The organism is Stutzerimonas stutzeri (assembly GCF_000590475.1).
GTDB lineage: Bacteria > Pseudomonadota > Gammaproteobacteria > Pseudomonadales > Pseudomonadaceae > Stutzerimonas > Stutzerimonas stutzeri_D.
Genome location: NZ_CP007441.1, coordinates 4,653,132 through 4,710,670, shown reverse-complemented (window position 1 = coordinate 4,710,670; position 57,539 = coordinate 4,653,132). Strand labels below are relative to the sequence as shown.

The 57,539-nt window shown below is 58.6% G+C and carries 54 protein-coding genes (2 of these 54 cut by a window edge); 30 read left to right on the top strand and 24 right to left on the bottom strand.

All coding sequences use genetic code 11. The features are described 5' to 3' along the window. The 7 genes from CH92_RS21355 to CH92_RS21995 all read left to right on the top strand — a co-directional run. Positions 1-360, top strand: partial view of a DeoR/GlpR family DNA-binding transcription regulator gene (locus CH92_RS21355; RefSeq protein ID WP_025243800.1) — the end only. 423 nt of this gene lie to the left of the window's left edge; only the last 360 of its 783 coding nucleotides appear in the window; its start codon lies beyond the left edge, outside the window; its stop codon occupies positions 358-360. Between the two features lie 2 nt (positions 361-362). Further along, positions 363-2,213, top strand: a complete 1,851-nt coding sequence (gene glmS, locus CH92_RS21350; protein WP_025243799.1) for a glutamine--fructose-6-phosphate transaminase (isomerizing) — start codon at positions 363-365, stop codon at positions 2,211-2,213. A gap of 145 nt (positions 2,214-2,358) precedes the next feature. Further along, the gene (locus tag CH92_RS21345; protein ID WP_025243798.1) at positions 2,359-3,186 is read left to right on the top strand and encodes a heteromeric transposase endonuclease subunit TnsA; all 828 of its coding nucleotides are present in this window, start codon (positions 2,359-2,361) and stop codon (positions 3,184-3,186) included. Then, complete coding sequence (locus CH92_RS21340) at positions 3,173-5,260, top strand: Mu transposase C-terminal domain-containing protein (protein ID WP_025243797.1); 2,088 nt, start codon at positions 3,173-3,175, stop codon at positions 5,258-5,260. The genes CH92_RS21345 and CH92_RS21340 overlap by 14 nt, the downstream gene beginning before the upstream one ends. Further along, a complete protein-coding gene (locus CH92_RS21335) occupies positions 5,253-6,866 on the top strand; it encodes an ATP-binding protein (protein WP_025243796.1) in 1,614 nt (537 codons plus the stop codon). Before CH92_RS21340 ends, CH92_RS21335 begins: the two co-directional genes overlap by 8 nt. A 1-nt stretch (position 6,867) precedes the next feature. Beyond that, positions 6,868-8,364 (top strand): TnsD family Tn7-like transposition protein, encoded by a 1,497-nt coding sequence (locus CH92_RS21330; protein ID WP_025243795.1) that lies wholly within the window; start codon positions 6,868-6,870, stop codon positions 8,362-8,364. Positions 8,365-8,427: 63 nt separating this feature from the next. After that, on the top strand, positions 8,428-9,378 hold the full coding sequence (locus CH92_RS21995; protein WP_144381068.1) for a hypothetical protein: 951 nt from the start codon (positions 8,428-8,430) through the stop codon (positions 9,376-9,378). A 404-nt stretch (positions 9,379-9,782) separates the two neighbouring features. On the opposite strand, the gene CH92_RS21320 is transcribed toward CH92_RS21995, so the two are convergent. Beyond that, a complete protein-coding gene (locus CH92_RS21320; RefSeq protein ID WP_025243793.1) occupies positions 9,783-10,028 on the bottom strand; it encodes a hypothetical protein in 246 nt (81 codons plus the stop codon). A gap of 236 nt (positions 10,029-10,264) precedes the next feature. Then, positions 10,265-11,446, bottom strand: a complete 1,182-nt coding sequence (locus CH92_RS21315; RefSeq protein ID WP_025243792.1) for an ATP-binding protein — start codon at positions 11,444-11,446, stop codon at positions 10,265-10,267. 508 nt (positions 11,447-11,954) lie between these two features. Between CH92_RS21315 and CH92_RS21310 the strand changes: the two genes are divergently transcribed. The 3 genes from CH92_RS21310 (at position 11,955) to CH92_RS21300 (ending at position 15,223) form a co-directional block, all read left to right on the top strand. After that, positions 11,955-13,808, top strand: a complete 1,854-nt coding sequence (locus CH92_RS21310) for a DEAD/DEAH box helicase (protein ID WP_025243791.1) — start codon at positions 11,955-11,957, stop codon at positions 13,806-13,808. Continuing rightward, complete coding sequence (locus CH92_RS21305; RefSeq protein WP_025243790.1) at positions 13,805-14,233, top strand: hypothetical protein; 429 nt, start codon at positions 13,805-13,807, stop codon at positions 14,231-14,233. Before CH92_RS21310 ends, CH92_RS21305 begins: the two co-directional genes overlap by 4 nt. Positions 14,234-14,755: 522 nt before the next feature. After that, complete coding sequence (locus CH92_RS21300) at positions 14,756-15,223, top strand: GNAT family N-acetyltransferase (RefSeq protein ID WP_025243789.1); 468 nt, start codon at positions 14,756-14,758, stop codon at positions 15,221-15,223. Between the two features lie 99 nt (positions 15,224-15,322). On the opposite strand, the gene CH92_RS22075 is transcribed toward CH92_RS21300, so the two are convergent. The 5 genes from CH92_RS22075 to CH92_RS21285 form a co-directional block, all read right to left on the bottom strand. Further along, the gene (locus tag CH92_RS22075) at positions 15,323-15,469 is read right to left on the bottom strand and encodes a hypothetical protein (RefSeq protein WP_158491129.1); all 147 of its coding nucleotides are present in this window, start codon (positions 15,467-15,469) and stop codon (positions 15,323-15,325) included. Positions 15,470-15,855: 386 nt separating this feature from the next. After that, positions 15,856-16,893, bottom strand: a complete 1,038-nt coding sequence (locus CH92_RS21295; RefSeq protein ID WP_025243788.1) for a serine/threonine-protein kinase — start codon at positions 16,891-16,893, stop codon at positions 15,856-15,858. Further along, positions 16,890-17,366, bottom strand: a complete 477-nt coding sequence (locus tag CH92_RS21290; RefSeq protein WP_025243787.1) for a hypothetical protein — start codon at positions 17,364-17,366, stop codon at positions 16,890-16,892. Before CH92_RS21290 ends, CH92_RS21295 begins: the two co-directional genes overlap by 4 nt. 16 nt (positions 17,367-17,382) lie before the next feature. Beyond that, on the bottom strand, positions 17,383-17,538 hold the full coding sequence (locus CH92_RS22510) for a hypothetical protein (protein WP_158491128.1): 156 nt from the start codon (positions 17,536-17,538) through the stop codon (positions 17,383-17,385). A gap of 249 nt (positions 17,539-17,787) precedes the next feature. Beyond that, positions 17,788-18,945 carry an IS30 family transposase gene (locus tag CH92_RS21285; RefSeq protein WP_025243786.1) on the bottom strand — a complete coding sequence of 386 codons (1,158 nt, stop codon included), beginning with the start codon at positions 18,943-18,945 and terminating at the stop codon, positions 17,788-17,790. Positions 18,946-19,231: 286 nt separating this feature from the next. Here CH92_RS21285 and CH92_RS21990 point away from each other — a divergent pair, with 286 nt between their 5' ends. Further along, entirely contained in the window at positions 19,232-20,371 is a 1,140-nt protein-coding gene (locus CH92_RS21990) for a hypothetical protein (protein WP_144381066.1), read from the top strand. A 517-nt stretch (positions 20,372-20,888) separates the two neighbouring features. Here CH92_RS21990 and CH92_RS21275 read toward each other — a convergent pair. From CH92_RS21275 to CH92_RS21265, 3 genes are all read right to left on the bottom strand, one after another. Beyond that, positions 20,889-21,551: a hypothetical protein gene (locus CH92_RS21275; RefSeq protein WP_200869632.1), complete on the bottom strand. Its 663-nt coding sequence runs from the start codon at positions 21,549-21,551 to the stop codon at positions 20,889-20,891. Between the two features lie 405 nt (positions 21,552-21,956). Continuing rightward, positions 21,957-22,586, bottom strand: a complete 630-nt coding sequence (locus CH92_RS21270; protein WP_025243783.1) for a hypothetical protein — start codon at positions 22,584-22,586, stop codon at positions 21,957-21,959. Positions 22,587-23,000: 414 nt separating this feature from the next. After that, positions 23,001-24,773 (bottom strand): hypothetical protein, encoded by a 1,773-nt coding sequence (locus CH92_RS21265; RefSeq protein WP_144381064.1) that lies wholly within the window; start codon positions 24,771-24,773, stop codon positions 23,001-23,003. 73 nt (positions 24,774-24,846) lie between these two features. Between CH92_RS21265 and CH92_RS21260 the strand changes: the two genes are divergently transcribed. From CH92_RS21260 to CH92_RS21240, 5 genes are all read left to right on the top strand, one after another. After that, entirely contained in the window at positions 24,847-25,026 is a 180-nt protein-coding gene (locus CH92_RS21260; RefSeq protein WP_025243781.1) for a hypothetical protein, read from the top strand. A 533-nt stretch (positions 25,027-25,559) separates the two neighbouring features. After that, complete coding sequence (locus CH92_RS21255; RefSeq protein ID WP_051517576.1) at positions 25,560-26,039, top strand: sigma-70 family RNA polymerase sigma factor; 480 nt, start codon at positions 25,560-25,562, stop codon at positions 26,037-26,039. Then, a complete protein-coding gene (locus tag CH92_RS21250) occupies positions 26,036-26,965 on the top strand; it encodes a DUF4880 domain-containing protein (protein ID WP_025243779.1) in 930 nt (309 codons plus the stop codon). The genes CH92_RS21255 and CH92_RS21250 overlap by 4 nt, the downstream gene beginning before the upstream one ends. Before the next feature lie 95 nt (positions 26,966-27,060). Beyond that, complete coding sequence (locus tag CH92_RS21245) at positions 27,061-29,439, top strand: TonB-dependent siderophore receptor (RefSeq protein WP_235206178.1); 2,379 nt, start codon at positions 27,061-27,063, stop codon at positions 29,437-29,439. 5 nt (positions 29,440-29,444) lie between these two features. Further along, entirely contained in the window at positions 29,445-30,290 is an 846-nt protein-coding gene (locus tag CH92_RS21240) for an alpha/beta hydrolase (RefSeq protein ID WP_038623637.1), read from the top strand. A gap of 135 nt (positions 30,291-30,425) precedes the next feature. On the opposite strand, the gene cysC is transcribed toward CH92_RS21240, so the two are convergent. The 9 genes from cysC to CH92_RS21195 form a co-directional block, all read right to left on the bottom strand. Next, a complete protein-coding gene (cysC, locus tag CH92_RS21235) occupies positions 30,426-31,094 on the bottom strand; it encodes an adenylyl-sulfate kinase (RefSeq protein WP_025243776.1) in 669 nt (222 codons plus the stop codon). 10 nt (positions 31,095-31,104) lie between these two features. Next, a complete protein-coding gene (locus CH92_RS21230; RefSeq protein ID WP_038623210.1) occupies positions 31,105-32,271 on the bottom strand; it encodes a sulfotransferase family protein in 1,167 nt (388 codons plus the stop codon). Beyond that, entirely contained in the window at positions 32,268-32,984 is a 717-nt protein-coding gene (locus CH92_RS21225; RefSeq protein ID WP_025243774.1) for a hypothetical protein, read from the bottom strand. The genes CH92_RS21230 and CH92_RS21225 overlap by 4 nt, the downstream gene beginning before the upstream one ends. Positions 32,985-33,078: 94 nt before the next feature. Then, positions 33,079-33,369, bottom strand: coding sequence for a hypothetical protein (locus CH92_RS21220; protein WP_025243773.1), 291 nt, complete (start codon positions 33,367-33,369; stop codon positions 33,079-33,081). Positions 33,370-33,374: 5 nt separating this feature from the next. Next, complete coding sequence (locus CH92_RS21215; RefSeq protein ID WP_025243772.1) at positions 33,375-34,715, bottom strand: arylsulfotransferase family protein; 1,341 nt, start codon at positions 34,713-34,715, stop codon at positions 33,375-33,377. A 163-nt stretch (positions 34,716-34,878) separates the two neighbouring features. After that, positions 34,879-35,439, bottom strand: coding sequence for a biliverdin-producing heme oxygenase (locus tag CH92_RS21210; protein WP_025243771.1), 561 nt, complete (start codon positions 35,437-35,439; stop codon positions 34,879-34,881). Continuing rightward, positions 35,439-37,838, bottom strand: coding sequence for a hybrid sensor histidine kinase/response regulator (locus tag CH92_RS21205; RefSeq protein WP_025243770.1), 2,400 nt, complete (start codon positions 37,836-37,838; stop codon positions 35,439-35,441). Before CH92_RS21205 ends, CH92_RS21210 begins: the two co-directional genes overlap by 1 nt. Before the next feature lie 70 nt (positions 37,839-37,908). Continuing rightward, on the bottom strand, positions 37,909-38,394 hold the full coding sequence (locus tag CH92_RS21200; RefSeq protein ID WP_025243769.1) for a response regulator: 486 nt from the start codon (positions 38,392-38,394) through the stop codon (positions 37,909-37,911). A 13-nt stretch (positions 38,395-38,407) separates the two neighbouring features. Further along, positions 38,408-40,666, bottom strand: a complete 2,259-nt coding sequence (locus CH92_RS21195; protein WP_025243768.1) for an ATP-binding protein — start codon at positions 40,664-40,666, stop codon at positions 38,408-38,410. Positions 40,667-40,867: 201 nt separating this feature from the next. Between CH92_RS21195 and CH92_RS21190 the strand changes: the two genes are divergently transcribed. Together CH92_RS21190 and CH92_RS21185 are read left to right on the top strand one after the other, a co-directional pair. Further along, a complete protein-coding gene (locus tag CH92_RS21190; protein WP_025243767.1) occupies positions 40,868-41,275 on the top strand; it encodes an SMI1/KNR4 family protein in 408 nt (135 codons plus the stop codon). 88 nt (positions 41,276-41,363) lie between these two features. Beyond that, positions 41,364-41,738: a DUF3301 domain-containing protein gene (locus CH92_RS21185; protein ID WP_025243766.1), complete on the top strand. Its 375-nt coding sequence runs from the start codon at positions 41,364-41,366 to the stop codon at positions 41,736-41,738. Positions 41,739-41,745: 7 nt separating this feature from the next. On the opposite strand, the gene CH92_RS21180 is transcribed toward CH92_RS21185, so the two are convergent. Then, positions 41,746-42,708 (bottom strand): CobW family GTP-binding protein, encoded by a 963-nt coding sequence (locus CH92_RS21180; protein ID WP_038623631.1) that lies wholly within the window; start codon positions 42,706-42,708, stop codon positions 41,746-41,748. Between the two features lie 91 nt (positions 42,709-42,799). Between CH92_RS21180 and CH92_RS21175 the strand changes: the two genes are divergently transcribed. Then, positions 42,800-43,156: a hypothetical protein gene (locus tag CH92_RS21175; RefSeq protein ID WP_025243764.1), complete on the top strand. Its 357-nt coding sequence runs from the start codon at positions 42,800-42,802 to the stop codon at positions 43,154-43,156. Positions 43,157-43,202: 46 nt separating this feature from the next. On the opposite strand, the gene CH92_RS21170 is transcribed toward CH92_RS21175, so the two are convergent. Beyond that, positions 43,203-43,727, bottom strand: coding sequence for a DUF3617 domain-containing protein (locus CH92_RS21170; RefSeq protein WP_025243763.1), 525 nt, complete (start codon positions 43,725-43,727; stop codon positions 43,203-43,205). A gap of 148 nt (positions 43,728-43,875) precedes the next feature. Here CH92_RS21170 and CH92_RS21165 point away from each other — a divergent pair, with 148 nt between their 5' ends. The 4 genes from CH92_RS21165 (at position 43,876) to CH92_RS21150 (ending at position 49,190) form a co-directional block, all read left to right on the top strand. Next, the gene (locus CH92_RS21165) at positions 43,876-44,394 is read left to right on the top strand and encodes a sigma-70 family RNA polymerase sigma factor (protein WP_025243762.1); all 519 of its coding nucleotides are present in this window, start codon (positions 43,876-43,878) and stop codon (positions 44,392-44,394) included. Beyond that, entirely contained in the window at positions 44,391-45,350 is a 960-nt protein-coding gene (locus tag CH92_RS21160; RefSeq protein WP_025243761.1) for a FecR domain-containing protein, read from the top strand. Before CH92_RS21165 ends, CH92_RS21160 begins: the two co-directional genes overlap by 4 nt. A 104-nt stretch (positions 45,351-45,454) precedes the next feature. Next, positions 45,455-47,938: a TonB-dependent siderophore receptor gene (locus CH92_RS21155; RefSeq protein WP_025243760.1), complete on the top strand. Its 2,484-nt coding sequence runs from the start codon at positions 45,455-45,457 to the stop codon at positions 47,936-47,938. Between the two features lie 67 nt (positions 47,939-48,005). Next, a complete protein-coding gene (locus CH92_RS21150) occupies positions 48,006-49,190 on the top strand; it encodes a PepSY-associated TM helix domain-containing protein (RefSeq protein WP_025243759.1) in 1,185 nt (394 codons plus the stop codon). A 113-nt stretch (positions 49,191-49,303) separates the two neighbouring features. Here the strand turns inward: CH92_RS21150 and CH92_RS21145 are convergent, their stop codons facing one another. The 3 genes from CH92_RS21145 to CH92_RS21135 form a co-directional block, all read right to left on the bottom strand. Continuing rightward, entirely contained in the window at positions 49,304-49,705 is a 402-nt protein-coding gene (locus tag CH92_RS21145; protein ID WP_025243758.1) for a DUF1850 domain-containing protein, read from the bottom strand. Continuing rightward, positions 49,702-51,735 (bottom strand): TRAP transporter permease, encoded by a 2,034-nt coding sequence (locus CH92_RS21140; protein ID WP_025243757.1) that lies wholly within the window; start codon positions 51,733-51,735, stop codon positions 49,702-49,704. The genes CH92_RS21145 and CH92_RS21140 overlap by 4 nt, the downstream gene beginning before the upstream one ends. A 171-nt stretch (positions 51,736-51,906) precedes the next feature. Further along, positions 51,907-52,860 carry a TAXI family TRAP transporter solute-binding subunit gene (locus CH92_RS21135; protein ID WP_025243756.1) on the bottom strand — a complete coding sequence of 318 codons (954 nt, stop codon included), beginning with the start codon at positions 52,858-52,860 and terminating at the stop codon, positions 51,907-51,909. Between the two features lie 373 nt (positions 52,861-53,233). On the opposite strand from CH92_RS21135, the gene CH92_RS21130 reads away from it, so the two are divergent. The 7 genes from CH92_RS21130 to CH92_RS21100 form a co-directional block, all read left to right on the top strand. Beyond that, positions 53,234-53,662, top strand: a complete 429-nt coding sequence (locus CH92_RS21130) for a DNA methylase (RefSeq protein WP_025243755.1) — start codon at positions 53,234-53,236, stop codon at positions 53,660-53,662. Between the two features lie 111 nt (positions 53,663-53,773). Beyond that, the gene (locus tag CH92_RS21125; RefSeq protein WP_025243754.1) at positions 53,774-54,016 is read left to right on the top strand and encodes a hypothetical protein; all 243 of its coding nucleotides are present in this window, start codon (positions 53,774-53,776) and stop codon (positions 54,014-54,016) included. Between the two features lie 53 nt (positions 54,017-54,069). After that, a complete protein-coding gene (locus CH92_RS21120) occupies positions 54,070-54,507 on the top strand; it encodes a YqaA family protein (protein ID WP_025243753.1) in 438 nt (145 codons plus the stop codon). Between the two features lie 110 nt (positions 54,508-54,617). Then, positions 54,618-56,285 (top strand): malonate decarboxylase subunit alpha, encoded by a 1,668-nt coding sequence (mdcA, locus tag CH92_RS21115; protein ID WP_025243752.1) that lies wholly within the window; start codon positions 54,618-54,620, stop codon positions 56,283-56,285. Beyond that, positions 56,285-57,163 carry a triphosphoribosyl-dephospho-CoA synthase gene (locus tag CH92_RS21110; RefSeq protein ID WP_025243751.1) on the top strand — a complete coding sequence of 293 codons (879 nt, stop codon included), beginning with the start codon at positions 56,285-56,287 and terminating at the stop codon, positions 57,161-57,163. Before mdcA ends, CH92_RS21110 begins: the two co-directional genes overlap by 1 nt. 2 nt (positions 57,164-57,165) lie before the next feature. Next, positions 57,166-57,465 carry a malonate decarboxylase subunit delta gene (locus CH92_RS21105; protein WP_025243750.1) on the top strand — a complete coding sequence of 100 codons (300 nt, stop codon included), beginning with the start codon at positions 57,166-57,168 and terminating at the stop codon, positions 57,463-57,465. Further along, positions 57,458-57,539: the beginning of a biotin-independent malonate decarboxylase subunit beta gene (locus CH92_RS21100; protein ID WP_025243749.1), read on the top strand. Its footprint extends 785 nt past the window's final position; only the first 82 of its 867 coding nucleotides appear in the window; it begins with the start codon at positions 57,458-57,460; the stop codon falls past the right edge of the window. The genes CH92_RS21105 and CH92_RS21100 overlap by 8 nt, the downstream gene beginning before the upstream one ends.

Sequence of the window (57,539 nt, the reverse complement as noted above, 5' to 3'; positions counted from 1 at the left end):
GGCGGTACCTGGGATCCGCATTCCGAGTCGTTCCAGGGGCAGGTGGCGGAGCAGGTGCTGCGCTCTTACGATTTCGATCAGTTGTTCATCGGCGCGGACGGCATCGATCTGCAGCGCGGCACAACCACCTTCAATGAATTGCTGGGCCTGTCGCGGGTCATGGCGGAGGTGGCTCGCGAAGTCACCGTGCTCGCCGAATCCGACAAGATCGGGCGACGCATACCCAATCTGGAGTTGCCCTGGGGCGACATCCACACCCTCATCACGGACGAACGCCTCACCGCCGAGGCGCGTTCAAGCATTCAGGCCCGCGGCATCAAGCTGATCTGCGCGGCTATCGAACCCTCTCAGGAGATCTGATCATGTGTGGCATCGTTGGCGCCGTGGCTGAACGCAACATCACTGCAATTCTGCTCGAAGGCCTCAAGCGCCTCGAGTATCGAGGTTATGACAGCGCCGGCGTCGCCGTGCTGGATGCCTATGGTCAGCTGCATCGCCTGCGCCGCTCCGGCAAGGTTGCCGAACTCGAGCAGGCGCAACAGCAGGAAGGACTGACCGGTCGGCTGGGTATTGCGCATACCCGCTGGGCCACTCACGGCGCGCCCTGTGAGCGTAACGCGCATCCGCATTTCTCCGGTGAAGACCTGGCGGTGGTGCACAATGGCATCATCGAAAACCACGAAGCATTGCGCCACCAATTAAGGGCGTTGGGCTATGTGTTCGTTTCCGATACCGATACCGAAGTAATCGTGCATTTGCTGCGCCACAAGCTCGACGAGTTCGGCGATCTGACTGTCGCACTCAAGGCGGCGGTCAAGGAGCTGCACGGTGCCTACGGGCTTGCCGTGGTCAGCGCCAAGCAACCCGATCGCCTGCTGGCTGCCCGCAGCGGCAGTCCGCTGGTAATCGGACTGGGCATGGGCGAGAACTTCCTTGCCTCCGACCAGCTCGCCCTGCGTCAGGTGACCGACCGTTTCATGTACCTGGAAGAGGGCGATATCGCTGAGATCCGCCGCGACAATGTGCAGATATGGGACGTCGAGGGTCAGCCCGTTGAGCGCGAAAGCGTGCAATACCACGAAGGCGCCGAAGCGGCAGACAAGGGCGAATACCGTCACTTCATGCTCAAGGAGATCCACGAACAGCCCAAGGTCGTGCAACGCACCCTCGAAGGCCGGCTGGGCGATCATCAGGTGCTGGTCCAGGCGTTTGGCCCGCAGGCCGCCGAGCTGTTCGCCAAGGTGCGCAACGTGCAGATCGTCGCCTGTGGCACTAGCTACCATGCCGGGATGGTCGCGCGTTACTGGCTGGAAGAGCTGGCCGGCATCCCCTGCCAGGTTGAAGTGGCCAGCGAGTTTCGCTACCGCAAAGTGGTGGTGCAGCCTGACACGCTGTTCGTGACCATTTCCCAATCCGGCGAGACGGCCGATTCGCTCGCAGCACTGCGCAATGCCAAGGCGCGTACGGTCGAGGAGGGGCGCTATCTCGCCAGCTTGGCGATCTGCAACGTCGGTATAAGTTCGCTGGTGCGCGAATCCGATCTCACCCTGCTGACTCAGGCCGGCCCGGAAATTGGTGTAGCTTCGACCAAGGCCTTCACCACCCAGCTGGTTGGCCTGTTGCTGCTGACCCTGTCATTGGGGCAGGTGCGCGGTACGCTGGCGCCGGCCTTGGAAGCGGAGCTGGTCGACGAGCTGCGCCGCCTGCCGACCCGCCTGGGTGAGGCGCTGGCGATGGACACCACCGTGGAAAAGATCTCCGAGCACTTCGCCGAAAAACACCACACGCTATTCCTCGGGCGCGGCGCGCAATACCCGGTGGCGATGGAGGGCGCGCTCAAGCTCAAAGAAATTTCCTACATCCATGCCGAGGCCTATCCGGCCGGCGAGCTCAAGCACGGCCCGCTGGCGCTGGTCGATGCGGACATGCCGGTCGTGACCGTGGCGCCGAATAACGAGCTGCTAGAAAAGCTAAAATCCAACCTGCAAGAAGTGCGCGCCCGTGGCGGCGAGCTGATCGTTTTTGCCGACCGGGAAGCGGGCATCGAAAACGGCGAGGGCACTTTCATCGTCAGCATGCCGCACATCCATGACGTGCTGGCGCCGATCCTCTACACCCTGCCGTTGCAGCTGTTGTCGTACTACGTCGCGGTCCTGCGCGGCACCGATGTCGATCAGCCTCGCAACCTGGCCAAGTCGGTCACCGTGGAGTAACCCTTTCGTACGGAGCGGAACCTCCTGTGGGGTGAAAATAAAGTATCATCCATGAAAATAAAGTTTCATCCATTAAAATAAAGTTTCATCCAAATGCCGGGATCCGCTATGTTGAGAGCATCAACAATGCGGATGCCCTTTGCTCATGGCGGGTACATTTAAAGGTCTGACTCAGTCTCAGATTGACAAAAGGTTCAAGGAAGGCCGTGGTCAAGGCCAAGGACCTAGCTACAAGCCATTCATCTATACTCGGGACGTGTCGTCGCTGGGGCGATCCCATCGCCTGCTCGGCAGTAAGACGCGCCGTCTGCACCATCTCCTCTCTGATCTTGAGTTGGCAGTTTTCCTGGCTCTGGACTGGTCTCCCCGAGTCACCGATATCCGAGAGCAATTCCCGATGATGGTCGTGGACACTGTTCGAATCGCCGAGGAATTTGGTCTTGGCCATGGGCGCTACCAAGGCACTCCACAGGTGCTGACCAGTGACTTCCTTGTGGATTTCGATGACCAACAGCGTCCAACAGTCGCGATTCAGGCGAAGTACAGCGTCGACCTGCAAAAGCCTGAAATCATCGGGAGGCTTGAGCTAGAAAGGCGTTACTGGCTCGATAAAGGAATTCCTTGGGTCATCGTCACGGAGCGAGAGGTACCAAGGGAGGCAATTGCCAATATTCAATGGCTGTACTCTGCCCAATTAGAAGACGATATTTCGTTAGATGAACTTGAGCACTTCCGGCAACTGTTCATCTATGAATTCCGGCGTGACCCTGATCGGAGGCTGACGGCCATTGCTCAAGCGCTGGATATGTCTGGCGAACTGGAGCTTGGCCATGCGCTTTATTGGCTTCGCCAATTGCTGGCCAGGCACTGTTTCCTGTTCGACATCGGTAAACCTTACCGGGAACTCGATGCGAAAGACCTTGCAGTCAATCCTCACTACGAGATGCAGGAGCTGAGCAGTGCTGCCTGTTAACCAGGTTTTTAGGATGGGGGAGCTCCGCAAGCGCTTGCTCTGGTCGGATGCCGCTCTGGCCGTTTGGATCGACATCGACTCGGACACGGCTTTTCCAGAACCGATAAAGGTTTTTGAGCTGGAGCGTCTGCTCTTGGATGGGGAGCTAGTGCGTATCACCGACCCATTCGAGGAGGCAGTTCTGCGGGAGGTTGAGGAAGGCTCTCTTGATCAGCGGAAGCGTGATGGCGCTTGGGAAATGCTTGCGGATGTTGCTCAAGACCCTGGCCTGTTCATTCGCAGGTCAAGAGGGCAAATCCTGATAGGAGTTATGGAGCGCCATGGCATTACCAAGCAGACGGTATACAGGCTGTTGAGGCGCTATTGGCAGCGGGGTATGTGCAGAAACGCTCTATTGCCTGATTACGTCAATTCGGGCGCGCGTGGTATGCGACGAAATCCGAGTCAGGTAAAGAGGGGTAGACCGAGGGTAGTGAGAGAGGGGCGGGGGTGCAATGTCACACCGGACATGGAGCGAATTTTCCGCCGGGTTATCGATGAGCGTTTACTCAATCAAAATAATGTCTCTATTCCCGACGCTTACGCATCTGGGTTGAATCTGCTCCAGGCAGTTCTACCGAAACGGCCCGCCACTGAGCTACCAACTCTGGAGCAGTTCCGCTACTTCTACAAGCGCGAATACCACTTCACGGAAACGTTACCAAGCAGGATGTCCGCGGTTGATTTCGCCAAGGATGTACGCCCGGTCACAGGTACGTCGACAGCCGAAGTTTCAGGTCCTGGGCACCGCTATCAATTCGACGCCACCGTAGCGGACATCTACCTGGTATCAGAGCAGGATCGCAGTCTCATCGTCGGTAGGCCTATCGTGTACATAGTGATCGACGTCTTCAGCCGCATGGTTGTCGGCATGTACGTCGGCTTCGAGGGACCTTCCTGGGTCAGTGCAATGGTGGCTTTGGCCAACACGGTTACTGACAAGGTCGAGTATTGCCGCCAGTACGGTGTGGATATCGATGCTAGCGATTGGCCGGTCAAGGGTTTGCCAGAGGTGGTACTGGCCGACAAGGGCGAACTAAACGGCACCAAGGTGGAAGCATTTTCCCAAGCCTTCGGTGTTCGCATCGAGAACGCGTCGGCTAGACGAGGGGACGCCAAGGGTATCGTCGAGCGCTATTTCCGGACGGTGCAGGAGCGCTTCAAGCCTTATGCCAGCGGCGTGGTCCAAGCTACCACCAGCCGGAAGCGGGGGGGATACGACTACAGGCTTGATGCCAAGCTAACCTTGCCAGAGTTCACAAAGCTAATCATCGCCTCCACCCTCTACCACAACAACTTCCACACGTTGAGCAAATACGACAGGGCTGCGGGAATGCCGCAAGGGCTGCCAGCCATCTCGGTCATGCTTTGGAACTGGGGTTTGGCCAACCTTACAGGCCGGTTGCGGACCGCGCCTGAGGATTTGGTGCGAATCAATCTCTTGCCCCACGAGTCGGCCACGGTTTCGGAGTTGGGAATTAGGCTTTTTGGTTGCTTCTACACCTGCCAGGAAGCAGTCAAGGAGGGTTGGTTTCACCGAGGTCAAGGACGCCGACCTGCACGGGTAACGGTCGCATATGATCCACGTAGCGCCGACCATATCTACCTGCGGCCATCTAATAGCCTCAAGGACTACTGGGTTTGCGATATTGCCGATCGCAGTCGACGTTTCACGGGGATGACCTTCTGGGATCTCTGGCTTCTGGCCCGAGAGGAGCGGCGTAGTGATGCCAATGCGGCGGTTGAAGCCTTGGTGGAGAGAGGCAAGCTTCTGGAAAAGATAGAGTCAATCATCGCCGATGCAGAGAACGTCAGTCCGGTCAAAACGGGCGTGAGCAAAAAGGATCTGGGAACCGAGATTCGCAGTAACAAGCAGCAGGAAAAGCGGCAGGAGCGGCAGAAAACGGCATTCAGGCCAGGAAAGGTAAGCCAGGAAGTGCCAGCCAACGTAATTCATCTGCGGGGCGAAAAGCAGGAAGACTATGCCTTTCCAGACCTCAGCGACCTGATATTCAATGAGGAAGAGGATGACTGAAGAACTTCAGCGTGGAGTCATCCCCCTAGCGCGCTATCAGAAACAGCAGTTACCTGAGTATCAGGAGAATCCGCTGATCTGCGCACTGCCGCCAATTCCTGATTTGCAGGAGGTGGTTAGCCTGTTGCAGCAGCTTCCCAATTTTGAGCCGCAAGAGGCGTTTCTGGATGGTCGGCTCAGGGCTCATGCTATCGCCCGTCTATTGCACGGGTTTTTCCAGCCGCTGAGCCATCATCTGGAACTGGAGAGCAAGATTAGCTTGATGGTCCGCCAAGGCTACATTGGTCGCAATCCTGCCAGTGGCGCTTGGTATGCGCACTTGCAGAATGGTTATCGTCGGGTAGAGGAAGAAGACCTAGATGCGGCTGTGTACCAGAGCGTTTCTTCCACGGCCAGCAGTCTGTCGCTGTTTGGCTGCTCCGGTTGCGGCAAGACGCGCACGCTGGAGCGGATTTTGGGTATGTACCCCCAGGCCATTCATCACCCCGACTACAACATCACTCAACTGGTGTACCTGAAGGTCGACTGCCCTATTGATGGTGATCTTGATGAGCTATGCCTGAGCTTCTTCAACGAAGTAGACAAGGTCCTGGGTACTCACTATAGCCGTAGTCACGGACGCAAGAAGCTGGGAACCAAGCGCTTGATGGCTGCAATGTGTCAAGTGGCCAACCTGCACGCGCTCGGAGTGTTGATCATCGACGAAGTACAGAACCTCAATGAGGCACGCTCGGGTGGTGCCGAGAAAATGCACAATTTCTTTGTGTCACTGGTGAACACCATCGGCGTTCCGATCATTCAGGTTGGCACCCACCGGGCAAGCAAGTTCTTCCAGCGCACATTTCGGGCTGCTCGCCGAGTCTCAGGGCTGGGCAGCATCCGTTGGGATAGGTTATCTCGGGACGAGCACTGGAAGCGCCTGTTGAAGCGGCTCTGGAGGTATCAGTGGCTACGAAATCCGACGCCACTGGACGACGAGCTGGAGTCGACCATGTACGATCTTACTCAAGGGGTCATGGACATCGTCATCAAGCTGTTCGCTCTGGCGCAGATCCGAGCGATAGTTACAGGCGCCGAATGCATCAAGCCGATGCTGCTTCGAAAAGTTTTCGAAGATGAGTTCAAGCCGGTCCAACCGATGCTGGTTGCCTTGCGCAGCGGTAGGCCTGAACTGATCGCAAAGTATGATGACCTGCTCATGCCAGAAATCGAGGGACGGCTCCTGACCCTAACTCGTTCGCTGGACACCCTGCCCAAACCAAAACCGCCAGCCCCTCCGGCCAATGACAAGGCGAAGCGACTGACCGCCCTGCTCGAGGGGGTGGAAATCCCGAGAGACATTGCAATTCCCATGGCTGAAAAACTGCTGGTGGAAGAACCGGATGTCCCGCTGGCGGCACTGATTCACAAAGCCACCGCTTACCTAGTGCAGGAGGCTCCTCCTAAAAAGCGAAACATCACAAGGGTTAAGAGGACGGAGTGGAGTTGTTTACCTCAGGAGGATCTACGCCGGCGTTATGCTGACGGACCTGAGAATGAGGTCTATGAGAGATTCAAACAAGCCGGCCTGATACTCGATTTAAGGCCTTTGTTGAAGGGCATTTGAGATGTACTTCCCCAGGCTCTATCCCGACGAGTTGCTGTACAGCGGCATAGCTCGGTGTCGGATACACCTGGGTATAAGTAGTCATAAAACACTGCTGAACATGCTATTCGGTGACACCAATGTTGCCGCTATAACCGACTTACCGACACACTTGGTTTCTCTGGCAAACACTACCGGGTTGGATACGGCGAACGTGATCATGCGTCACACGTTGTTTCCGCTATATGCCCCCTTTATCCCAGAGCAGCGGCGTATCGACCTCTTCAACGCGATGTTGTCATCCGGCCGGCCAACCATCGGTCTGGCAGGTGCCTCAACAGCTTTGGTCAAATGGCCTGAATGGCTTCGTTACTGCCCCGCTTGCTTCTCAGATATGGCAGCCAGGTTTGGTGAGCCCTACTGGAAACGAAGCTGGCAGATCCTGGGGGTCGATGCCTGCCTTGAGCATGGCTGTCACCTTCTGAATTCCCCCATTGCGTTTCGCAGAACGCAGCGGCATGAGTTTCATCCAGCCTCTCCACTGTTTCTGCCTCATGGGGCTTGCACGAAACGCGTAAGCGAGGAGTCGTTGAGGCTGGCCAAGGCCGTCGCCCAACTGCTAGCTCTCGAACAGGTGCAATCGCCCGGCTATGGGCATTGGACCAACCTGTATCGGCGCCTCGCTACAGAGTCTGGGGCTGGGCGGGGGCGTCAGGTGAGAGTGGAAGTCATCTGGGAGAAGGTGTTGGAGCATCACCGAAAGGATTGGCTTGCGGCAAATGGCCTGCTGGCATCCTGCGAACCGCCGCCCTGGTTAGTGGCAATGTTTCGCAAGCACCGCAAGGCCTTCAGCGCACTACAACATGTGGTTGTTTGGATCAGCCTCCGTCCGGACCAGCAAGTCGGTGAGGTGATACTCGAAGCGACTACCTGCCAAACTCAAGGGGCAGATGAAAGGCCCAGGCAAGATTTATCCAGTGACTACAACCAACGTGAAAGGAACAGAGCTCTTTGGCTGCAAGCTATTGAACGCTATGGCGGAGCAAAGTCTGCCAGGCAAAATGACGGAGGTGCTCGTTACGCCTGGCTCTATCGTCATGACAAAAACTGGCTTACAGCTGCGAACCAACGCATCTGTAACCGACTAGGCAATCATAGTCATATGGACTGGCAAGATCGCGATCGGAAATTAGTAAGGCAATTGCTGAAAATTGGTCAGATCAGTGAAGAACATCTAAGTCTGCCACGTAAAAGCCGTACATGGTTTATTCATCAGCTCCCCCATCGAAGTTCTATTGAGCACCATCTCAAGCAGCTCCCCCTATGCAGGCGCTTTCTCGAAAGATATGCCGAGTCTGTAGATGAATATCAGATTCGCCGTATTACAAGAGCAATTTTGGACGATTTACGAATGGGGAATGCTTCGAAGGGATGGGAGTTGAAGAGACGTTGTGGGCTGGAGGGTAGAAAAATCTCACCTCTAGCCAACAAATTTATACAAATGGTTATTTTAAGCTAAAGCTATTATGTGCTCATTGTTATGGATATATTGATTTTTTCTTTTTAAGGATTCGGTGTTGCGGTGCGAAGTGCTTTAGGTTATGCGGATTTGCCGACATGGACTTCTGTTTTTGCTTTCGGACGATTTCGCAGCAGCTCTAGGTTTTTTAATGGTTGGGGATATTCAGCTCTTATACAGGGTCCACAGCACCGAGTTTATGAAGATTTCCTTTGTGTTTCCTCTCTTAGGGATATGGGCGGGATATTTAGGCGTCCAAAAGTTGACGTTGCGTACAATTCTCACGGAGTAGTTGGGGCTTTCCCATTTCCGCCCATAGGAGAAATACTCGAGGGTCAGATTTCCGATTGTCCGGCTGCTCCTGGCCTCATCTTAAGCAGTAGTGATTTCTCGAAGCAGAGGTGTTTCTGCCTGGCTTTTGAGGAGGTGACCGTTTGGCTCCCCAAGCTTGAACTTGCGGGACAAATGTTCTTTTTTGAAAGATCACTAATACGATCTGCTTTTAGTCCTGGAGCGCTTGACTTCAATTTTTGTTTGTTTGAGCGCGAAGATGCGATTGAAATACGCGCACTTCCAGATGTAGGAATCTTAAGTTGGGCTTTTGATCAGGAATATTACAGGAGGCGGCTAGGCTGGTTACTGACAAAAAAGGATGTTCGTGATTCGTTTTTTTCGATCTGGCTGAGTATGAACAAGGAAAAGACTCTTGTGCCAGATGAAGGTTATGTCTGGGATTTTAACTTCACTCCGCCAGCTTCCTTATCTGGCTCTAATATGACAGTGATGGGGAGCCTCTCTGAAGATAAAAAGCACTTATTGGTGTGGGAAGTAGTTAAGATTGAAGTCCCTGTTAAATACGATAAGGAGATAATTTTTATCCATCCTGATTTGGAAGGTCCTGGTCCTTTGTGTAGTAAGGCATCAAATGGCTACGGGCTTCTAAATACTTCAACGGATAGCATCGCTTTCATAGGTGAGGTAAATACCTCAGTATCGTACTCCTCCGAACGCTAAAATTATTGCTTTCATCATTTTAGTCGAAAGGGGCGAGTCCTGGCACAAGGCGGCACGGATCTCAAACAAACCCTGCGGCCATCCTAGATATCATGGAAGAATCGGATGAAGCGTTTAAGAGGTTATTCGAAAAGTACCATTTCTAAGCAGGACGGTGGTTGGGGTTAGAATCTTCGCGCCTATGAGCCTTGTCCGTAATTGCACCCACCCGACAGCGAGTTGTATCTGCGCTGACCGCTGACGTCATTTACAACGACCAGTAGGTTGCACTTAGGTGACGGGGAGACAGCGGACATTGGGCGCCACCCGCTACAGCAGCGATGTATTGACAAGGAAGACGCACACGTCGGACCAAGTGGACCTAAACCCTTGGACACGCATCTTCCTTACCATCGACTTTTGTCCTAGCGGCGAGATGGCGATGTCACGTGGAATACGTTTCCGATCTCCATCTTATGCTTCGCGCGCAGAACGCTAAGCGGCGTCTCTGCGCCGTCCGGATCAATTCGAACGAGAAAGCCGTCCTTCGCCATTACCAGCGTGTGGCCTGCCGCTACCGCGGCCTGGTACGCAGCATGAGTAGCGTCGCCTGCGAGCTTGGCAATCAAGCCCTCCAAAGGATCAATTTCTTCAACGCTGCGCCCTGTCATGGTTTAGCCTCCGACGGCGTCTGATGCTCAAAATTCTGCTAGTGCTGCGGTAGCTCTCAAGAGAAGCGTTGTGCGATCGAGCGCACTGAATCGTTATCGCTAACACGCAAACGTCTCCGGCGTTTCTCTCGGGTATGAGCGCTTTTGGCTGCTTTCTTCCCTCACAAATGGCCGAATCGGCTTTGGACTCGACCCTATGTCCATCTCAGGCGGAGCTAGTGGCGGGGAGCTAGCCTCTAGTCGTCACCGGGCATAATCCTACGCATATATTGATCGAACATAGGCACGGTAAAGGCTGTGTCGCCGTGGTTCGGACTCCATATCATGCCTTTGCCAATCAGCGAACTACGAATCGGTCCGAGAGACTGGCTTGTTCGGTCCAAACGCGTAGCAATGTCGCTTGAGCGATGTGGGCCTTCTCCGAGCGAAGCCATGGCGCGCAGGTAGACTTTTTCCGCAACGTTCATTCGGTCGAATCGCACCCGGAAAAAGCTCTCGTCCAGCGACGCGATAGCGTGCGCCGAAGCACGCTGAATATCATTCAGCGTTATATGGTCATTGCTTGCAACCCCCCAGGCGCTGCTTCCCCACACCTGAACGAAGTAAGGGTAACCGAGCGTAATCTGAAAGACCTCGTCTGCGACTTCCGGATCTACAGTCACACCTTCGTCCTGTGCTGGTTTCACTAAAGCCAGACGCGCCTCGGACGGCTCCAATGGGCCGACCACGGGATAGTCAAAAAAGCGTTTCGCATAGGGCTTTGCACTCCCAGCACGGCCTCGAAGTTGAGGGAGACCCGCGCCGATTAGAGTAACTGGTAATGCCAGTTGAGAGGTGCGATGTAGCGCATTGATCAGCGCTGCAAGCTGTTCTTCCGCAACGTATTGCAGTTCATCCACGAAAATAACCAAGCAGGTTCCAGCTGCTTTCGCCACTTTACCGAGCTGGACTAACAACGCAGCAAGGCCGTCCTCCAAGTCACTATTGTCCGCCAAACCAGTTTCAGGTTCGTAGTCAACACCGACCTTAATGTCTCCAAACTTCACGTTCAAAGCGCTTGCAAATCCGGCCAGGGCCCGCAGGCCGGTTATGGCTGCGTCCTCAGCTGCTTCAATACGGCTCAGCCGTATCAAGGCAACGCGTAGCTGTGGAGCGAGTATCGCTGGAAGAGAGCGATGCTCAAACGCTTCAATATAGACGGTGTGAATACCGGCTGCTTCGGCATCACGCTGCATCTGGTTTAGCAGCACAGTTTTGCCTACTCCCCGCAACCCGACCATGATTAAGCTCCTAGCGGGCCGACCAATGCGGATTCGCTCAATCGAAACGCGCACCCGCTCAAGTAGTTCGTCACGGCCAGCAAGCTCAGGTGGTCGGGTGCCTGCGCCAGGGGAATAGGGGTTGCGAATGACATCCATAAGATTTATCTGATTTATAAGATTAACAACGCTCGGTAGTATGCGGATAGATTGCCTAATTTAAGTATGGTTGAAAACTCATCGACAGACCGCAATCGGCCGGTTCCGGCCTGCGACGATAGGCCACTAACGGCAAGAAGCGGATGTTTACTATGGCTCGATTTGAGGCTTGAACGCGCCTACTTACCGGGAGCGATTCAATATGGCCTTGCCAAATGTGGGACAGAGAGGGAGCTGTCCGTCGGCTACAAATATTCATAGCTCGGCTCCTTAGAGCGAGTTCTCGACCAGGTCAGGCCCCAAAGCGTGATATCACTGGGCTACAATCAGTCGCAGCACACACGCTCAGCCATCACGAATGCCCGGTGATGACTTGCGTAAATATGGATATTTCAATGCCTACCTCTGCTGCAACTCGAACAAATCCAACTCTGTCTTCCCCGCCGCCGTGTATTTCCCAGCGAGTAGGGACTTTCGCGCGCGTCACCGATAGGAAACCCGACTGTCTATGAATTATTTCATCGAAACGGCAGCCAACATCTTTGGCAATAGCAGGCTGCGAATCCCCCAGATTGAGGCCTACAGCAAAGCCTTGGAGCATTTTGCCAGCTCCAACGACGACGCATTGATCGTCCTGCCGACAGGTACGGGTAAAAGCGGGTTGATCTCGATCGTACCGTTCGGTCTGGCAAAGGGGCGCGTGCTGATCATCACGCCAGGCTTGGTAACGAAGCAGAGCATCCGAAAGACTCAGGATATGCTCGAAGATAATTTCTGGATAAATTTCGATGTGATTTTTAGTGCCGAAGATCTTCCGGTCACATGCGAATTCAACTCAGATACTCATCAGTCCAGCCTGGAGCAGGCCCACTTCGTCTATTCAAACATTCAGCAGATTCATAACGATCGAGGCCAATCGCTGACCAAGCGAGTCCCATCTGATTTTTTCGACCTCATCATCATCGATGAAGGGCACCACGCGCCGGCGAACAGCTGGCAAAAGACGTTGGCCCACTTCTCCAGCGCGAAGAAGATCTTCGTGACGGGTACACCGTTCCGCGGTGATAACCAAGAAGTACCAGGGAAGCTGATCCACAAGACGCCTCTGTCAGAGGTGATGCGTGATCGCTATGTGAAGTGGCTGAGGAAAGAGACGGTCAATGCCCATGAGCTCTACTTCACGATTGCTGATCGGCCAAGTGAGCGCTTCTCGAAGGAACAAGTCCTTGAAATCAAGGATCGCGAGTGGGTGCAACGCAGTGTGGCCCTATCGAAAGAGTGCTCGTTGGACGTCATAGACCAAAGCGTTTTGAGGCTGGAAGAACTCAGGAACTCCTCGCCAAACGTACCTCACAAAATCCTTGCCGTCGGTTGCAGCATCAGCCATGCCGAGGACCTGCGCACTTGGTACCAATCCAAGAACCTGACCTCATCGGTCGTTCATAGTGAGATGGAACAGTCGGAAATCGACTCCGCGTTCCGCGCGATTGATAACCATGAGTGCGATGTAGTCATCTCCGTGAACATGCTGATGGAAGGTTACGACCACCGGTATCTCACGGTTCTCGCACTGTTCCGGCCCTACCGCAGCAACAACGCCTTCGCACAGATCGTGGGACGGGTCCTGCGAGCTATACCAGCTGACGAGGTCACGGCTTTCGAGATCGATAACAATGCCGTTGTGATCTATCACGAAGAGACGGGCCTGGACGACATGTGGACCGCCTTTCAGACCGAGGTGGATGCTGCCAAACACCAGCGCAGCCGTGAATACACCATCACAGACGAGGATTACACTAGGAAAGATCATGGCCTTGCAGGTGTATCGGCATCCGACGCATTTGTGAGCGATCAGGACTCGTATCTTGGGGATCTAGACTTCAACAAGATTTTTTCCCAGAAAAGGGCCGAGGTTCAGTCCCTCGCAGCACAAAAGGTTCAGGCTGTTCCGGGGGTAGAACGCTATGACGCTGAAACGTTGGACCGGCTCAAGAGCTTCTTCCTCGACGCCGAGACGAGGATTGCTGCACAGACTATCGACCCGAACCTCGTGGCCAAACGTCCAGAGATCGCTCGCAAGCAGCTCCGTGGGATCCTGACGAAGAAGGCCCAAGACGAAGTCGCCACCTTGCTTAGCGATCTGAAGATAGACGAAAAAGCTTCTACTCTTTATCAGATATTCAAGAATCACCTGCCGATGGCGAAACCCGATATGCCGAACGACGGTATACTAGTGAGCTTTATCAACGCCAAGCTGGCTAAGAAGTTCGGTAGGGTTGCGGACCGCGACAATAGCTCACTGACCAAGTCGATTGAGCACGTGGAGGTAATTATGGGTGAACTGAGGAGCATGCTGAAATGAGTCTAGAATCCATCAAAATCCTTGTTGATGAGCTCTCGACTCTCCACGTAACCCGTGGTGTTCAGCCCAGTGAACTCATCGACAATCTCTTCGAAGACGACTACGTCGAGACCTCGGCACGAAAAACTTCGCAGGGTCTTGTGTTCGACATGACCTTTCAAGAGACGGATGATGACGGCTCGTCGAGCAAGGTCACCATGCGCTATACCTACGACCTCAGCCGTCATTTGGTGCTTGTTGAGCAAAAAGTCGCGGCCAAGCGGTTCAGCACTCAGTGGGATCGTGCCCGCGCTGTCCAAGAGCGGCTGGGCAGACTTGAAGCTCTGCTTGGTGAGCGGCTGCCGCAGGACAAGGTCGCTGAGATCCTTTCAACGATCCCCCATGACTACCTGGCACTCGCTCCTCGTCTGCAGTTGGTAGCCTAACCATGACCTTTACCTCACTGCGGCTGACCTTCAGCTAGCGAGGATCTCGCCGCAGTGAAACTGCTTAACGCGCTGATACGTCTCATACAGGGAAATGAGGTCATCCATGAGGCATGACCTCAAAAAGTGTCCTTCCTTCAAAATCGCATTGGCCTTGTTGAGGCTAGCCCTCTTACCTTGTCTTGCTGAGCGCGCCCCTCAGAAACGCGTGGATGCCGACCACCAATTCGATTAGCTGCTGCTGATCCAGCCCACTCCCACTTCAGGCTGCCGCATACCAGTATCAGCTTCTGGCCCAGAGTGTGTAAAAACGCTTCGTCAAAACTGAAGTGTGCGCGTCTACGTGAAATCTGTAATTTATCGGCACGTCAGCAGATGCGGATTTCGCCCAGATGCGCGATTTTCAGTTCGGTTTGAGTACCTGTCGCACTCGAAAACGTTTTTACACAGCCTCGGCCGGAAGCAGACGTTCAAAAGAGTCTGCGAATTCAGAGGCATACTCACACTACGGAAGGAGCTGTCATGATTCAGAGAATTAGGATGAAGGTATTTCCACGTTCTGAGCATGCAGATGCATATCAGACGTCCGAAGCGCTGCTTAAAGACGGCAAAACAGCTCCTTTCATGGAGGCCGGGTACTACTCGTCCTACAACAACGAGCCTTTGCACTTCTACTCGGGAGAATCACTGGTAGCAATTGCGACATTGCTGCTCGGAGAGGAGATGTCAGAGCTTCATAAGTTGTATGTGCACCCTAAAGCTCGGTCCGCCGGGATTGGCTTGGCCGCTGCTCAGATGGCGCTAGACCATCTGTTCAATGCCTATGGCGTACAACAGGTCATTGTTGACATACATGGAGACTCGCAAGGGTTCTGGGAAAGAGTCGTCGAGATCTACGCCGAACGAGCTGTGGTTATTGAGACGAACTGCTATTTCTTGGCTCCTGGCCAAGTAGCACAGACGCATTATCCTTGGGCATTCGATAGCTAACCGCTTCGGTTTTGAATTCCGGGTTGAATTGTTGGGTAGCGAACCAATTCCTTCAATTGGAGATACCGTCAATCGCTAACCATTCGCTTCAGAGGGACGCTACGCCGGCAAGCCGACTTCGCGCCCCTGAGCTCCAACGTGAATGACCACTTCTGACCGGTACGACCCCATCTGCGTCAGGCTGAAGTTGGAGGTGTCAGGCGCGATGTGCTGGAAAATCCAGCTGGTCATATATACAGTATTCATGGAAGAGCCTTCTCTCTCATCTACGCGGCGTCCCTGCACTGGTTCAGCTCTAGTTGATATCTGTGGGCAACCTGCTAGACGAGCGAATCATCGCGAGGCGCTGGTGGCTGGAACAGGTGAGGGGCGGATAAGGGACCGGGGCGACGGAGGCAGTACATGAACAAGCGACGAGTGAACTTGACCTTGACGATGCCTCGGTGTGGGTATTGCGGATCCTTCTGGGCGCCGCCGGAAGGTGTCAACGCGCGCAACGCCTTTTGTCCGCAATGTGCCGAGGCGCGTCGCGACATCGCGCGTGCGCATTTCCAGCTAATGCCCATCACGGCTGATGATGGTATGGATGGATACCTACAGCCCCGCTCCCTGGGAGGTGGTTGATCTTGGGCTCACTTGCACTTAGCGAAGAATGCCTCCATCTCCTTCACGGCTTGTTTCCCGCCAACGACGCCACCCGATCCGCCTAGGGTCTTTTTCCTGCCAGCATCCAAAGGCTGGCTCCACGCCTGCCAGTCATGTTGTCTCAGTGAGACGCGATCCCACTTTACGACGACCAGGCGCCTACCTACTTGACGCTCCCAGCGTACGCGTTGCGCTGACACGTCAGTAACCGTCCACTCTGGGGTAATTGGCAGTCGTCCGATTGCATCCAGGGCCTCGTTGGCTGTCTGGAACCGAGCAGCCGGCTCATCGCACAGCATCTTGCGTATGGCCCGTCGCCAAGCCGCCGGCACATGAGGGAGCCACTTAAGTCGATCGGCAAAGGCTCCGGCCCTGACGGTATCCCTGGGACGGCCGACTTCTGAGTCATACCATTGTTTGCCATGCAGCAACCGGTAGAGCGTCATGCCCAACGCCCAAATGTCCGTTTTGGCGCTAGTACCTGAGCCATGCCAAACCTCGAATGCGACGTGATCAAGGTAGCCTGCCTGATCTGCATACCCGAGCAAGAGATCGTCGGTCACAAGGCCAAAGTCGCCAAGCAACGCGACGCCGGTGTGGTCGATCAAGATGTTTCCAGGCTTGATGTCACGATGCAGCATCCCGCGAGCGTGCAACGCGCTCAGCCCAAGCAAGACTTCGGTTGCGGCTTTGCGGACGGAGGACAGCGTCATGGGCCCTCTTTCGTAGGCGCTCATCAGCGATCCGCCTGCGCAGTGCGCCATGACAAAGCGGATGGAATCGCCTTCCTCACTGATGTGGTAAACCTGCACCACATTTCGGTGCGTGGCTTTTGAAAGGAACTGTGCTTCGGCTAAGAAGCCGCGTTTGTGCATCTGCCAATCTGCATCGGTGTGGGTGGGCTTGCGGGAAAGGACCTTTACCGCCACCCGGCCGTGGACATTGTCGTCACCCTGGAACACTTCACCGAAATGCCCATTGCCTAGTTTCGCGCCGATGACGAGCTTCGGAAGTACTACAGTCACTTACGGCTCCTCGCGGCAATCACCTGCATCGCGGCTTCGCGGCTGCCTTTCCTTAGCTTGCCGCCCTCCACATTCGCATCCCAGAAACCGTCGTCCTTGACGTACTCATCAACCTTACGATTGCCGAATGTACGACTGATCTGGGCCTTCTTCAGTACCTTCGTCTCGCATACCGAAGCGCAGGCGGCGATGATCACACCTCGCAGCTCTGCGCTTTCGAGGAGGCCAAGCTTCGCGGCGCTCTGTGGGAGTGCACTTGCCTTGATCACGGCCTTCGCAATCTTGTTCTCTCGCAGGTAGTCACCACAACGTTGAAACATCGTGGCGTAGGCTGCGCCGCGATCACCTTTGGCAAGTTTCCAGGTCGCGTCCATAACGATCGTGATGGGCTCATCAGCGTCGTCCGGGATCTCGGTATCGATGATAATGACGTCCTCACCTGCAACAACAAACCCCACGCAACGCGATCCCATTCCGTTACATCCTGTATCACCGGTTGAAAGCCAATAACGGTAACCGAGTCCTTAGCGAGGCGTCGAGTTCACAGGAACGCTTTTTCATTGAGCAGGCAGCAGAATCGGTCAGGGAAATCTGCTTATCCGGTGTTTCGTTGAGCTGAGCCTCGATTTCCTTGAGTTCATGCATGTCAGGACGCCTACTTCAAGGAGCGCTGATCGCGGTGACAAATCAGATTGAGGCAATGGAAGGAAAATGAATTTCAGGTTCTGGACTATTACCTCGACAATGCCTGAGTCCCCCTTGAACTCGCTTGAGACGGGGCCTCGATTCCCTATGGATCCTCAAAGCATAAAAGATGGTCGGCTTTGTCACGGCTGATCAGTCCGCTTTTGGCCGGGAGCGGTCGATCAAGACTGGCGGCTATCGGCTGTGGACTCAACCGGTCGACGCAACAGCGTGGTTAAAGCACTCGGCAGGGGTCGAGTATCCCAGAGTCTTTCTGGGGCGCTCGTTCAACTGCCGAGCGACTACATCCAGCTCATCCTGCGAGTAGAGCGAGAGATCCATTCCCTTCGGGAAGTACTGCCGTAGCAGGCCGTTGGTATTTTCATTCGTCCCTCGCTGCCAGGGATTTTGCGGATCGCAGAAATAGACCTGGATGTCCGTCGCCAGGGTAAAGCGCTTGTGTGCGGCCATCTCCTTGCCGCGATCCCAGGTCAGTGATCGGTATAGCTCCTGAGGCAGTCGCCGGGCATTTTGGATCAGCGCGTTCACCACTGTCTCGGTATCTTTTCCACCCACCTTTACCAGCATCACGTAGCGGCTGTGGCGCTCTACCAGCGTGGCAATCTGGCTGTTCTTGCTGCCGCACAACAGATCCCCTTCCCAGTGCCCTGGTACCGCACGATCCTCCACGCAGGCTGGCCGTTCGCTGATGGAAATCGTATCGCTGATGCGGCCATGGTTGTCGGTTTTCTGGGTGTGATGGCGTGAGCGGCGCATGGCCCGGCTGCGGCGCAGATGCTCCAGTAATTCCTTCTTCAATGCGCCACGGGCCTGGATGAAGAGGCTCCGGTAGATGGTCTCGTGTGACACCTGACTGGCCGCGTCCGGGTATGTTCGCTTCAACCATCCAGCGATCTGCTCGGGCGACCACTGAATCTGAAGCTTCTCCGCAACAAGCTGCGCCAACTTCGGACACTGAGCAAGCTTGCACAGCTTTGGGCGATGAGCCCTATCCCATGCCGCTTGTTCGGCTTCATTGGCGCGGTAAGACCGACGACCACCGTTACGGCTAATCTCGCGACTGACGGTGGATGGGGCGCGCTCCAAGCGTAGTGCGATTTGCCGAATCGACTGGCCAACTGCAAGTGCACGTGAGATCTCTTCGCGCTCAACCAGCGTTAGCGACAACCTGGAGCGTCGTCGCGCGGCTGGGCGGATGCCTCCTGTCTCGGCAAGAATTCGCTGGATCGAAGAATGGTTTCGATCGAACAGCTGCGCGATCTTCTGGAGTGAATCACCTGCCTTCCAGCGATCCCACATCAACGCCTTCTGGCTTTCGGTGTAGTAGATCCGAGGTCTTTGCTTCATCTGCAACACCCTCCTGCTTACGCAGGGTTCAGTGTGTTGCGTTCACCGGTTGAGTCCACAGCCAATAGCAGACCTTGGACGCGCAGCTACACTCCTTAACGCAGCCAAGAGCCGCGTGGTCTTCCCTCCCGTATCTCTGAAACTTAAGCAAAACAGAGAGTCGCGCAAGAGCAGGGAAGGCTATCAATCACAGCAGGAGGAAACAGCTGACACCCAAAAGCTACGCTTTTGTGCGTCGTTGACTTAGTCAAGGAGGGGCCACTCGGCCCCTTAAGGAGAGAGTGGAATGATGCAAGTTCGTCCAGATCTTACCATTTCGCCTGACGGCGAGATCCGAAACCGTCTTAGGACTTTTCTTCCTTTATGGGAAGAGAATTTGACCTTGCCGGAATCTTTTAAACTTGACGTCCAATTTATCAATCAAGAACATCGGCATTACAGCGGTGCTGCTTGCGCTCAGATGGTTTCCGCTTTTCACAATGTACCTTGCCCGACTCAGGATGAGATTATGAACGACTTGGGCGCTAGGGATTTTAGAGGGATAAAGCACGAGAGCTTTGAAGTTCTCCTTAGTGATATGTTAGTGAGGCGAACAGGACTCCTTCCATCTCATTATTCGCCAGCAATACACATAGCACCTAAAATTGGGGACGGTATCGCAGCCACTGATTTTATTCGCGGATATCCACAAACTATTTATATCGCGAATCACGATTTTTATATATTCAAGCGCTTATTGGTCGCCAGGAGCGCACCACTTATTGGCAGGATTCATTTCACTACTGATCTTTACCCGATGGATGATGAGATTGCGCAGTATCTGGATGTGACCGGTCATGCCATAGTCTTTATTGGCTACAACTCCGAGGGATTTATTGTTCACGATCCTTGGAGTGCCAAGGCATTTGGTGGACATCGCGGTGGGGCTAATAGACTTATCCCCTATGCTGAACTGAGGGACGTAACTCCACTGGTCAACTGCTCGAAAGACGATATAGAAATGGCAGACCAACTCGGCATCTATTTTGAGCACCTATCTCAAGCAGTTTATCCAGGTCGCGATATATCAGGGAGAGTTGCACTATACTGGCCAGGCATTGAAGGGGTGGCCGCCAAGCGGTGGGTAATAAATGACGTATCTGCAAGTTTTAGCACTGCAAGCGCAATTTCATTTCATTCTCAACACTGCGCGCTGAGCAGTTTCGAACTGCGGCCAGGGCAAACAAGGTATATTCCCTTCACTATCAATGCTGGCGACCGCACTGGTTCTTTCCAGCTTAGTGTTGAGGTTAGCGCCAGAGTTACATGTCCTTCATTCCCATGGATCATTCATCATAAGCCAGTAGATGAAGTTATTAAGGCTAAAACCTCCTACCGAGTATCAGTCCAAGACATCGATTGGTTCCGCGCTTATGCAATGACTTAACTCACTCCGTCGTTGCATATAAACAGTATCAGCGGACCATCAAAGCATAACTTTCTGCACTGAACTCCAATGTTAATGTCCTCAATCGACCAAAAGCAGCCTGAGGCGGGTGACTGCTTTTGGCCGATAGCCGACTTGGCAGGCTGTCCACTGTCGGTCAGAGGCAGAGCCAGCTCGCAGTGCCCTAACTGCCTACCCCCTGCCATAAAGAAAGGGGTGCTAGACTCCTTCGGGGTCTAGCACCCCAACGTTGCGCCACCACAGCCCTGGCCAGTCAAGACTCGACCCTCAGCTGGTCAGGGCTTTCATTTTGTGGGCATTGAGGTGGGTGGACTCGCACTCAATGCCCGTGACCCTTCTCTTCGCGATTCGCATACAGCCTCCTGTCAGCGAGACTTCACTCTAGCGTTGCGCCACCACCACCCCGACCAATCAAGACTCGACCCTCAGCGGGTTCAGGGCTTTCATTTTGTGGGCATCAAGGTGGGTGGGCTGGCACCCGATGCCCCAGACCCTCCTATGCATTTGCCTTGGCCCTCCCGGCTCGTTTTGGTTTGGCGGATGGAGCGGATGGCGGCGGAGGCACAGGGGCACTCGACGCCTGCTTGGCGGCTTCAGCCGCTTTCGCTGCCTCCTGGAGCGCAACCCAATGAGCGCGGATTGCCTCGATATCGCCATAGGCACCAATCTCTGGCAGTCGCTCGATGAAGCGGCCATACAGGCCATCCTGGACCTTGTTGCTTTGGCGCATCCACTCAACCGCAGCGTTAGGATTGGTGAGCATCACATAGTGAAATTCGCCAGATGCCCCTGGCTTGGTAATGATGAATTGCAGATCCCGAAGCGTCTTCATCCGGCGACGCCAGGTATCCACGGCCCGCTCACCGAGGAATCCCGCTTCAGCAGCCAAAGTGCTGGGATTCTCGATCGTAATGACAGGATGATCGGGCATGCGCACCCATAGACAGAACAGTACGTGGCCGGCAGGCTGTCCCTTCGACTGAGCGTCGATGATCTGCATGGCAATGGGCAGGGTCCGAGGAATCGTGCTGAAGCCGTCGTGAGTTTTACGCGACCATTTGCACGCCTCGGGCACGTCGGGGAAGTGAACCAGCATCAATTGCTGGGCGCGTTCTGCCATCGTTAAGCGACGTTTTGCAGACTGTTTTGCGTTGGCCATTTTGAAGCCCTTATCCGATTTCGGTTGAGCTCAGTGTCCAAGCATCCATGGACGATGACAAACCGTCATTACGCGCACATATCGCGCATTTTTATGCATGCGAATGAACGATACAGAGCATCCAAATACGTGATATGAGGCTAGTTGATATAGACGAATTGCGCGATATCGCACACGGGAAGCTTATAAACGCTTGATTTTCATAGTCTAATTTTTAGATTTCGGTGCTCGTCGTGCTGATCGTCCTCGCCGTACTCAATGTCCTCACCGTGCTGATAGGGTGTAGGGTCTGGGAAGAGGGGCTTGCTGACGCGGAACAACCCACAACTTTTTCGCGGCAGAAGCCCCAATCGCTTTCATCACTAGGACGAAAGAGCCTGGCCGAAGCCGGGCTCTGGTTGCCTGCTACAGCAATGGCCAGTTGGTCTGCCCATGAGCGATCACGCCAGGCGTGCGCCCGTAGCGCTCAGCCAAAGATGGCGCCAAATCAGGAAGTGGATCCTCAAGGTACGGGATCATCATGGCCACGTATTCATCGAAAGATGGGTGCTTACGCCACTGCCCCTCATCGATAGCGCTGCGATATGAGCGGTCGAACCATCCGCGCAGCACCAAGATTCCCCCCTTAATACGCTCTTCCAGAGGAACGGCACTGCGCGCCTTGGCATTACCATCCTTTTTCAAGGCTTCCCGCTCCACGTAAGTGCCTGGGCGGTAGCCCGTAATCTCGTGGACCTCCATAACCCGCTCATGAATCTGGCGGTGCTGTTGCTGATCCTCTTTAAGATCCGCAGCGAACCGAAAGTCACAGTAGAGGCAATGCGCGACGGCATTAGGGCCAGTAGGTGAATCCAGATACTGATCAATTACAGCCTGAAACCGGCTGCTCAGCTCGTGATAGTTTCGGAGACCGAGAAGGTCAGCCGCAGCGCGATCGAGCCGCTTGCTATAAGGCAGTTCAGGATGAATTTGCTTGAGATGCTTGGCGTGACGCTTGACGTTCTGGACGTCAGCAAAAGTCGGGGTGTGTTGCATGGTCAGCCTCCAAGGGCTGGGCCTGGTGTCCACTACGAGAACCCATACAGGGTTGGTATGAAACGGGTGAAATCACGATAGTGCTATTGCTTCGCCAGAGTGGACGGCGGGCACCTACCGAACGTGCCTGTAGCTAGGCTACTCGGTTACCAAATGTCCCCGCAAGATTCTAAAAATAGGCTGCGTCCATTGCCGGTTTCATGCGGTGAGGTGCCCCGTCTTGGCCGATTAGCGTCCCCTGCTCTCGCTAGCCATCCTTGTCCTCCCACCCGTGGAGGAGTTGCCATAAACATCGTCGCTACCTGCAGCCGTTAGTCTTGGAACAACGGAATCAACTGCCCGGTGCTTGGCTAGCTGGTGTAGTGGGGTCTCGTAGCAACGTGATGTGACTAGCCATCTTCGGCGGACCGAGACCTATTCCTGTGCATCAGAATCAGCACACGTTGTCAGAAATTCGAGTAGCTCATCCAGAGAGCTCGACCATCGCAATCTTCCGATAGACCTCTCGACTGACCTGGAATGGCTCGTGTAGACCACGAAAGGGGTACAGACCACACCTACAATTTGTGTGAAGCCCGACAGGTCGAAGTTGTCGCCGACCCTCTGAGCGTTAAGCTGATCGACGATACCTGACCAGTAGTCAACGCCTCTATCCACGGTTGAAGCTGCATTGCGAATGGCGTTGTGGGCGCCCTGGTCATACTCGCGCGTGTACGGGATGCTCTTGCAAGAGACCAAAAGAATTGTGCCATTGTAGGCGCCGATTGCGTCGATATCGGTCAAGGCTCGCCCATTAAGATTCAGTGTTTTCTGGCGCAGCGCCCGGGAGGACCGGTCGGCCCAGCGGCTTTGGTCAATGACGTCCTGGACCAGGTCCTCAAACTTAATCGCTCGCGCATTAGCGACATGTCCTTGAATCCTTGGGAACTGGAGCCAAGCCAGAAAACCCATAGAGGCGGCCCACATGTCGATGCAAACGTAGTCGCCGGTAATTTTCACTGGGGCTCCATGAGCAAGGGGCCAGACCTCACCTTTGAACGCCAGGCAGCTGCGGCTAAACGCCGCGAAATCATTGGGCGCTTGGAACTGCGGAAGGTGCAGCCTGATTTCGTCACAAACGTTGGCGTACTCTTTTTCACCGGCCTCAGCCCACTCACTGGGATCAACGATGAAGTAGCCGACTTCCATGACCCGAAGACATGAGAAGCGTCGTGTTTTGAGTAAGTGCCCCCCGAGCATCACTGAGATCAGGCAAAGCGACGAATTGGAGTCAATTGCGTTGCCCGCCATTGCAGGCAGACGATAGAGCTCGAACAACCGCGTAAGGTCGAGGTCTGCAGGGCCGAACCTAATCAGAACCTTCACATCATCCTCATAGATCGCCGCGTTGGGATGCCCTTTGAGAAGCTCTTGGGGCGAGAACTTTCGATCTTCGTGCAGCCCCCAGAATGCGCGAGAAATATCCACCATTCTCTCGGCGTCGACGTCCGCAAGCCCGCGAGCTAACCCGACTTGGCCCATTGCGATACTAAGGAATGTATCTGCCATATAGTTATGGCGCTGATCATAAAGCCTTAATGCTGCCGCCAGCGTCGGGTTGAGTACCGGTCGTGGGAGAGGTGAGGGAACATTGGTTAAAGGGGCGAACACGGCACCTGCCAAAAGACGGCCTCTGAGTGCTTTACGGCCGTCATTGCCAAAGCGGTAATCGAATCCCTTGCTCGCCAATCGAAAGCCGAGCTGCAAGTCGGAGACGATCACGGTGAATGCCATTAGGCGAGCAATGTGTTCTAGCGTGCCCCCGTCGGTGGGAAAGACAAAGCCGCTAGGTCCGAAGGCAGCGGGCTCTGCCGCTTGACTACGATTTGCATAGACTTCGGCCAGAACGCGAGTGTTAGCACCGGTAGAAGACAATCTTCCATCAAAAAACACGTTGGGTATGCGCCGTAGGTAATATATCCACCGCATAGTTGAGTACGCATTCAGGTCCGCCTCAAACTCTGTCTCCATTGCCTGAATGCATTGAGTGAAGAATGTGCTGCTCTCCCGGGCGGGCAGCAATGCTGCGGATTGGGCATCTTGAAAGAAACCGTGCTGCTGAAGTTTCCGCTCAAGCTCGACGAGGTGCTTGCCCATGTCAGATAGGAATTTTGTGTTTTTTGGAATTTCTAGAAGTGCACTGCTCATAAGTATCTGTTCAGCGTTAGGCAACCTTGGGCTCTGACCTGAAGATCGAGGCTAGCCATAAGGATGATGGGGGATGAGTAAGGAAACCATCGGAGCAGCTGCAAACAGATGGTTGGGCTTGGTGGCTCCGGTTGGGCGCATTTTTGTGCCCAAATCTAAAATCGTGCTGGAGCATGCCCTTTCAAAGTTCGGCGCAATAACCCTACAACCTTGCCAGCAGGGGCCAGCAGTTGGTGAGCTTCATCTGCTCTAAGCACAATGCGATCAGGCCGATATCGTGAAGTTGGTGTGCGCTAGCTAGTCCGCTACGTAGTTCTGCTCACCATCAGTTCGCTGGGGCTGGGTAACGCAGCCTCTCCACAATCCCACCCCGCTAGGCGCCCGGCAATTGGATGAAACTTTATTTTCACAGCTTTGGCCTGGGTGGGGCGCCCTGATAGGAAATTGGATGATACTTTAACCGCGTCTGCTATTTTCTAATTGGATACAAACCCTAGCCTGATTTCTTCAATAGTATCTTATCTAGTTGATTTATATGGTCTTTTTGCGGACATGTAGATAGATGGTTTATATTTGGATTGGATGAAACTTTATTTTCATCCCACACCTCCTGCTCAGGCGTCATTGGGCGGCGCCTGCGAGGTATCGATCTCTCGCCTAGTTGTAATGGTAATGATTCGCGATTAAGGTGCTCGCGGTTGCCATGCCATTCATGGTTTTTCGCGCTTGTTTGCCCGAGGCGTGCCTGTGTCGTTACATGAATCGGATTCCGTCGTCCCCCTAGAGATGTTGTACGGCACTCACCACGGCTGGCTGCATGGCTGGCTGCGGCGCACGGTTGGCTGTACGCAACAGGCGGCGGATCTGGCCCAAGACACCTTTGTGCGGCTGCTGATGCGTGGCCAGCCAATCAGCGACCGGGCGCCTCGTGCTTTGCTGGCGCGTATCGCGCGTGGACTGGTGATCGACCACTGGCGCCGAGATGCGCTGGAGCGCGCCTATCTTGAAGCGCTGGCGCAATTGCCCGAGCCTAGCTACCCCTCGCCCGAGGTTCGTCACGAGGCGTTGCAATGCCTCGAGCGCATCGCGCAGATGCTAGACGGCGTCAAGCCTGTGGTACGTGAAGCCTTTCTGCTGTATCAGCTCGGCGGCCTGAACCATGCCCAAGTGGCGCTGGAGTTGGGTGTGTCCAGCCGTACCGTGGAGCGCCATGTGGCCGGCGCCCTGCTGCATTGTTATCGCGTGTGCTACGAGACGGCGCCGTGAGGGCGGCGGCCGAGCGTCTGCCAGAGGCCATCGTACGGGCGGCTATCGAGTGGCAGATGCGGCTGCGCACCGATGCCCGGTGCGGCGAGCTTGATAACCAACTGCAGGACTGGTTGCGCCAGGACAAGCGACACTTGCTGGCCTGGCAACGGTTGCGGCAACTGGACGGCCTGTTTCATGACAGCCAATTGCCCGCTGCGGCGCACACCATTCCGCTGTTACGGCGCGCTGAAGCCGACCTCGGCCGCCGCCGCACGCTGAAGCTACTCGGCTTTGGCCTGGCGACAGCAAGCGCGGCGTTACTGGCAACGACCGCAGCGCCGGGCTGGCGCGCCGACCTTGTCACTGCCACCGGTGAGCGCCGGCGGTTGGATCTGGCGGCTGGTGTCGAGGTTTTGCTCAACACCGGCAGCGCGCTGGATGTGCAGGGCGACGAATTGGTGCTGCGTTCCGGTGAATTGCTGGTGGAAGGTGCGCAGTGGCGTCTTCGCTGTCGCTTCGCCAGTTGTGCTGGGCGACAGGCGCGGGGGCTGGTGCGCGAGCGCGACGGTTATAGCGAGATTCGAGTGCAAAGCGGCGAGATGCTCGTCTCTGCCGAGTCCGGGCAACGCCTTTTGCAGGCGGGAGAGGGCGTGGGCGTATCGGCGACGGGGTTTATGACGCTGCGTCGGAGCCCTATCGATCCCTTTGCCTGGGCGCGTGGCTTACTGGTGGTCAGTGATATCAGCCTGGCTGATTTTCTCGCTGAAGCGGGGCGCTATCGACAGGGTTGGCTGGGGTGCGATCCCGAGGTGGCCGATCTTCGGCTGTCCGGGATATTCCGGCTGGATGAACCCGCCTTGATGCTGCGCAACCTTACCCACCTGTTGCCTGTGGAAATTGTCGAGCGGACCCGCTGGTGGGTGCGCATCGTGCCGATCGCTTGAGCGCTGTCGGGCCATCGACAGCAACAGATAAATAATTTGTCGGAATTTTCTGGCTCATCCGGTTAGGGAATATCACTCCCTCAATGGATACCGTCATGCGTTGTGCCAGCCCTCTTCCATTTCCTCTTCAGGCCCGTACCCTGCCCGCTGCGGTCTGCCTGGCGTTAGCTTTGATCGGTGGCACCACCAGCCTTACGGCGCAGGCCGCTTCTCCAGTTTCGGCTACTGCAGCGCCGAGTGTCCCGGCCGGGCCGCTGGAGCAGGCGCTCACTGACTACGCCGAGCGCGCGGGCATTACTCTTTCCTATTCCCCCGAGCTGGTCGGCGATTTGACCAGCCCGGGCGTGATGGGTGGCGGGTCGTTGGACGATGGGCTGGCGGCCTTGCTAAGCGGTACTGGACTGGTCGCGCAGAAGACGGCGGCCGGCTATGTAGTAATTCCTGCCAAGCCGGAGGCCACCTACCAGCTTGCGCCTGCCACCATCGAAGCCACATCGGTACAGAGCGCCTTCGCGCCGGTTCAGGGTTATTTCGCCAGTAATGCCAGCAGTGCCAGCAAGACGGATAAGCCCATCCTGGAAACCGCCCAAAGCGTGAGTGTGGTGACGGCCGAGCAGATCGCCGATCGCAAGGTGAACAAGGTCGAAGACGCCGTCGCCTACGCCGCGGGTGTACGGGTCGGCGGTTCAGGCCTGGATCCGCGCTTCGACACGATCAATGTCCGGGGTTTCGAGACCACGCAGTCCGCCGACTTTCTCGATGGCCTGCGTCAGGCGGGCAGTGGCTGGCTAGCCTTGCCTTCCATCGAGGCGTACAGCCTGGAGCGCATTGAAGTGCTCAAGGGCCCGGCTTCGGTGCTATACGGGCAGATCAGCCCCGGCGGCATGGTCAACCGGGTAAGCAAGCGACCAAGCCTCTTGGCGAAGAACGAGGTTGAGATTCAGGCCGGCAACTACAACCATCGCCAGGGTCAGTTCGATGTCGGCGGCAAGCTGGATGAAGCCGGCGATGTGTTGTTCCGCACCGTCGGCATTTATCGTGATGCGGAATATTCCATCGAGCAGATGGACAACGACACCCGCCTGCTGGCGCCTTCGCTGAGCTGGCAGATCGATCCGGATACCAGCCTGACCCTGCTGGCGCAATACCAGGAGCGGCAGACGGCGGCCTCGCCAATGTTGTACCAGGACGGCGAGCGGCTCACTGACTTCTGGCAGGGCGATGAATATTTCGACAAGCTTGAACAGCGCAAGTGGACGGTCGGCTACGAGTTCGAGCATGCCTTCAATGAATCTTTCAGCCTGCAGCAGAATCTGCGGTATGGGCAGCTGGATACCACCAATCAGTATCTGGATATCACGGGCGTCACGGATGGCCACATTCTTGATCGTGCCACTGCGGGCAGCTACGAGGAGATGGCATCGCTGTCCACCGACACCCGCCTGGTGAGTCGCTTCGCCACCGGCAACCTGCAACACACCTTGGTCAGTGGAGTGGACTATGCGTGGATCGACACGTCCCTCCTGTACGCCACCGGCGAAGCGCCATCCATTGATCGAGACGCGCCGGACTACCACCAGCCCGTTGCGCGTCCCGACGATGTACAGGTCGACAGGGATGGACTGGAACATCGCGCCGGCGTGTATCTGCAGGATCAGATCGAAATCGACCGTTGGCGTCTGTCCGCCGGACTGCGCCGCGACTGGGTGCACGCGCGCTCCAACGGCTATCAGTTCGGCAGCGAGATCGACCCGACCAAGACCAGTGATTCGGCAATCACTGGCCAGATCGGTGCGCTCTACCTGTTCGACAACGGACTGGCGCCCTACGCCAGCTATGCCACCTCGTTTCAACCAGAGAGCGGCTCCGATGCCAGCGGCAAACGCTACGAGCCGACCGAGGGTGAGCAGTACGAAGTCGGGCTCAAGTACCAGCCGCCGGGTAGCAGCACCATGCTGACCGCCTCGCTTTATCACCTGACGCAAACCAATGTGCTGACGCGTGATCTGGTCAATCCGCTCTATAGCGTACAAACCGGCGAGCAGGTATCCCGTGGTCTTGAACTGGAGGCGGTCTCTGACCTGACTGACCGCTTACGGATGAACGCCAGCTATAGCTTCAACGATGCCGAGGTCACCAAGGACACCGACTACGAAGGCAATGCGCCGAAAAACGTACCGCGCCACCTGGCGTCGCTGTGGCTGGATTACCGCCTGCCATTCGGGTTGGGCTTTTCCGCTGGCGCACGCTACACCGGCAGCACCTATGGCGACGGTGACAACACCGTGAAGAACGAGGACTACACATTGTTCGATGCAGGCGTGCACTACGACTTCGGAGGCGACCTGGATGGTGTGCGACTGGCGCTGAACTCACGCAACCTGACCGACAAACGTTATATCAATTGCCAGGATGGCTTCTGCTACCGCGGCGAAGCGCGCAGCGTCATCACCAGCCTGAGCTACAGCTGGTGATCGCCATGGGCTGGCTGCGAGCCGCAGCAATCGTACTGGGTGCCCTGCTCTTGGGTGGCTTGAATGTCGCCCGTGCCGAGCCGGTCACGTTGGACGGCACCGAGCAATGGATGATGAAGAGTGCCGAAGGGCGCGAATACCGCATCATAATCAGCTTGCCGGAGGGCGAGGTGCCTTATACCGGCGGCTATCGAGTGATCTACCTGCTCGACGCCAATGCCTATTTTCCGGCCTTCCATGCCGCCAAGCGCGCCCAGGAGCGCATGCAATCCACGATAATCGTGGGCATCGGCTATCCGAGCGATACGCCGCTGGATTTCAAACGTCGCGCATTCGACCTGTCGCCACCACAACTCCCCGAGCGCAACGACCCTCCGCAAGGAGGTCAGGACCTGTTTCTCGATTTCATCGAGGACCGCCTGATGCCGAAAGTCGCCGAGCGATTCAAGGTCGACCAGGACCAGCGCAGCCTGGTAGGGCACTCATTCGGCGGTATGTTCGGCATTTACGCGCTTTTCACCCGGCCGGCGTTATTCCAGCATGTGGTGGCGATCAGCCCGAGCCTGTGGTGGCGTGATCGCTACCTGCTGGAGCATGAACGTGCATTTGCCAAACAGGCCCATGCCGGTCAGCTGGATCTGACTCACCGGAGCCTGACGATGTGGGTCGGTGATCGAGAAATGCCGCAGGAAATCCAGGACGTGCGCGCGCTGCAGCTGAGGCTTCAGGATCTTTCGCAATATGGGCTTCGTAGCGACTTTCAGATCGAGGCGGGTGAGGATCACATGTCCGTGCCGTTCCGCGTTGCCACCCGGGTATTGGATGAATTGACCAGTACCCGCCGTTTCTGAGTGATTGTCTTGCCACAGCACCATGCGGCGTTGATGCCGCGCATTGACTGGGAGCCTGACGGTCGCTTGGCCGGACCGCTTCGAAATCAGCCTTCAAGCGCAGCGGATCCAAGTGATGCCGGTCCGTAGGATCGCTCATAGCATTCCGCGCGCCTGCAGCAGCGCCATGACCTGCTCGGCGAGCACCTCGGGTGGCGCTTCGCCCGCTGGCAGGTGGAGCTCTGGCGCGCTCGGTGGTTCGTAGCGACTGCCGATGCCGGTGAAGTTGGGCAGCTGGCCGGCTCTTGCTTTGCGGTACAAGCCCTTGGGATCGCGCGCCTCGCAGACTTCCAGCGAGGCGTCGACGAATATCTCGAAAAATTCGCCCGGCTCCAGTAACTCGCGCACCATTTGCCGCTCACTGCGAAACGGCGAAATGAAGCTGACCAGCACGATCAGCCCGGCATCCACCATCAGCCGTGCGACTTCCCCCACCCGGCGAATGTTTTCGATTCGATCGGCGTCGCTGAAGCCAAGGTCCCGATTGAGACCATGGCGTACGTTGTCGCCGTCCAGGATCATGGTGCGTTTGCCCAGAGAGTGAAGCTGCTGTTCGACCAGGTCCGCCACGGTCGATTTACCCGCCCCGGACAATCCGGTAAACCAGAGGGCGCACGGCTTCTGCCCGTTGATCGCCGCTCGCGCGGCCTTGTCCACCATCATCGCATGCCGATAAAGGTGCGCATCCGGCTTTGCTCTCACCCGCAGGATTTCTTGAATGCCAGGCGGCTCGGCCTGGTGTAGCGGGGAGCCTGTATGAGCCATGGGGACCTCTTCAGTGGGCTGAATCATCTGAAAACACGTCTTCGGCGTAGCCGAAGCGGGCTGCAACCGGACCGGTGACGGCCTGGATGACCGCCAGCTCCTCGTCGCTGAAGGTCGGCCGGTAATAGCCGGGGGCGTGCAGGCTCGCTGCGGCGGTGTCCAACCAGTCGGCTGCAACGGGCAGGTCGCTGTGCTCGAACACCCGTGCCAGCGTGGTCCGCGGCTCACCGCACAGCGCTTCGTAGCGCACCATCAGACAGGCATGGCGCAACGCGTCGTCGTCCGCCAACACGTCGGCGACATGGTTGTAGATCATCGCCCAGTACTGCGCCCAGCCCTCCACCTCACGGCCCGATGCCCAGAGCTCGGTGATCTTGCGGGTCAGGGCGGTGTCGCCGGTATTGATCGCCCGCCGGTCGAGGCCGAACTCGTAATGCCCGACCCGACGCATGTGTTCCAGGGCTCTGGGCTCAGCACATTCGCCGGTGACGAACAGGCGGTGCTGCTTGATCAGCGAAGCGATATGCCAGACCGGATCGCGGATCGCCAGCACGAAACGGGCATCGGGATAAAGACGATGCAGGTATGTCAGCCGGACCAGGTTGTAGTTGCCCTTGGCCACATAGCGCTGGCGTTTACGCACGGCTAGTAGCTTGCGCAGGTGCTCCGCGTAGAAGCGCTCGAACTCGGGATGCGCGTGCTGCCGGCCCATGACCGAGCTGCGGCCTGGATCGTGGGCGTCAGGGAAAAACGCCATCCAGAGAACTTCCTCGAACGCTTCCGGGCTTTGCGAGGTGATGCTGATGCCATCCTGGTGAGCGCGCTCCTTCGCGACTTCGGTCGCGCGCGGCACCATCTCCAGCCAGCGGTTCCACCAGTAGGGTGTCAGCACCGGCGGATAGTCGATGTAGCGATGGCTGGTCACCTGTGGGTGCGCGGCCAGTTGTTCGAGTAACACGGTGGTGCCCGAACGGGCCAATCCGGCGACGAAGATCGGCCGATCCACCCGCACGTCCACAATAATATCGGCGACCGCTCGGGTCTCCAGGTTGCCGAGTCGGATCCACGATCGCGGGTTTCGATGAATCCACCCACTGAGCAGATGCATCCAGGTCGGTACGTGGAAGCCCGGATCGGCATTGGTTCGCTTCGCAGTAGCGCTCGCCAGGTCATTCATTCCACATGCGCCCAGCGGTAGGTGAGCAGGGACACCAATGCCATGGTGGGCAATAGAATGGCCAACCAAGAGCGCATCCAGGGCGGCCCAAAAGGCAGGTAAGCGCGCTGTGGCAGACCGATGCTGACGCGCTCTAGTCCAGTTTCACCCGGTAAGTAACCCAGTGGGTTGGCAACCAGCCAGTTCCACCACTGACGCCGTTCGATGACGGGGATCGGTGCGGTTAACGCGATTTCCACCATCTCGCTGCCGGCAATACCGATGCGGACCAACGGAATGTCGCTGTCGGCGATCCACTCGGTGAAATCGGGTTCGGGCTCGACCATCATCGCGGGTGGATCATCGCGATCCGGGAAATCATAGCTGTAGGTATGATCGATCCAGGTCAGCAACGCCAGCAGCGGCAGCATGGAGAGTAGGGTAGGGGCCAGTACCAGGCCAAGATGGCGAAATGCAGCGCTGAATTGGCCACGAATCAATGGGCCGGCCTCCGCGATATCGCCGTCGAACTCGCTCAACCGGCGACGGGCTTCGCGGGCTTCTCGCTTGGCCTGCCCTATCCGCGCCTGCGGCGAGATCAGCCGATACAGCAGCAGCGTGCCGGCGCCAGCCATGATCGCCCAGATGACCAACCGTGCGCCGGCCGGTAGCAATGTCGCCAGCAGAGTGTCAACCGCGGCGAACAGTGGTCCGGGCAGATCGAGTATTCCCATGACAAACCTCCCACACAACGGACCGTTTGGCTGCTATCTCCAGGGCTGCCAGGCGGTGCGCTGGGCCGGCAAGCAGAGTTGGCGGTCACCCGGTTCAGGAGCGTGTGGAATCCCGGTTGCTCTCTGGCTCGACGACGGGCTTTGCGGTACCGCTGAGAGTCGCCGCAGCGGCAAGCTGTTCGGCCTTGCGCCGCCGCCGCATGCGGCGGATCGGCCACATCACCACGTAGAAGACGGCGACGCCAACTGCCGCCACCAGACCCCACAACGCCGTCAACAGCCCCAGTCCCGCGCCCGGACCCACATAGGCGTGGACGATCTGCGGAAGCGTTACAGCCGCGAGGATAAAAACCGTCGTGCAGCTTCGGATGTGTCGAGAATTCATGTCGTTCACCTGTTCAACGACTGATCGATAACGGCGCGGAATGCCGCGTCGAGCGTTTCGTAAGCGATCCGTTGCCCAGATGAGACGATGGGGATAAAGGCTTCGTTATCTCCGCCGCGTACCGGGTTGATGAACTCCCAGACGATGTTCCCTTTCTGCGTAACCTCGAACAGACGCCCGCCATCGGATTCGGTGATCAAGCGGTTGCCGTTGGGCAGTGTTTCCGCAGAGCTGCGGACATAACTTTCAAAGGGGTGTTCATCGTCTCCTTCATACGTCCAGACCACCTCATGGGTGCTCGGGTTCACTTCGAGCACTCGGGAAATATTCGCCTCCCGATAGTTGGCCGCATTGTCGAAGAGAGTCATGTTTCCGTTCGGCAGCACCTGGGCGTCATGCTGGACCAGCCAGGGCCCGGTGGTGGCCCAGGTCACGGCGCCCAGCTCGGGGTTCACCAACGCGATGGTGCTGATGTTGCGGAACGAGACGAGCACTTGCCCGGGACGGCCCTTGGCGGGAGTGAAGGCGGCGGTTTGCTGGTCGTCGAGAAAATGTACGCTGTTGGCGTGCAGCGGATCGCCCGTGGCGTAGCCGGGCGTTTGGTAAAGCGGTTCGGCGAAGCGCGACTTGAGAAAGGCCCGGGACAGCGAGACCTTGTTCAATTCTTCACCGCTTTCAAGGTCCAGCGTCACCAGCCAATCATCCAGCCACGGGCGTTCGAGTCCCTTCAAGCTGGGGATATCGTCCTCGCTGAAGCCATGGGTGAGGGTGACTAAGCGACCGTCCGGCGTCAGGTGTAGGTCATGATGGGCTGCGCCGTGGTAAGCCCAGATCAACTTGGAATCACGATCGATGCGGATCAGGCCATAACCCCAGGGTGTGTCGTTATCGGCGGTGATCACCACCAGCAAGTCGCCGTTGGGTAACAGGCGGGCCTTGTCCCAATAGATTCTGTCCTCGGGCCTGGGCTTACGGCCGGCCGGGCTTTCAGTCCAAATCTCGCGATAGGGCAGCGCCCAGCGATGGACGACCTTGCCCTGCATGTCCATCAGATTGGCGTAACTGCCGTCGCCCGAGGTGTAGAGCGTCAGCCCGTCGAACGCGTCCTGCGCATCATGAGTGGTTACGCCCCGTTCCTGACGCCGCGCTTGCCGCCACAAATGTGTCTCGGTGTAGAGATCGGTCTCGGTGAACTGAGCCAGCGCCGCATGAGCCGCTTTGTAGGCGTCGTTCAGATAGCGGTAGGGAAAGTTCTGCGAAAGCGTGACCAACGCGCCACCGACAAAAGCGATGAATGCTATGGCAAGGATGAATACGGCGAAACCGGCACGATCTGCCTTGTCCATGAACCCCCCTGCTGGGCGTGATTTCGGTCTCGCGGCTGGCTGCTCTGCTGACGAAACGGTAAACGCTGCGTGTTGAGACTCGCATTGACGGGCTGGGGTTCGGTTGCTGCTCACGTAGCAACTCGATCAGCAGGGACGGCAGAGACGGGCGGCCGGGAGGGCACTAGGGCAAGGAAGACGCGGCCTGCAGTTCATATTCGGCGGCCTGGAGAAACCGGCCGAACGCCAGCTGGACACCTTCCAGCAGTTGATCGCGGTCGACGCGCGTTGCTCGGCGCTCGAATTGCGCCAGAAAACGCGGCCACAGCGGAGCGCCCGCTCCATGTTCGAGGTAGCGCAGCGGACGGCCCGAGACACCGTCACGGACACGCTGGGACAATACTCGACCGCCAAGCCGCGAGCCCTCCAGCACGTAGGCAACGCCCCAGTACCAGCCTTCGTCGCTGCCCGGTTGGAGATGCGGTGGAGCGGGCAAAGCAATCCGGAGTGCCCGCAGATCTTCAGCTAGCGCCGCGCTTCGGCTTCTTTCGGGCCAATCGTTCAGCAGTCGCGCTATCGGGCCCTGCTCAAGCGCCGCTTCCAAGGGAAGCAGCGCAGCCGCGTGTGCGCTCAGAAAAAGTCCGTAATCGTGGCGGTCGCGCAGGTCGAAGCGGGAATAAGTCGTATCGACGCGCTGATGCAGCGGCGCACTCGCGTCGCGGAGCCACTGACGCAAGGATGACATCAGGCGGGACTCGCTTCGGTGAGCGCGACGAGGATTTTGCTGGCCAGATCGTCTTCACGGAAGGGTTTCTGGATAATCGTCGTGCTACCCATGCCCAGTTCGCCAAGCTCGGCATAGCCGGTGATGAATACCACGGGCAGCTTCGGATAGCTCGACAGAACGGCCCGGGCCAGCTCGCCGCCGTTCATCCCCGGCATGGCGAAGTCGGCCAGAAGCAGGTCCACCGTCGTTCCGTCTTTCAGCAATTGCAGGGCCCGCTGACCGCTCTCCGCCTGGATCACCGAATAGCCCAGGTTGGACAACATCTGTGCGGTCACTTCACGCACGCTGTTATCGTCGTCGACCAGCAGGACGGTGTTCGATGCATCACCGATCGGCGTGCTGTGTGGGCTTTCCGGCGCGTCGATCGCCAGCTCCGGGGCCTGAACCCGAGGCAGGTAGACGCTGACGGTGGTACCCACGCCCAGTTCGGTCTCGATCCGCGCGCCACCACCGGATTGCTTGGCGAAGCCGAACACCTGCGCCAGCCCGAGCCCCGAACCCTTGCCCACCTCCTTGGTGGTGAAGAACGGTTCGAAGGCCTTCTGCAGCACGTGATCGCTCATGCCTGAGCCTGTATCCCGTACCGACAGCACCACGTACTCGCCAGGCCCCGGCTCTTCGGCACGCTGCGCGGGTGTATCGATCACCGCGTTGGCCGTAACGAGGGCGAGACGGCCACCGGAACCCATGGCGTCGCGGGCATTGATCGCCAGGTTGAGGATGATCATCTCGATCTGGGTGGGATCGACCAAGGCATGCCAGAGTCCGGCGCAAGTATCGGTTTCGATGGTAACGGCACCGCCTAAGGTGCTGTGCAACAGACTGAGCATGCCGACCAAGGTGTCGTTGAGGTCCACTGCCTTCGGGGCCAACTGCTGACGACGAGCGAACGCCAACAGCTGGCTGGTCAGGGTCGCGCCGCGTTCACCGGACTCCTGGATGTACTGCAGGCGGCTCAGCGATTTGGCCAGCGGCGCGCCACGCTCCAGGTCGTTCTTGAGAAAGCTGGCGCTGGTAAGAATGACGGTCAGCAGATTATTAAAATCATGCGCGACGCCGGCGGTTAGCTGGCCGACGGCCTCCAGGCGCTGCATCTGCTGGAGGGTGGCCTCGATGCGTTCGCGCTCCTTGATCTGCTCCGTCAGCTCGCGGTTGGCCGCTGCGAGACGGTCGACGGCAGCGATCTCGCTGGTGATGTCGCGTCCCGCGGCGTACATCCTTTCGCCTTCGGGCACTGCGGTCCATGACAGCCAGCGGTAGCTGCCATTGCTGTGCTGCATACGGTTGACGAAGCGGTCGGTGACATGCCCCTGGCGAAGCCGCTCGGTTTCTTCAAGGGTTGCGCTGAGGTCGTCGGGGTGCACCAAGGCCCAGAGGGGCTGGTCGGTGAGTTTTTCACGCGGCCAGCCGAGCGTGCCTTCCCAGACCGGATTGAGTGCGACAACCGTAGTATCGAAGCGCATCACCGCGAGCAGGTCGCGGGAGAGTTCCCAGGTCCGGTCGCGCTCACGCGTGCGTGCCTCGACACGTTCGCCGAGCGTTTCGTTCATGCGTTTGAGCGCTTCGGTGGCCAGTTTCTGTTCGGTAACATCCATCACCACGCCGATGAAACGCTTGCTCGCGCCGTCCTCGAAGAAGCCTTGTCCGCGGGTTTCCACCCAGCGCACCCGCCCGTCGCCGAGCAGGATGCGGTAGTCGACGGTGAATTCCTTGTCACCCTCATCTGTGAGGGTCTTGCGGACCTTTTCGCGTATACGCTGCAGGTCGTCTGGATGACAGAACGACGCTAACACCCCGACGTTCACCGGCGCGTCATCGGACAGGTCGAACATCGCGCGACATTGACGATCGAGAATCAGCGTGCCGCTTGTCAGCTCGTAGTCCCACATGCCCAAGCCTGCCGCATCGATCGCCAGACGAGCACGCACCTCGACTTCGCGCAGTGCTTCTTCGGCGCGCAGGCGTCCGTGGCGTTCCTGCACCTCGCTCAGTGCTCGCTCAACCGCCTTGGGCAAGAGGTTCAGGTTCTGTTTGAGCACGTAATCAACGGCGCCGGACCGCATCATGCTGACCGCATGCTCCTCGCCGAATACGCCGGAAAGGAAAATGAAAGGGGTGTCGGGCGCCAGTTGCCTGGCGTCCTGCAGTGCCTGGCTGCCGGAATAGCCCGGCAGGATCAAATCCGAAAGAATCAGATCGAAGCGCCGTCGTTGCAGCGCTTCGACCACGCCGGCACGGTCATAGACGACTTCCGTCTCGGCGACGTAGTGGTTTCGTTCGAGCGTCAGGAGCGCCAGCTCGGCATCGTGCGGGCTGTCTTCAACTAGCAGGAGGCTAATATTTTTTTTCGGTGGCATAACCATCCTGTAGCGGGTGCCGCACGGCTTGACGAAAGTTTGCTTGTGAGTCGCTCAGAGTCGCTGCCTTTCAGCTCCGCTCTTCATCGTCCTGGCGATCCCGGCGTTGGCGTTGCAGCCGCAACGAGCCCGGTGGCGGCTCATTGAGCACAGCCCAGAAAATACCGAGGTCGGAAATGGCCGCCACGAAATCCCGAAATTCGACCGGTTTGACCACGTAAGCGTTCACCCCCAGTTCGTAAGCCTTCGTCAGGTCCGGTTCCTCACGCGAGGACGTCAGCATCACCACGGGTATGCTGCGCAGGTCGGGGGTTTCGCGAACCATTTTCAGCACCTCAAGGCCGTCCACTTTGGGCAACTTGAGGTCGAGCAGCAGCACGGCCGGATTGCCATCGGCGCGCTGGGCATAGTCGCCGCGACGCAGCAGGTAATCGAGCGCCTCGGCGCCGTCGCGCAAGACAATCACATCGTTGGCCAGTTGACTGCGCTCGAGCGCGACCAGCGTCAGTTCCAGATCGTGAGGATTGTCTTCTACCAAAAGAATCGGTTTGAGCATCAAGGGTCTCGTACTAAAGGGATGACGCGTAAGCGAGGCGGGGTAATGAAAAGAAAAAGGTCGCGCCCTGATCGATTTCGCCGTTCGCCCAGACCTGTCCATCGTGCCGCTCGATGATACGTCGCACGCTGGCCAGTCCGATCCCGGTGCCCTCGAACTCCTCCATCCGATGCAGGCGCTGGAAGACACCGAACAGCTTGTTGGCATATTGCATGTTGAAGCCGACGCCGTTATCGCGAACGTAAACGATGGTTTCTTCGGCGCGCTGTTCGGCACCTATCTCGATGACCGCCAGCTCACGCGTGCGGCTGTACTTGAGGGCATTGGAGATCAGGTTGCGCAAGGCCATATGGATGAAAGCGGCGTCAGCGACCACGACAGGCATCGATTGAACTTGCCATTCTATCTGCCGGCCTTCGCAGTCCGGCGCCATTTCCCGACGGATGGATTCGACCAACGCGCTGAGATTGACGTCGGACATTCGCAGCGCGGCGCGGCCCATCTGGGAGAAACTCAGCAGATTGTCGACCAGCGTGCCGGCGAAACGGGCGGCATCGCCGATGTTGTCGAGGAAGCGCAGGCCACGATCGCTGAGCTTGCTGCCTTCGAGTTCGCCCAAAAGCTCCGCATAGCCGGCGATGTGCCGCAGCGGCGCGCGCAGGTCATGCGAGACGCTGTAGGAGAATGACTCCAGCTCCTTGTTGCTTTCACGCAGCTCACCGGCGAGCTGGGCCATTTCCTCGGCCTTGCGCAGCACGATGCCGAGCACTGCGGTGCGCAGTTCGAGCGCGCCGTCCAGTTCCACCTGTTGCCAGGGCTGGGCGTAGCCACGCACCGTCTCGCACCAGCTCTCGAAACTGTCGCGCGGAGACAACCCGCCGCGAGCGTTAATTTGCTTGCTCGCCTGACCGGCCCAGTTCACGGTCTTGATCTGCTCACGACGGAACCACAGCAGGTAATGCGGATGCAGGCGCGAAATCGAGATCGCCAGCAGGCCGGCACAGTGCGCGGCCAGTTCCGGCACGGCCGGGATATCGCGGGAAATGCAATCGGAACTGAATACCAGACGCTCATGCTGCTGCGACAGCCATAGCGTCAGCGCGGTCAGCAATTCAGGTGGGGGCGTCTCACCGATGACTTCTTGGGTCTCGCCCGAGACGATGGCGGCGCCGTGGGCACTGGCGAATCCGAGTACAACGGTCGGGAGGTTCTTGAAGCCTTCGATGACGCTGTCGCGGTCGGCCATTGCCGAAAGCAGCTCGACGATCTGGCGACGCAATTCCAGCTTGCGCTGGGCTAACGCCGCTGCTTCCTTGGCTTGAATCTGCAGCGCAAGAATGCGCCCTAACAGTTCGCAAGCCGTGCGGGTCTGATAGCCCACAGCGCGCGGCGCGGCGTCATGGCAGGAGATCATCCCCCAGAGCTCGCCCTGCACGACGATCGAAATCGACATCGACGCGAGCGTGCCCATGTTGCGCATGTACTGCAGGTGCACCGGCGACACGCTGCGAAGCGAGGCAAAGCTCAGATCCAGCGGTTCACCGGTGTCCGGATTGAGCGCGGGTACCAGCGGGGAGGGCCGGTAGTTGGCGTCCTGGATCACTCGGATCAGGTTGTCGCGGTAGAGCTGGCGTGCCTGTGACGGAATATCCGAAGCCGGAAAGTACAGCCCCAGATAGCGCGGGTAGCCTTCGTCGGCTTCTTCTGCCAATACCACGCCGTTGCCCTGCGCATCGAAGCGGTAGGCCTTGACCCGACCGAAGCCGGTGACGCGTTTGACCTCGCGCACGGCCAGTTGGCAGATGACATCGAGCGCCTGCGCTTCTTGCAACTGCACCACGAACGTCCGCATCAGGGGATAGAGCGTGTCGTAGGCCTTGCCGGAACTGCCCGCGGCCTCGAACTCGACGATGAGCCGGCCCGCGTAGCGGTGGGCCATCAAGGCGAATGACGGCCGGTCGCTGTGCCCTGGGAGCGTGAAACTGATGTCGCTCAGGTGGAACGGATTGTGGTCGTCTTCGGCCAGCGCAGCCAGGCGTTCGGCGAAGCCGCACTCACCGATAAGCTCGGCGAGCGGCTGGCCGAGCAATGCCTGGGCCTCGACTCCAAGCCACTGAACGACATTATCGCTGGCTTGAGCGATGGTCAGCTGAGGTTCGTGGAGCACCAGCAGAAACCCATGGGGTTGAATACTGCCCGGGATATGGATGGGTTCGTCAGCGCACTGGGCGAGCGCCTCTGTGAGCCTGTCGCATGCTTGGGTGGATGCCACGGTATCTCCTAGTCGAGCCCGAACGGGCTGAACGATGGGCAGGCATCCATGCGGTTATTCATATCGGTGCCTGCTTCGTTACGCTTGCGTGGGGTACACCTTTTTTCGAGCGATCGCCACTTTAGCGCGACTGGTACTGGCTAGCCACTGTGAGGGCTTGTATAAACGGCGCATTCCTGGCGACTGCAGAGGGGGACTGTCATGGAAGAGGTGATCGAGCAACTGCGTGAACTCAACGAACCGGTACCGGTACCGCTGGAACTGCCGGACGATGACCGGCTGGTCGAGGTCGAGGAAGAGTTGTTGATCAACCTGCCGTTCGGCTTGCGTGAATTCCTTTTGACGGTCAGTGACGTGATCTATGGCCGACTGGAACCGGTAACCGCCGCCGACCCGCAATCGCATACCTATCTGCCGGAAGTAGCCGCCAACGCTTGGGATGCTGGCGTGGCCCGCGACCTGCTGCCGATCTGTCAGGACGGGCCGGATTACTATGTGGTCGACCTCGAAGGCGAGGTCATGCTGTTCGACGGCGACGAGCACGAGCTGACCGACGGGAGCTGGGAATCGGTGTGGCACTGGGCGCGCGACGTCTGGCTGGAAAGTTGAACGGCCCGATAAGAGCCTCCGAGCGCATACCTCCGATAGTAGGTCGGCACGTGCCGCTCGTGGCGGTCTGCCATGGGACGCAACGTTCATGATCACGCTCGGCAACCTGTTCATCTTTCTCCTGCTTATGACGGCCATCGCCTGGCTTTGGCACGCCCATGGCATCCGTGAGCGCGCGCTGGCAGCGGTGCGGCGCCATTGCAAAACGATGGATGTCGAGCTGCTGGACGGCAATGTGGCATTTCGTCGTCTGGGGGTGATTCGTGACGCACGCGGGCAGCGCCGTTTTGCACGGGTCTACGGTTTCGAATTCACCGTCACCGGAGAGCAGCGCCATCAGGGCAGTATCGTCATGTTCGGTGCCCGTCCAGGACCGATTGAAATGGAGGCGCATCCTTTTCATGCTCCGCCGGATTCGGGGCGGGTAATCCAACTGGACGATTGGCGCCGCCGCAACGAGTGAACCGGCGCTAGAGGCGGCAGGCCGCCATTGCCGCCTTCAAGCGCGGCTCATCCTGCGGTTCATCGAAGATTAGTTCCAGCCTCGAGTCCTTCCGCCATTCGCTGGGCATGAACCGCAGTGGCTCGCCAGCCAGCGCATTGGCCGAGTGCCAACCATCGGGTCCGTGCACGACCAGCTTCGCTCGGCGCCAGTTCAAGCTACCGAGCCAATGGGCGATGCGTTGCGTGTCGAAACGTTGGCTCGGATGCCAGCGCCAGCCAATACTCCAGCCGTCCGCGCTGCCCTGACCCTGGCAGAAGGGCTGTTGCGGATTCAGCCAAACACCACCGGGTACGCCGGCAGCAGCGGGGAGGGGAGCTTGCCCACCGGCAAGTCCGGCTCGTACGTCGATGCCGGGCAGTTCGGAGATCGGCAGAGCGCCCTCATGTGTCCAGCGCAGGGGTAGCGCAGGCAGCTGCTTAATGAGGTACTGGCGATCGGCCTGGGTCAGCTGCTCAGATTTGTTCAGCAGCAACAAGCCGCTGCTCTGCAGCGCCTGTTGCTGGCTTGGCGGCAACGGCTCGCCACGCGCCAGCGCCGCGGCGTCGAGTACGGTCACGCACGGCTGCAACGCCATTACCTCTTGCCAAGGTGGTTCGCCGAGTTGTTTCAGCAACTCGGCCGGATGCCCCAGCCCTGAAGGCTCGATCAACAGCCGGTCCGGTTTGGCCTTGCGCAACAAGCGGCTCAAGCCGACCTGAAACGGCACGCCGTTGACGCAGCACAGACAGCCGCCAGCAACCTCGGCCAGGCTGATCCCCGTCTCATCGGTGGTCAGCAGTGCGGCGTCGAGTCCGATCTGGCCGAACTCATTGATCAGCACCGCCCAGCGTTCGCTTGCGGGCTTTTGCGCCAGTAGCGAGCGGATCAGGCTGGTCTTGCCGGCGCCGAGCGGCCCGCAGATTACATGGGTAGGTATGTGGGTCAGCATATGAGCCATGGTGCGTATTCGGTGGTGGGGTTGGAGGCGATTTCAGGGCCTGCATGCTAGAGTCGCGGCGGGTAAAAAAGGGGGCCGTTCGATGCGTTCAATATGTTTTCTGTTGCTGTCGCTGGGCATTACTGGGCAGGTCTGGGCCGAGGGCTGCGTGATTCACAGCCAAGATGAGCGGATCGAGGTGAAGCTCTGTCAGCAGAATCGCACGATTCCGGCGGAACTGTTCCGCTCCGGCTTCTGCCAGCCTGAACTCAAGGATCAGGACGTTGAGGTCTCGTTTGTCGAGCAGTGCCCCGCTGGCGCCTTTGGTATCTGCCGTAACGCTCAAGTCTCGAATATGCCCTATCGCCAGGACATTCATTATTACGGTGTCGCCAGCGATGCGCGGTTTCTCCAGCCAGCCTGCGAACAGACCAGCGGCGGCGAGTGGGTCAAGGAGTAGCGCAAGGCGGTCCAATGCCCATGGGGGTTCCACGTGAAACCTTTCACTATTTTCTAGGTTTGAGTGCACCGCAATCGGTCCCTAACCATTTCCCACGCGACTGCATGCGGCTGTTGCCCTGTTGCGTGCCGACCCGATAGTCGCTTTCGATCGTACTGACCACCTCCCGCTCGCTGATCAGCTGGGTCTCGCCTTGCCCCTTGGCGTCAGGGCATTCGAATGTGAATTTCCACAGGCTGTCAGTCTGTTCGACGAGTTCCTGGCTGCAGCCAGGTTCGTCCTGAAAGGGCAGTTCAAGGGATTTCACCTGCGCCTCGCTCAGACACATGCGCACCCCGCCTGAACCCAGCTCGACGCCTTGGGCGGCAAGCATGTCCTCCATCATTTTCTTTTGCTCCGGTGGCAGGCCCTTCATTTGCTTGATCATTTCCGCCATGCCCGGCATCTGCGTGCCATCCACTTCGATGTTGTCGCTGGAGAACTCCCACAGCCCTGGCAGCATCTCCAGCGCCTGAACGGGGAGCGCACCGAGCATTAACGCAGCAGCGGAAAGGTGAATGATGGGTTTCATCTTTAGACTCCAACGTTGATATCCAGAAAAGCCTAGTCGAGCCAGGAAAATCTGACCGCTTCTGAGTAATGCGCAACGCGTGAAGGGGCATAGCTTTGTGCTGATGAGAAGCGTTAGCATTAACGCTTTCGAGGCGAAGGGTTCATCCATGGCGATCGAGGGTATGGTCAGGCATCCGCTTGTGCATCGGCTGTATGTTGACCATCAGGGCTGGCTGAATGGCTGGCTGCGGCGTCAGCTCGGCTGCAGTCAGAAGGCCGCCGACCTGGCGCAGGACACCTTTGTTCGCGTACTGAGCAAGGACCATGGCCTGGAATCCATTCGTGAACCTCGCGCCTACCTGCACACCATCGCCAAAGGGCTGCTGATCAATCACTGGCGACGCAAGCAGATTGAGCAGGCCTATCTGGATACGCTCGCCTTGCAGCCGGAGGCGGTCATGCCGTCGCCGGAATCCCAAGCGCTGATCGTCGAAACGTTGATGCAAGTCGATGTGATGCTGACACGGCTACCGTACAGGGTGCGCCGCGCATTCCTGCTGTCTCAGTTGCACGGGTTGACCTACGCGGCCATCGCCGCCGAGCTCGATGTGTCCGAGCGGATGGTCAAGAAATATATGGCGCAGGCCATGCTGCATTGTCTTTTGCTGGCCGAGGATGAGCCATGAGCCTCGACTATCAGGTGCTGCAGGCGGCGGCGCAGTGGTTCGCGGTATTGCAGTCCGATTCGGTCAGCGAGGCCGACCGCGAGGCCTGGCGTGTCTGGCTGGCAGCGCCAGAACACGCCCGTGCTTGGCAACGTGTGGAGCAAATCAGCGGACGCCTGGAGCCCTTGGCCGGCGATCCGTTCAGTCCCGCGGCGACGGCTTTGTTGCGGTCGGGACAGCCAACTCGCCGACAGGCGCTGAAAACTTTGTCGATCCTTTGCGGAGGCGGCGCGCTGGCCCTGGCCGCCGGCGCGATGCCTTGGCGAAGCTGGGCGGCAGACCAGCGCACCGCCGTCGGAGAGGTCCGCGACTGGCGCCTGGAAGACGGCTCACGGCTGTGGCTGAACACCGACAGCGCGGTGGATGTCGCCTTTGAAGAGCGCACTCGTCAGCTCTCGTTGTACCGCGGCGAGCTGCTGATGCAGGCGGTTGCCGAGCCTCGTCCGCTGGTGCTGTGGACCGCCGAAGGCAGGTTACGGGCTAATAGCATCGCCCGGTTTTCGGTACTGCAACGTGAAGGCAGCACCCAGCTCAGTGTGTTCGACGGCGCGGTCGAAATCATGCCCAGCGGGCTGGGGCGTTCTCTTACCGTCATGAGCGGCCGGCAGATCGCCTTCGACAGCGAAGGCATCGAGCCCGAACGCGCCGTGCAGCCGGGCCGCCAATCCTGGACCAGTGGTGTCCTGGTGGCCGATAACCTGCGCCTGGACGCATTCGTCGCTGAGCTGGCGCGCTATCGCCAGGGCTATCTTGGTTGCGATCCGCGCGTGGCGAGCCTGCGTGTGGTGGGCGCGTACCCCTTGGCGGACACCGATCGGGTGCTGGACGTGTTAGCGGACACGCTGGCGCTACGCATCAATCGTCGACTGTCCTGGTGGGTGAGCCTCGAGCCCGCGGAACAGGTTTCCGGTGTTTGATTAAACAAGAATGCAAAAAATTCGCATCTGCAGTTCCCCTTTTGCAATGTCGCGGGGCATAACGGCAACGATCACGATTTTGCCCTTCGCAAAAAGGATGACTCATGCGCTCTATCGCTCTTCCGTTCCGCCGCTCCAGTACGCTTACCCAGGCCGTACGCGCCGCCATGCTTTGCGTGCCGCTGGCGGCGCTCGCCACTTCGCCGGTGGCTCTGGCGCAGTCCGCCAGCCAGCAGTCGGTGCGCGGTTACGAGATTCCCGGCGGTCTGCTGTCCAGCGCCCTGAGTCGCTTTGCTGGTGAGGCCGGCGTGATGCTGTCGGTCGATGCGCGCCTGATCGAAGGAAGGCAATCGAGCGGCCTGCAAGGCCAATACGGTATCGAGGACGGTTTCGCGGCGCTGCTTCAGGGGAGCGGACTGCAGGCGGTGCGCGATGAGCGCGGCACCTACTCGCTGGCACCGCGTGCGGAGGAGGCCAGCTCCATCGAGCTGAAGCCCATGGTGGTTGAGGGCTTCGCTCTGGGTAACGCCTTGGGCGAGATGGAAGGCTACAACGCCACCCACAGCAGCGTGGCGACCAAGACGAGTATGCCTTTGGCCGAAACCTCTCAGACCGTTTCAGTCGTAACGCGTCAGCAGATCGAGGACCAGGGTTCGCGCTCGATCGCTCAGGCGGTTCGCTACACGCCGGGATTGATGAGCGCGCCATATGGCGCCACGACGCGCTACGACTATGTCGCCATGCGCGGCATCACGGACGGCTCGGTGGACAATCTCTACCTTGATGGGCAAAAGCTGTTGGGTGATAGCGGCACCTACAGCAGTCTGCAAGTCGATCCCTATTTCGTCGAGCGCATCGACATTCTCAAGGGGCCGTCATCGGTGCTCTATGGCCGCAGCCTGCCCGGCGGTCTGGTGGCAATGACCACTAAGAAACCGCAACACGAAACCCGGCGCCAGCTGCAGTTTTCCTATGGCAGCAACGATTACAAGCAGGCCGCATTCGATTTCACCGGTCCGCTGGACGACGAGCGGATTGCCTACCGCCTCGCAGGTGTAATCAAGGACGCCGATAATCAGGTCGATGGCATTGAGGAGCAGCGCTACGCCGTGATGCCGTCGGTGAGCATTGACTTCACCGAAGACACTCGCCTGACCCTATTGGCGATGCTGCAGAAAGATCCCGAAAGCGGCTACCACGGCGGCTTGCCGGCCGATGGCACGGTGACCTCGCATAACGGTCGGCGAATCTCGCGCAGCTTCTTCGAAGGCGACGAAGATTTCGAGAAGTTCGAGCGCGACCAGCAGATGCTGGGCTATCAGTTGGAACATCGCTTCAACGATGTCGTGTCGGCCCGGCAGAACTTCCAGTACCTCGACTCGACCGTGAAGTCGGGACAGGTTTACCAGTACGGTTACGCCACCGCCGATGAGCTGGTGCGCTATTACACCGGTGCGGACGAGGCGCTGCACGCGTGGACCGTTGACAACCAGTTGCAGTTTCTCTTCGATACCGGCGCGCTCAGTCACACTTTGGTGACCGGCCTCGACTTCCAGCGGCGCAAGGCCAAGGTGGATTACGATGCCGGTTATGGTTTGCCTGCGATCAACCCCTACACCGGTGCCATCGGAGCAGGCAGTCCGGTGTTCTATCACCAGTACGACGAGACCCGCGAGCTGGAGCAGACCGGCCTCTATGTGCAGGATCTGATCAGCTTGGGCAACTGGCGTTTCTCGTTGGGTATGCGTCAGGATTGGGTGGACGTCTCCTTCGATCACACGAACGATGCAACCTACGGCGACCAGACCGACAGCGCCAAGCTGGAGCAATTTACCGGTCGGGTCGGCGTGCTCTATGCCTTCGACAACGGTCTGTCGCCCTATGTCAGCTACTCCGAGTCGTTCAACCCGAACGCCACCGCGGCCTACAACGAGGTTTCGCCCGGAGAGTACGACATCGCCTTGCTGGACCCTACCGAAGGTGAGCAGTACGAAGTGGGCCTCAAATACCAGCCGCTGGGCACCGACGATCTCTACACCATTTCCTACTTCGACCTGAAGCAGTCCAACCTGGCGAACAAGGACTCCAACGAGAATTTCTACCGTGCAGTGGGTGAGCTGACGTCGAAAGGCGTTGAGGTGGAGGCCCGCCTGCGCCCAATCGAGCAGATCAATGTCATCGCCAGCTACACCTACATGGACGTGGAGTACTCCAAGGATTTCACCGGGGCGGCCGGGGTGAACAATCGCGGCAATATGCCCAACGCGGTGGCGCGTAACATGGCCTCGCTGTGGACCGACTACACATTCGGTCAGGGTTCGCTGGCTGGCCTGCAGGTCGGAGGCGGCGCGCGCTACTTCGGCAAGAGCTGGGTCGATGCGGAGAACACACTGCGCATTCCCTCCTACACGTTATATGACGCCATGCTCGGCTACGACCTGACGCGGGTGGGCCTGCAAGGCGTTGGCGTGCGTCTGAATCTCAACAACCTTACCGACGAAAAATACGTGGCTGCCTGCAACAGCCTGAGCCAGTGCTACTACGGCGAAGAGCGCAACATCATGGCAACCGTAACCTATGACTTCTGAATTGGTAACGCTGCCGCCGTCCTGAACGGGTCGGCGGCTTTTGCTATATGAAAAACGGAACCCGACGATGCGTCCAATCCTCGTTCTTCTACACCGCTATGTCGGCCTGGCCACGGCGCTGTTCCTGTTTCTCGCCGGCATCACTGGCAGCGTTCTGGCCTTTCACCACGAGCTGGACGAGTGGCTGAACCCAGAGTTCTATCACACCGAGAGCCGTGGGCCGGTACTGGCTCCGGGCACGCTGGTCGATCGTGTCGAGCAGGCCAACCCTCGGATGCAGGTCTGGTACATGGAGTTTCCGGACGAACCGGGGCACGCCGCGCTGATGGCGCTGGTGCCACGCAATGACCCGGCGACCGGCAAGCCGTTCGAAGAACGTCCGGTTGTGCAGTACCTCGACGCGGTGACGGGCGAGCAAGTCGGCACGCGCTATTGGGGCGAGTGCTGTTTCTCGCGGCAGAACGTTGTGCCGTTCCTGCTGGAGTTTCACTACAACCTGTCGCTGCCCAGGACTTGGGGGATCTGGTTGATGGGCATTGTCGCAATCTTCTGGACCCTCGACTGCTTCGTCTCGCTGCTGCTGACCTTTCCCCGCGGGCGGCCGTTCTTCGGCAAGTGGTGGACGGCCTGGAAGATCAAGCGCCAGCGCCTCAACCATGACGTGCATCGCGCCGGCGGCCTATGGCTGTGGTTGTTGCTCACGCCGGTGGCGGTCAGCAGTATTGCGATGAACCTGCCCGAACAGGTCTTCAAACCGGTGGTGTCGCTGGTATCGACGGTGGAACCGAGCGTTTATGCGGCGCGCGGCAAGATGCCCAAGGACGAGTTGGGCGTAACCCAGTATGACTTCCATCGGGCCTATGACTTCGCCATGCAACACGCCGCCGACCTGGGCTTGAGTGAGCCCATCGGCGAGCTGTATTACAGCTTCGAGTACAACTTCTACGGGGCTGGTTTCGGTGACCACGACAGCAATCAGGGTAACGCCTGGCTGTTCTTTCATGGCAGTGACGGCACGCAATTGCTGGGGCAGGAAATACCGGGGCAGGGCACGTTAGGTGAGCAGTTCCACATGCTGCAGCCGGCGATCCATGGCGGGCGAATTCTAGGCTTCCCCGGACGCATTCTGATTGCGGTATTGGGCGTGGCGATTGCCGTGCTCTCGGTGACCGGCGTGGTGATCTGGTGGCGCAAGCGGCGCGCCAGGTGCGTAGCGGCAAGTAGGCGCAACGAGGCGTTGCAAGCGATCTGATTGGCAGCGGATATTGTCGAGCCGTAGGGTGGATCACGCTTCACCGATCCACCAGCGGCCACCGCAGCCCTACGTCGATCAAACGACGACTACAGGGCTGCGAAGCTGCTGAATCAGAAGGAGCCGTCCGCTTGCGCGGCGCAACTCCAGAGTTCCAGCGCGGGCCGGTCTGCTTTTGGCGGACCGAGCCATTCGCTCAAGGCGTGACAACGCTGGTCGAAACACACTTGGTAATCCCCTGCTTCGGGGGTTCGCCCCACACGCAGCGGTTGCAACGGCGGGACCTGGCGCTGGTAGTGCCAGGTGCCGTCACGCAGTTCGGCGCCATCCGGGATTTCCATTCCGGCACCAGAACCCTTGACCCGCGCTTCGCCGAGCAGCAGCCCATCCGGCGTGACGCGGTAATCTTCTTCCCAGCGGATCTTCTCGATCGTATGGGTCCAGGCCAGGGTGAAGTCGGCTGTGGGCACTTGCGCCCACACCACCCCGGCCAAGCCCAGGCAGAGTCCGATCATGCCAGTGCCGGTCCAGCCCGGCGAGCCCGCACGATGTGCTGTGCCAGCAGCAGGGCGCCGATGGCGAAGCCAATTTCATCGGTGATCGGCATGGCCATGATCAGCGTCACACCCGCGGCGAACCCTAGCAAGCGTTCCCACCAGGCCAACGGACGCTGCAGATAACCAATCGAGGCGATACCCCACAGGCCAATGGCGAACGCGGCCTTGATCAGCATGTACGCGGTCATCCACAGGTTGTCGCCCTGCAACATCAGCGCCGGGTTATAGACCGCCATGAACGGCACCACGAACCCTGCTATGGCGATCCGCACCGCCCACATGCTGATCTTCAGCCCGGTCTCTTTTGCAATCGGCGCGGCGGCGAAGCACGCCAGCGCCACGGGTGGGGTGAGGTCGGCCAGGATGCCGAAGTAGAAGACGAACATGTGCGAGACGATCAGCGGAACGCCGAGGTCGAGCAACGCCGGCGCGGCGATCGAGCTGGTGATGATGTAGTTGGGGATCGTCGGGATGCCCATGCCCAGAACCAGACAGGTCAGCATTGTCAGGATCAGGGACAGGAACAGGTTGTCCTGGCCAACCGCCAGGATGTAGCCGGCGAAGGTCGAGGCCACACCGGTCAGCGATACCACGCCGATGATCACGCCTACCAGGGCGCAGGCGATACCTACCGGAACCGCGTGGCGGGCGCCTTCGACCAGCGCATGCAGGCATACCAGCAGCGTGTCGCGGCCACCCTTGATGAACCAGCAGACCGCCACCAGTGCCGCGATGACACCGAAGATCACGCCGATGCCCAGCTGGAAGAAACCTGCACAGAGCAGCCCCAGGGCGATCCAGAAGGCGATTCGCAAGCCGAACGAGGAGACCTTCAGGATGATCGCCGAGCCGAGGATCACGATGGCGGTCAGCGACAGCCCGATGATGCCGGCGAACATGGGCGTGCGGCCGGAGAACAGCAGCCAGACCAGCACCAACAGCGGAATCAGCAAGTACCAGCGTTCTTTCACGGCCGCCATGGCGCTTGGGCACTGATCCTTGGGCAGGCCCTTGAGATCGGCGCGCTTGGCTTCCAGGTGCACCATCCAGAACGTCGAGCCGAAATACAGCAGCGCCGGAATCAGGGCCGCTTTGGCCACCTCGACGAAGGGTACGTTGATCGTCTCGGCCATGATGAAGGCTACGGCGCCCATCACGGGCGGCATCATCTGGCTGCCCATGCTCGCCGTCGCTTCTACGCCGCCGGCAAACGCCGCGCGGTAACCAAAGCGCTTCATCAGCGGGATGGTGAACTGGCCGGTGGTGACCACGTTGGCGACGCCAGAGCCAGTGATGGTTCCCATCAAGGCCGACGACACCACCGATACCTTCGCCGGGCCGCCGAGCTTGTGTCCGAACAGGCCCATGGCGAAATCGGTGAACAGCTTGATCATGCCGGCCTGTTCAAGGAACGCACCGAACAGGATGAACAGGAAGATGTAGGTGGCCGACACATAGGTTGGCGTGCCGTACAGACCTTCGGTGCCGAAGGCGAGCTGATTGATCAGTTGGTCAAGACCGTAACCACGATGTGCCAGATCACCCGGCAGGTACTCACCCAGCAAGCCATAGGCGAGGAACATCGCGCAGATGATCGGCAACGCGACGCCCATCACGCGGCGCGCGGCCTCGAAGACCATGACGATGAGCACCACCCCGACGACGAAATCGAAGGTCGTCAGATCGCCGGAGCGCTGGATCAGATCGCCCTCGAAATACCACTGGTAAAACGCCGTACCCATGCCGACCAGCGCGAGCACCCAGGCCAGAGGCTGCCAGGGGCGGCCGTTGCCATGGGCAGGGAAGCTCAGGAAGACAATCATCAGCAAGAAACCGACGTGCCCCGCCCGCAGTACCTGACTCGACACCGGATGAAACGCCGCCATGATGATCTGGTAGATGGAAAACAGCAGGGCGACATAGAACAGCGCCTTGGGCCACTCGGCAGGGCTGCCGCCCAGGCCTTGTTCTTGTTGTAATTCGCTCATGAAATGCCTCGAGCTGATAAAGCGTGGTCGCGTAGAGCCGCTAACAAAACCTGCCGTGAACACACGCTGGTTTTACTAGCACCTCTGCAAAGGTCGTTTGGGATGCCGGCGGCGAGCGCAGGATGCACTCGCCAGCCGGATTCGGAGCGGCGCTTGCCGCTCCTGGCGTACTCAGAGTACGCCGGCTTCCTTGTAGTAGCGCTCGGCGCCCGGATGCAGCGGGATCGGCAGGGCCTTGGTGGCGTTTTCCAGCTTGATGTCCTTGGCAGCCGAATGGGCCTTGGTCAGCTGATCGAGGTTTTCGAACAGCAGTTTGGTCATCTGATACGCCACGTCATCGGACACGCCTTCATGGGTCACCAGGATGTTGGTGATGGCCACGGTCGGTACGTCGGCTTCCTGGCCGTCATAGGTACCTGCCGGGATCATCGCCGACTGGTACGCCGGGTTGTTGATCTTGGTAACCACGTCTTGAGGAATCTCGACGTAGTTCAGCGGCATGGTCGATGACAGGTCACGGATCGCCGCCATGCCCAGGCCGGCGGACTGCAGGGTGGCATCCAGCTGACGGTTCTTGATCAGCTCAACGGACTCTGCGAACGGGAGGTACTCGACCTTGCCCATGTCCTCATAGCTCAGACCAGCGGCCTTGAGGATGGCGCGTGCATTGAGCTCGGTACCGGACTTCGGCGCGCCGACGGACAGCGATTTGCCCTTGAGGTCGGCCAGCGTCTTGATGCCGGACTCTTTGCTGGCAACGATCTGAATGTAGTTCGGGTAGCTGCCGCCGATGGCGCGCAACTTCTTCAGCGGAGCCTTGAAGCCGGCGTCTTCGACACCATTCCAGCCGTCTGCTACCGAATCACCAAGCGCGAGGCCCAGCTCACCGCGACCGGCTTGCAGCAGGTTGAGGTTTTCGACCGAAGCCTTGGTGGCCTGTACGGACGTTTTCGAGCCTTCGATGCCTTTGCTGTACAGCTGGGAGATGGCTACGCCGATTGGGTAGTAAACACCACTGGTGCCGCCAGTCAAGATATTGATGAACGTTGGCGCGGCAACGGCGGCGGTGCTGGCGGTGAATGCCGCTGCGGCAGCCAGCAGGGTGAAGTGTTTGGTCAATCTCATTGTGTTTCTCCGTTTCTTTGTTATTGGTTTTCGCAGAACTGACGATAGACGATCAGTTGCAGCCATTGTGCTGCAAGCGGACAAGGAAGGCGAAGACACACGGATAGACTTTCGCAATGGAAAGCGCAGGTGCGCTGTGCGGCTTTTCTTGTCATTGATCGCATCGGGCGATAATGACTTAGCACGAGCCATGCCATCACCGGCGATAGCTCTAGAAAGCCATTGCGCCATCGTTCTTGAACGCCTATGGGCGAAAAACTGCTTATCGGCGGTTATTTATAGGCGGATTTTCGCCTATTGCCGATTGAAGCTGGAAACTCTCGGGGTTACATGACGTCGCATAAGCACGTCCTTCCAGGCGAGGTGCAACATCATGGCAAGCGAAACCAGCGCGAAGGAGCTGGGTATCGACATCGAGAAAGGCGAGGGCGAACTGTTCAAGTGGTTCATTGCCAGCTTCCTGTTCGGCAAACGCATTCAGCAGGACATCGCCGCCGAGGCCTATCGGGTGATCGTCGACAAGCATGGGCGCGACACGCCGCGCAAGCTGTGCAACTGCAGCTGGCAGGAGCTGGTTAACATGCTGGGCGAGGCACATTACGTGCGCTACGACGAGTCGACGGCCGAGCGCCTGCTCAAGCTGTGCAACAAGCTCAACAGCGAATATGGCGGCAAGCTCGGCAACATCCATGAGCAGAGCGGGAATCGCAAAGATCTGGAGAAGCGCCTCGCCGAGTTCGAGGGGGTCGGGCCGAAAACTGTAGAAATATTCATGCGTGAAGCGGAGAAGGTCTGGTATTGAAAGCGCGGCATCGTCATCGCCATATCCAACCTAGCGCGCTGACGACCCGCCCCACTTGCGCCATGCGCTTATACGGTTACAGTGGCGCCAGCTCTCCTTGCGAACCGACCCATGCGCGCCATCCTTCTTGCGTTCAACCTGTTCCTGCCGCTGCTGGCCCTAGCCGGCCCGGCACCCTATTACCAATGGCAGAGCAAAGCAGACGCAACGGTGATTTGCCGGCAGACCTCTCCCGGACACGGTTGGGAGCTGCTCAATGGCCAGCCGTTCCGTGACCTCAATTGCACGCAGCCAGCCGCTCGGGTTGAGCGTCCCGCTGCTGTGCCGGGCTTCCGTCCACAGCCGGGGCGCTGACATCCAGGCCGATTTGGCGCATGGCGCTGCTCGCGTCCTGAACTGTGGAAATCATGGCTGATCTGACCGCTTACCTCGGCCTGTTCATCGCGGCCTTCGCCGCCGCCACGCTCATACCCGCGCAGTCGGAAGCCGTTCTGGTGGGGCTGCTGCTCGGTGGTAGCCTTTCGCCGGTAACGCTGTTGTGGGTGGCCACGCTCGGCAATGTGCTGGGCTCGCTGGTCAATTGGTTGCTCGGCCGCTTCGTCGAGCGATTACGCCACAAGCGCTGGTTCCCGCTAAATGATCAGCAGTTGGATAAAGCCCGGCGTAACTATCAACGCTACGGCCGCTGGTCGCTACTCCTGAGCTGGGTACCGATTATTGGCGATCCGTTGACGATCATCGCCGGTACCCTGCGTGAACCGCTGTGGAGTTTCCTGCTGCTGGTTACGCTGGCAAAGGGCGGCCGTTATCTACTGCTCGCTGGCGTCGCCCTCGAATGGTTGTAACGAGCAGGCATCGTTAACTTCAGCGTTACGAAACGCCTCTGCGCTTGATTGATGATCCCGAGGTCATCTCCCTACTGTGCACTCCACAAAGCGGAAACTGTGGAGTCAGCATGACAACAACAATATCCCCACCGCCGCAGTGGTCGCGCCGTCGTGCTGAGAAAGCCCGGCGTCTCGATCTGGTGCGCAACCTTGCCGACGGTGTGGTTCTTCCCACTGACAAGATCGTTGCGGCGCTCGAAGCCCTGATCGCACCCGGCGATCGCGTGGTGCTCGAGGGCAACAACCAGAAGCAGGCGGATTTCCTATCCCGCTCGCTGGCCCAGGCCGACCCCGGCAAACTTCACGATTTGCACATGATCATGCCCAGCGTCAGCCGCGCCGAGCATCTGGATCTCTTTGAACGGCAGATCGCGCGCAAGCTCGACTTCTCCTTTGCCGGCCCTCAGAGCCTGCGCATCAGTCAGCTGCTGGAAGACGGCCTGCTGGAAGTCGGCGCCATCCACACCTACATCGAACTTTATTCGCGCCTCTTGGTGGACCTGATCCCCAACGTCGCGCTGGTGGCGGGCTTCCAGGCCGATCGCCACGGCAACATCTACACCGGGCCGAGCACCGAAGACACGCCTGCCCTTGTGGAACCGACGGCCTTCAGCGATGGCATCGTCATCTTTCAGGTCAATGAGGTCGTCGACGAGCTGCCGCGTGTGGACATCCCGGCGAGCTGGGTCGATTTCGTCGTGGTGGCCGACAAGCCGTTCTACATCGAACCGCTGTTCACCCGCGACCCGCGCCACATCAAGTCGGTGCACGTGCTGATGGCGATGATGGCCATTCGCGGCATCTACGAAAAACACAACGTGCAGTCGCTCAACCACGGCATCGGCTTCAACACCGCCGCCATCGAGCTGATCCTGCCGACTTATGGCGAGTCGCTGGGGCTGAAAGGCAAAATCTGCCGCAACTGGACGCTCAACCCGCACCCGACGCTGATCCCGGCGATCGAGACTGGCTGGGTCGAGAGCGTGCACTGCTTCGGCACCGAACTCGGGATGGAAAACTATATCGCCCACCGCCCGGACGTCTTCTTCACTGGCCGCGACGGCTCGATGCGCTCCAACCGCATGATGTGCCAGCTCGCCGGCCAGTACGCGGTGGACCTGTTCATCGGCGCCACCCTGCAGGTCGATGGCGACGGTCACTCCTCTACTGTTACCCGTGGCCGCCTGGCCGGCTTTGGCGGCGCGCCGAACATGGGCCACGACCCACGCGGCCGTCGCCATCCGACGCCGGCCTGGCTGGACATGGCCATGCCTGGTGGCGAAGCCCCGGTAACCCTGCTCGAACGCGGCAAAAAGCTCGTGGTGCAGATGGTCGAGACGTTCCAGGAAGGCGGCAAACCCACCTTTGTCGAACAGCTCGACGCGGTGGAGGTGGCGAAGAAGAGCGGCATGCCGCTGGCGCCGATCATGATCTACGGCGACGACGTCACCCACCTGCTGACCGAGGAAGGCATCGCTTACCTGTACAAGGCGCGTTCGCTGGAAGAGCGCCAGGCGATGATTGCCGCGGTGGCCGGCGTCACCAGCATCGGTCTGCGGCATAACCCGAAAGACACCGAGCGCATGCGCCGTGAGGGTTTGATCGCGCTGCCGGAAGACCTCGGCATTCGTCGCAACGACGCCAGCCGTGAGCTGCTTGCGGCCAAGAGCATTGCCGAGCTGGTGGAGTGGTCCGGCGGCCTCTACAGCCCGCCTGCCAAGTTCAGGAGCTGGTGATGAGTGCACTCATAGCAAGACAAGAGCAGCCATCACCGGCCGAGCGCCTGGCCGATCTGGCGGTGCAGACGCTGATCGACGAGGCCGACCTGTCGCCCAAGCCGGGGCTGGTCGACCGGCGCGGCAACGGAGCGCACGGAGATCTGCACCTGGGGCTGATGCACGCTTCGGCTCATGCGCTGTGGCCGGCGTTCAAAGCGATGGCTGAAGCCGCACAGACCTTTGGCGAAGTTAGTCAGCCGTTGCGACAAAACCTTGGCCAACTGGGCCGCGACGGCGAAGCCGAGATGCTCCGCGTCGCCGCTGGCGTGAATACCCATCGTGGCGCGATCTGGGCGCTGGGGCTGCTCAGCGCAGCGGCGGCGCTGGAAGCCGACGCGCCTGACGCCCGAAGCGTTGCGGCAACGGCCGCTGCACTGGCGCGGTTGAGAGACCCGGCTGCGCCACACAACCCGGACAGCCACGGTGCACGGGTATGCCGTACTTATGGCGTGCTCGGTGCGCGGGAACAGGCACAGCACGGCTTTCCCGCCGTCATCGAACAAGGCCTGCCACAGCTGCTGGTGAGCCGCCGCAGCGGGGCGGGTGAGCAGAACGCCCGGCTCGATGCACTGCTGGCGATCATGAGCAGCCTGACCGATACTTGCGTGCTGCATCGCGCGGGGCTCGATGGGCTGAACCGCATGCAGCAGGGCGCCCGCGCCGTGCTCAATGCCGGTGGTGCCGCCAGCCTCGCCGGTCGCCGTCAATTGCGAGAATTGGATCGCGACATGCTCGCCCTAAACGCCTCGCCGGGCGGCGCCGCTGACCTCTTGGCTGCCACCTTATTCCTCGACCGTCTGACGCCCGCTGCGTCGGCGCCGACTGGGAGCAATTGAACATGGAAACCCTGTCTTTCGAATTCGCCGCCGGGCAGCCCGCCCGCGGCAAGGCCCTGGTCGGCGTGGTCGGCTCGGGCGATCTGGAAGTGCTGCTCGAGCCCGGCCAGGCCGGCAAGCTGGCAATCCAGGTGGTTACCTCGGTCAACGGTGCCGAGCAGCGCTGGAGGCACCTGTTCGAGCGAATGTTCCGCGAGCAGACGCCGCCGGCCTTGAACATCGACATTCACGATTTTGGGGCCACACCCGGCGTCGTTCGTTTGCGCCTGGAGCAGGGGTTGGAGGAGGTCGGCCATGACTGATTCGCCTGCTGACAATGTGGCCCGTTTACTCAAGTCGCGCAGCTTCGTCGAACTCGGCGCTCGCCAGCGTGCTC

Bases quoted from the DNA above. Each gene is read 5' to 3' on its own strand.
- CH92_RS21175 (WP_025243764.1), top strand. From the start codon at position 42,800: ATGCGTTCAATATGTTTTCTGTTGCTGTCGCTGGGCATTACTGGGCAG.
- CH92_RS21290 (WP_025243787.1), bottom strand. From the start codon at position 17,366: ATGGGATCGCGTTGCGTGGGGTTTGTTGTTGCAGGTGAGGACGTCATT.
- CH92_RS21265 (WP_144381064.1), bottom strand. From the start codon at position 24,773: ATGAGCAGTGCACTTCTAGAAATTCCAAAAAACACAAAATTCCTATCT.
- CH92_RS21150 (WP_025243759.1), top strand. From the start codon at position 48,006: ATGCGTCCAATCCTCGTTCTTCTACACCGCTATGTCGGCCTGGCCACG.
- CH92_RS21285 (WP_025243786.1), bottom strand. From the start codon at position 18,945: ATGAAGCAAAGACCTCGGATCTACTACACCGAAAGCCAGAAGGCGTTG.
- CH92_RS21155 (WP_025243760.1), top strand. From the start codon at position 45,455: ATGCGCTCTATCGCTCTTCCGTTCCGCCGCTCCAGTACGCTTACCCAG.
- CH92_RS21270 (WP_025243783.1), bottom strand. From the start codon at position 22,586: ATGCAACACACCCCGACTTTTGCTGACGTCCAGAACGTCAAGCGTCAC.
- CH92_RS21300 (WP_025243789.1), top strand. From the start codon at position 14,756: ATGATTCAGAGAATTAGGATGAAGGTATTTCCACGTTCTGAGCATGCA.
- CH92_RS21305 (WP_025243790.1), top strand. From the start codon at position 13,805: ATGAGTCTAGAATCCATCAAAATCCTTGTTGATGAGCTCTCGACTCTC.
- CH92_RS21310 (WP_025243791.1), top strand. From the start codon at position 11,955: ATGAATTATTTCATCGAAACGGCAGCCAACATCTTTGGCAATAGCAGG.
- CH92_RS21110 (WP_025243751.1), top strand. From the start codon at position 56,285: ATGAGTGCACTCATAGCAAGACAAGAGCAGCCATCACCGGCCGAGCGC.
- cysC (WP_025243776.1), bottom strand. From the start codon at position 31,094: ATGGCTCATACAGGCTCCCCGCTACACCAGGCCGAGCCGCCTGGCATT.
- CH92_RS21140 (WP_025243757.1), bottom strand. From the start codon at position 51,735: ATGAGCGAATTACAACAAGAACAAGGCCTGGGCGGCAGCCCTGCCGAG.
- CH92_RS21220 (WP_025243773.1), bottom strand. From the start codon at position 33,369: ATGAATTCTCGACACATCCGAAGCTGCACGACGGTTTTTATCCTCGCG.
- CH92_RS22510 (WP_158491128.1), bottom strand. From the start codon at position 17,538: ATGCATGAACTCAAGGAAATCGAGGCTCAGCTCAACGAAACACCGGAT.
- CH92_RS21335 (WP_025243796.1), top strand. From the start codon at position 5,253: ATGACTGAAGAACTTCAGCGTGGAGTCATCCCCCTAGCGCGCTATCAG.
- CH92_RS21165 (WP_025243762.1), top strand. From the start codon at position 43,876: ATGGCGATCGAGGGTATGGTCAGGCATCCGCTTGTGCATCGGCTGTAT.
- CH92_RS21130 (WP_025243755.1), top strand. From the start codon at position 53,234: ATGGCAAGCGAAACCAGCGCGAAGGAGCTGGGTATCGACATCGAGAAA.
- CH92_RS21260 (WP_025243781.1), top strand. From the start codon at position 24,847: ATGAGTAAGGAAACCATCGGAGCAGCTGCAAACAGATGGTTGGGCTTG.
- CH92_RS21255 (WP_051517576.1), top strand. From the start codon at position 25,560: ATGTTGTACGGCACTCACCACGGCTGGCTGCATGGCTGGCTGCGGCGC.
- CH92_RS21185 (WP_025243766.1), top strand. From the start codon at position 41,364: ATGATCACGCTCGGCAACCTGTTCATCTTTCTCCTGCTTATGACGGCC.
- CH92_RS21205 (WP_025243770.1), bottom strand. From the start codon at position 37,838: ATGCCACCGAAAAAAAATATTAGCCTCCTGCTAGTTGAAGACAGCCCG.
- CH92_RS21145 (WP_025243758.1), bottom strand. From the start codon at position 49,705: ATGATCGGACTCTGCCTGGGCTTGGCCGGGGTGGTGTGGGCGCAAGTG.
- CH92_RS21275 (WP_200869632.1), bottom strand. From the start codon at position 21,551: ATGGCCAACGCAAAACAGTCTGCAAAACGTCGCTTAACGATGGCAGAA.
- CH92_RS21200 (WP_025243769.1), bottom strand. From the start codon at position 38,394: ATGCTCAAACCGATTCTTTTGGTAGAAGACAATCCTCACGATCTGGAA.
- CH92_RS21990 (WP_144381066.1), top strand. From the start codon at position 19,232: ATGATGCAAGTTCGTCCAGATCTTACCATTTCGCCTGACGGCGAGATC.
- glmS (WP_025243799.1), top strand. From the start codon at position 363: ATGTGTGGCATCGTTGGCGCCGTGGCTGAACGCAACATCACTGCAATT.
- CH92_RS21210 (WP_025243771.1), bottom strand. From the start codon at position 35,439: ATGTCATCCTTGCGTCAGTGGCTCCGCGACGCGAGTGCGCCGCTGCAT.
- CH92_RS21345 (WP_025243798.1), top strand. From the start codon at position 2,359: ATGGCGGGTACATTTAAAGGTCTGACTCAGTCTCAGATTGACAAAAGG.
- CH92_RS21190 (WP_025243767.1), top strand. From the start codon at position 40,868: ATGGAAGAGGTGATCGAGCAACTGCGTGAACTCAACGAACCGGTACCG.
- CH92_RS21170 (WP_025243763.1), bottom strand. From the start codon at position 43,727: ATGAAACCCATCATTCACCTTTCCGCTGCTGCGTTAATGCTCGGTGCG.
- CH92_RS21330 (WP_025243795.1), top strand. From the start codon at position 6,868: ATGTACTTCCCCAGGCTCTATCCCGACGAGTTGCTGTACAGCGGCATA.
- CH92_RS22075 (WP_158491129.1), bottom strand. From the start codon at position 15,469: ATGAATACTGTATATATGACCAGCTGGATTTTCCAGCACATCGCGCCT.
- mdcA (WP_025243752.1), top strand. From the start codon at position 54,618: ATGACAACAACAATATCCCCACCGCCGCAGTGGTCGCGCCGTCGTGCT.
- CH92_RS21320 (WP_025243793.1), bottom strand. From the start codon at position 10,028: ATGACAGGGCGCAGCGTTGAAGAAATTGATCCTTTGGAGGGCTTGATT.
- CH92_RS21240 (WP_038623637.1), top strand. From the start codon at position 29,445: ATGGGCTGGCTGCGAGCCGCAGCAATCGTACTGGGTGCCCTGCTCTTG.
- CH92_RS21160 (WP_025243761.1), top strand. From the start codon at position 44,391: ATGAGCCTCGACTATCAGGTGCTGCAGGCGGCGGCGCAGTGGTTCGCG.
- CH92_RS21120 (WP_025243753.1), top strand. From the start codon at position 54,070: ATGGCTGATCTGACCGCTTACCTCGGCCTGTTCATCGCGGCCTTCGCC.
- CH92_RS21225 (WP_025243774.1), bottom strand. From the start codon at position 32,984: ATGGGAATACTCGATCTGCCCGGACCACTGTTCGCCGCGGTTGACACT.
- CH92_RS21125 (WP_025243754.1), top strand. From the start codon at position 53,774: ATGCGCGCCATCCTTCTTGCGTTCAACCTGTTCCTGCCGCTGCTGGCC.
- CH92_RS21105 (WP_025243750.1), top strand. From the start codon at position 57,166: ATGGAAACCCTGTCTTTCGAATTCGCCGCCGGGCAGCCCGCCCGCGGC.
- CH92_RS21315 (WP_025243792.1), bottom strand. From the start codon at position 11,446: ATGGATGTCATTCGCAACCCCTATTCCCCTGGCGCAGGCACCCGACCA.
- CH92_RS21180 (WP_038623631.1), bottom strand. From the start codon at position 42,708: ATGCTGACCCACATACCTACCCATGTAATCTGCGGGCCGCTCGGCGCC.
- CH92_RS21215 (WP_025243772.1), bottom strand. From the start codon at position 34,715: ATGGACAAGGCAGATCGTGCCGGTTTCGCCGTATTCATCCTTGCCATA.
- CH92_RS21230 (WP_038623210.1), bottom strand. From the start codon at position 32,271: ATGAATGACCTGGCGAGCGCTACTGCGAAGCGAACCAATGCCGATCCG.
- CH92_RS21245 (WP_235206178.1), top strand. From the start codon at position 27,061: ATGCGTTGTGCCAGCCCTCTTCCATTTCCTCTTCAGGCCCGTACCCTG.
- CH92_RS21135 (WP_025243756.1), bottom strand. From the start codon at position 52,860: ATGAGATTGACCAAACACTTCACCCTGCTGGCTGCCGCAGCGGCATTC.